Below are 57,671 nucleotides of genomic sequence, written 5' to 3' on the forward strand. Positions count from 1 at the left end.
AAGTTACCCTTCCCTTGTCTACATGAGAACACCGATGAATGCTTTGAGCAGAACACTACAATTCGCTGCCTTTTTTCTGCTTTATCTTTCCTTCGCCTTATCGCAACAGCCTGTATCCGTTTCATGGACACCTGAAACTCTCGTCAATGGATCGCCTTGCCTCTTTGCCATCAAAGCGCGTCAAGCAACTTCCATCACTGGAAACTGGCAGGGACATTCTCTAGAGTTCTTCAAAGCGAAGGATAAACCGGATACATGGTACGCCTTGGCTGGAGTTGATGTGGGAACTAAATCGGGCAATTACGATCTCACTGTTGAAATGATCCAAGGAGATTCCTCGCAGACAATACACCGAACAATTTCAGTAACGCCTGCGCCCTACAAAGAGATTCCACTGACTGTTCCAGAGAAGTACGTAAAACCGGATACAACAGCACAACAAAAGATTGCTGCAGATCAGGAGATCAAAAACAAAGCCTTTGCAGGCTCTGAAGACTATCCCGTTTGGATAGGACGATTTTCTCCTCCTCTGCATAGCGCTCCGCGCACCGATTCCTTTGGAACAAGACGCCTCTTCAACGGATCCCTTGCAAGCATTCACCGCGGATTAGACTATCGCGCGAAAACCGGAACACCTGTCATGGCAACAAATAATGGACGAGTTGTACTCGCTCGCTCACTCTACTACGAAGGAAACTGCGTCATCATCGATCACGGGCTTGGCCTGATGACGCTCTATATGCATTTATCGAAGTTCAAAGTAAAAGAAGGGCAGAGGGTAAAGCGAGGACAGATTATAGCGCTTAGCGGAGGTACCGGACGAGCCACCGGGACGCATCTGCATCTCAGTGTCCGCTGGCATGGAGAGTATCTCGATCCTGCAAGGTTGTTCGCACTTAGCCTGCCAACTCTGAAAGATACACCCTCTTCTATGCTTCACCCTTGAGTCTTACGTTCCGCTGGAATTGCATCGTCCAAATCGGGGCGAAAGATTTTCTTCAGTGGCTTCTGGATAGCCCGCAACAAGGCACGTGCGATGAAGAAAGTAATCACAAGAAGAGCAATGGCCATCGAAGCGGCAACGATCGGATGATGCGTTGCAAACCAGGTCAATCCGACCGCCAGCGCATCTTCTGTGGAGCTCAACGCAATATTCGATACGGGCTCCGGACTGGGAGTAACCGCGGTACGCAAGGCCGTCTTGGAGCCGTGAGTTGCCAAAGCTATGCCAGCTCCGATCGCGGTTGCCAACAATTGCAGCTGCGGGGAAAGCTGCGAGCTGGCATGATAAGCGATCAATCCTGCGACCGGAACACGCACAATCGTTTGCAACCCATTCCAGATCACATCGAATCCTGGAATCTTGTCTGCAAAAAATTCGATGACAAACATAAACCCGCAGACGATAAGAATCCACGTGCTCCCTACCCCTTCTAATCCTGGCGGCAATGCAACCCAATGCGTACGCGCTAAAACTCCCAGTGTCAGAACTGTTGCATATATATTTAGGCCACCCGCAAAACTGGCAGCTACGATAAGCGCCGTAATGTTTGCCGCTGAAAAGTGCATTGTGGCGAAGATTCTACTCCAACGCCTGAAAACTCAACAAGCTTTGCGCATCAGCGTCGAATCGCTCGCTTGACCTGCGCATATTGTTCCAGGATGAAGCTATCTGTCATGCCCCCGATATAATCGGCAACGACGCGAGCCACACCGTCACTCTCCAACTCGTCGATATAGCTTTGAGGCAATTCTTCTGGCTCCATAACCCAGAAGTTGAAGAGTGCCGTGACAACTTCTTCGGCCTTATCATGCTCCCGTTCCAGGTGATCGCAGGTATATAACGTATCGTAAAGGTAACGTTTCTCCTGCAGCCGCTCCGCTTCGATCGGTTGAGAAAACAGCGCCAGCCGTTTAGGATGCTTCCGAATATCTGCAAGCGAATTCGCTGCCATCGCCTCTGTATTTGTCCGCGTCGTTGCGATCAGGTCTTCTGTCAGTACATTCTGCATCAGCTGTAACGCTTCATGGAAGAGATACTTCTCTTCTACTCCCGGATGTTTCTCTTCTACACTCTGATAACATCGGCCTACAATCGCAACGTTGTCGCGGATATGACCAATCTCCAAAAGGCCCGACTCGACTCCATCGTCAAGGTCCGCTGTGAGGTATGCAATCTCGTCTGCTAGGTCAATAAGCTGTGCCTCCAGCGGTGGGCTCTGATCCAAAAAATACTCCTTCAGCTCAGGATGTTCCTCGACGGTGTAATCTCTCGAGTGCTTAATAATCCCTTCGCGAACTCCCAGAGTCAGGTTCAAACCTCGATGAGCGGCATAACGCTGTTCGAAGTGTTCTACGATGCGCAATGCATGAAGGTTATGGTCAAAACTCAAGCCGTGTTCGCGCAGGCATCGATCCAAAGCCCTCTCTCCAGCATGGCCAAATGGAGGATGACCAATATCATGCACCAGCGCGAGGGTTTCTGCCAGATCTTCGTTCAATCCCAATCGCGATGCTGCCGCACGCGCAATCTCAGCTACTTCAATCGTGTGCGTTAATCTGCTGCGAAAATGATCGGACGATCTGCTGGTAAAAACTTGCGTTTTCCCCGCCAGCCTTCGAAATGCACGCGATTGGATCACACGTTCACGGTCGCGCTGAAAGGCCGTTCGTCCAGCGCGCTCAGGTGCCGGATAGATACGGGCTGTGAGCGGGTCTGCGGCATCTCCGGCCACAGCACATCGTCTGCGATCCTTTGTCATATTCAACATGAGTGTACTGGATTGCCATAGCTATCTTAAACGCTTCGGGTATGCCGGTTCCTCTATGGCATGTCCAAACGATAGCTTACTTTGCAGCAGTGTTCAGTTTTGCCAGCTTTACCCTTGCGTTGTCCAGCCTATGCTGCACTTTGGCCACATCCTCAGGATCGGCATCGGCAGGAAGAGAACGTGCGTACTCATGGAGAGAACGCTCCCACTGCTCAACCGCTAATTTGAGCTTTCCTGTCTTCTCGTAAACCTCTCCCAGATGGTCATGGATTGTAGGATCTCCACTATTGCGTTCATTGGCCTTACGGATGTTCTCTTCGGCGAGTGCGTATTGTCCGGTCTTGAAATAGACCCATCCCAGAGAATCCAGATACGCGTAATTCTGCGGATCCAGCTCCACGGCTTTACGAATCATGGTCAAAGCCTCGTTGAGACGCACTCCACGATCCGCCAACATATAGCCTAAGTAATTCAGAATGGTTGCATTCTGAGGATCAATCGCCAGGGCTTTGCGAAACTGGGCCTCTGCCACATCATATTGCTTCTGACGATCAGCCAGGATCCCTCTCAGAAAATAGACGTAGAGCTTTTCTTCAGGTTTCGGAGAGAGATTCTCTCCTGCACTCAACTCTTTGTTGGCATCCTCCCAACGTTTCAGCCGCGTGTAGATATTGGCGAGTGCAAGGTGAACCTCTCGATCATCCTGCTGATTTCCAGTAGAAGAGAACTGTGCTTTTGCTAGGGCAATCCCCTCGTCAACCTTTCCAGTATCTGCAAGCTGACCTGCGTACATTAGTTGAACAGATTGGTCTTTCGGTAAAGCCTTGGCCGCTTCAGAAGCTGCGGTTGTAGCTTCGGCCCATCGATGAGCATCGCGATAAGCATCCACCTGCCCCTGATAGCCATTTTTTGCAAAATCGCTACCGAGCAAAACAATCTGTTTATAGGTGTCAACAGCTTCCGTCGTCTTGTTCTGCTCCCGGTAAATGATCCCCAAACGATCCAGGAAGATTGACCGGTTTCCCTTTTCCTGATCTGAGTATTGACCATCAGGATGAGCTGTTCCGTCCAATAGAGTCTTCAGCGTATGAATCGCATCATCATAGCGCCCTAAAGAGTCATAAACGAGCGCTTCATTGTAATTAAGTTCTATGGAATCCTGAGCAAGTGGTTTCGCCTTTTCCAGCGTAGCCAACGCTTGATCATAGTGTCCTTGCTGTCGTTGAATATCTGCAATCTTAATCTGAGACTGAGAATCCTGCGGTTCTGCTGCAACGATGTTATTGAAGATCTTCAACGCCTCATCGAGCTGACCGTCTCGCAGTAAGGCCGTTGCCAAGCCGCGTTGAGCATCGACATTTTCCGGATCATCGTCCAAAGCCCTGCGGTAGGAAGCAATCGCTTCTTTGCCCTTCCTTAACTGGTCGTAAGCAGCTCCCAATGCGAAGTCAATCCGTGAGCTTCGGTCCGCTTCAGGAATAGAGCTCAGAACGTCTGCTGCACGAGCATAATCTCCCTGTTCCGTGTAGAGCCGGTACATATTCAACACGACTTCTTCAGAGCCGCTATCGAGCTTCTGTGCTTTTTTAAACTGCTCTTCTGCTTTAGCGGAGTCGTGGTTCAACCCATAGAGTTGCCCGAGCAACAACTGTGTTTCAAGATCATCGGGTTTCAACTTCGCCAGCTTTTCATACTCGCCAATGGCTAGCTTGAGCATCTGCCCTGATTGCTGCCCCTGCATATCGCCAAGCGACCGTAGATAGACTTTACCCAGCAACTGGTGAGCAGCAACATCATCTGGATTCTTCTTCACCTGCTCCTGAGCCGAGGTAACTGCCTCTCGAATCCGCCCCAGCTTGAAATAAAGTTCCGATAGCCCGTCCTGCAAGGTTGTGGAATCCGGATCGGCGTCCATTGCCAGCTTGTATTCCTCAATCGCCTGAGTAGCATAATCCGGCCGCCCAGCCGTGACCGCCATCTCCTCATAAAGGTGGGCCAGTCCAGCGTGATAGTACGCCGAGCTGCGATCCACAGCCGAATGGGGCGATGTAGCAGAAACAGAAGATTGTGACCATGCAGCCGGAACACCGAAAGCCACAGCGGCAGAAAGAAACAGGAAACTGGAGGCACGCGAAAGAGGTTTTGTCATCGATAAATTCCTGTGCCGCCGAAGCCTAACAACAGATCATAACGGACTTTAGAGTCGAACAAAATCACCTCATTTAGACGGTGGCTAAGGCGGATTGGCTGCAACTGACCCGTTTGAACCGCTCCCCGATATGGCGGATTATATTGCTTTTGACCTCACCCATGCCGGAAATGGCGAACTCCCGTCAAAACCATCGCGATACCAAGCCGATTGGCTGCCGCAATCACATCTGCATCCTTCACCGACCCGCCCGGTTGAATCACCGCTGTCGCACCGGCTTCGGCGATGACCTCCAAGCCATCCGGGAATGGGAAAAACGCGTCTGAGGCTGCAACTGTGCCTTTGAGCGGCAGTGCGGCTTTCATTGCGCCGAACCTTGCCGCATCCACGCGGCTCATCTGTCCAGCCCCAATCCCTACGGTCTGGCCATATCCATTCGAATATCGCGCATACACAATGGCGTTGGACTTCACATGCTTGCAGACACGCCACGAAAACAGCAGTGCACGCATCTCTTCCGGCGTGGGCTTGCGATCTGTAACCGCCTTTAGTTCCGCCTCGGTAATCCGCAGACGGTCTGCATCCTGCACCAGCAGGCCACCGGAAACCTGTTTGACCACTCGCGTCGTATCGGCCGGGACGATTTTTACCAATCGCAGGTTCTTCTTCGCAGCGAACCGTTCCAGTGCCTCCGGGGTGAAATCAGGAGCCACAATAGCCTCAACAAACAGCTTCGCAATTTCCTCTGCGGCCGCTCCATCCACCGTACGATTGATCCCGATCACGCCGCCAAATGCCGAAACTGGATCGGCCTCCAAAGCGCGCTGATAGGCTTCCAGTACTGTCGCTCCCGTAGATGCTCCACAAGGATTGGTATGTTTGATAATTGCCACCGCCGCTTCGGACGCAATATCAAATTCACTCACCAGCTCCCAGCAAGCATCCAGGTCAACCAGGTTGTTATAGCTAAGCTCTTTACCCTGTAGCTGCTGGGCTGCCGCTACGCCCTTTCCACTCCGATCGACATATAACGCCGCTCTTTGATGTGGGTTTTCTCCATAACGCAGTGTCTGAGCGAGCGGATCGATAATCCTAAGCGTTTGAGGAAGTTCATGGGAAAACGCTGCGGGGCCCGAAGGAACTTCAATGCTCTCGAGGGTTGAAGCAATTCCCGCGTCATACGCAGCTGTGACTGCAAATGCCTGCTTCGCCAGCCTCCACCGAGTAGCCCGGCTCAAGCTCCCTTGATTTGCTGCCAGTTCCTGAACGAGCGCCTCATAGTCCGAAACCGCAGTGACAATCGCCACATCCTCAAAGTTCTTTGCTGCTGAACGAACCATCGAAGGTCCACCGATATCGATGTTCTCAATCACATCAGCAAATGCGACCCCTGCTTTTTGAGCCGTCTTCTCAAAGGCATACAGGTTGACCACAACCATATCGATCGGCTCGATACCATGTGACTGGACTGCCGCCACATGCTCCGGATTGCCTCGCATATGCAGAATTCCTCCATGCACCTTGGGGTGCAGGGTCTTCACCCTGCCGTCGAGCATCTCGGGGAATCCGGTTAAATCACTGATATCTTTCACGTTCAGACCAGCATCGCGTAGGGCCTTGGCCGTTCCGCCAGTCGATACCAAATCCACACCATGCCCAGAGAGTGCACGTGCAAAGTCGATAAGCCCTGTCTTATCAGTAACCGAGAGAAGTGCGCGACGAATAGGACGAAGATCAGCCGAGACAGTAGAGGGAGCGCTATGTGAGGTCATCACTCCCTATTTTATGCGACGATCATCTGATTTTTTGCTTCGATTCCCCGCGCCAAAGCGGGTAACCGCCAAAACTGTTTTGACTGGTTATCTCTACAGAATGACAGAACCTGTGAGAGATTTCACATGTTCGATCTGATGGACTGCACACCATCGTTTCAATCCGTTGGTGATGTTTTCCACGGCCCTGGGGTCGGCATAGCTGGCAGTTCCCACCTGGACCGCTGTAGCCCCTGCCATCATAAATTCGACGGCATCCTCTGCTCGGACGATTCCTCCCATACCGACGACGGGAATCTTCACCGCTTTAGCAGCTTCATAGACCATACGGACTGCGATTGGTTTGATCGCTGGTCCGGAGAGACCTCCGGTTACGTTTGCGATCCTTGGCTTTCTGGTTTCTATATCAACGGCCAAGGAGACAAAGGTATTCACCAGAGAAACCGCGTCGGCCCCAGCCTCTTCCGCGACCTTTGCCATCTCTCCAATGCTGGTCACATTTGGGGACAACTTCACCATCAAGGGCTTTTTAGAGATCTCTTTCGTTCGAGTGACCAACTCCTTGAGCAAATCTGGATCTGTGCCAAAGACCATTCCCCCATGGGAGGTATTGGGGCAACTAGCGTTCAGCTCATACATGACGATGCCTTCGGCGTCATTCAGGATACGAATCACCTCCAGGCAATCCTCAACGGTGTAGCCAAAAACATTTGCGATGACCACGGCGCCTTTGAGCTGGCGTAGCTTCGGAAGCTTTTCCTCTACGAAGGGGCGCACCCCCATATTCTGCAGGCCAATCGCGTTGATCATCCCGGCGGCGGTCTCAATGATTCTGGGGGTAGGGTTCCCTGGCATAGGTTCTTTGGAGAGCCCCTTTGTAACGAAGGCGCCAATACGGTCGAGCGAGACAATATCCTCGAACTCCACACCGTAGCCGAAGGTCCCACTGGCTGCGATGACCGGCGAGCGTAGCTCGACTCCAGCTACGCTCACTTTCATATCCGGGTTGTTCGAACTCACTTTTCCGTACCCTTTCGAGTGGCGACGGGGCGAGCGATATTTCCTGTACCCGTATCCGGCTTCATCACCTGCGTCAGCACCCGTCCTTCAACGCTCGAGGGTTGATTCACCCGGAGAATCGAGGCAAAGGTCGCGGCGATATCTACAGGGGCCACTCGATCATGATAAGTTCCCGGAGTAAACATTGCGCCATAAAAGTCCAAAGGCACATGCCTATCATAGGCAAAGGACGAATAATGAGTCGCACCCATCTCCGATCCGGCGAACTGAAATGCATTGAAATTCAGGAAGATCGCCCATCCCACATACGGGGAATAACTGTGAAGGATCCTCCGTCCCAGCTCGGTATCAGGAATCTCACCATTTCGCATCTTCGCAACGGGATACACACTTCCCACTCCTAATGGATCCGCCAAACGCGTTGAAGGGACTGCCGGCTTGGAACTCTTCACTGCAAATTCGGAGCCGTTTTCCTGAAGAGCCTGATTCAGAGCCTCTGCTGCGGCTGTTTCAGCTTCCAGCTCCGTTACATGGACTTTCTCAAATGCATCCTGGTTGAGCTGGATATAGGGGTACTCTCCGCCAAGGATGTACTTTTCGCCCCCTTTTTCTCCATTTTCAATCGGCCATTTTTTATCGAGAATCGCTTCCATTCTTTTCAGAAGAGCAGCACTTTTGATCGCCGCCGAGGGCATCTGGGCGTCATTTGCTGCCCTCATGGTGGGAGCTACGCCATGATCTCCCGTCAGGGCAACGACGACATTCTGAAGACCCACTTGTTTATCCAAAAAGGTAAAGAAGTCGTCTAACGATACATCGACAGCGTCGATCATCTCTCGCTGTTTCGGAGAATCCGGCCCCACCTTGTGCCCGAGGATATCCGTATTGCTGATCGAGATCGTCAGCATATCGGTGACATCATTTTTGCCAAGGTTCTCGTTCTTGACCAGTGCTTTGGCGAAGTCGATGGTGTATTGCACTGCTGCGGGTTTCTGGCCTACTTCCTCATAGAAACTGCCTGTGGGTACGCCCGCAGCATGACGAATTCTGGCACGTTCATCACTGGCATTGAATGCACTGGCCCATTCAGGCAGCTGCTGCATCCAGTAGGTCGAGGTGATGAATGCTCCGGAGTCATGGTCGGTCCAGAATGCCCCTTTGGTTGCGTGGCCGGAGGTCATAATCGCGGCACGGTCCTTGAAGGAGATGCCAAAGACCTTTGCCCGTCCCTGGGTTGCCAGGGTCAGCTCATCACCCAACGTTGAAGCCGCTTCCCGGTGGGGTGAAGCACCGGGAGAAACCTCGCCGCCTGCGGGTACACCAACCAGCTTATAGCGATCGTCGCTCACCGAACTTACGAGCCTGAGCCTTCCATCCGGCCCTTTTTCCCACCATTCATTGAGAGGGATCTTATGGCCATCCGTATAGCTTCCCGTGCCAATCGTGGTGTGGCCAGCAGCAGTCACAAGGTTGGCATAATCGTAGTAGCAATCCGTGAAATGAACGCCTTTTTTGAGAAACAGGTTGAATCCGTTGGGCGTCTTGAAGTCGTCCCGATAACGATCCAGATAGTCCCCGCGGAACTGGTCGATCACCAAAATCACAACCAGCTTCGGCTTGGCATGATATGCATCGGCATACCCACGAGTCGTTCCAGGCACAAGAAGAGCGAGAGAGAACAGGGCGGAAGCAATTTTTCGCATCCGCATCAGGAAAACATACCTCTCCGCCAGAAGCAACCAGGCCCACCTCTCCCTTTCCGAGGTAACCCGCTAAAATAGAAGCAAATGATCGATCTTGCATTCGTCCGGGCAAACTTGCCCCAGGTAGAAGAGAAGTTGCGCGCCCGCGGTATGGATCCCGTTGTCGCTCTTGGTGACTTTGCCACTATTGACCGTGAACGCCGAGATGCGATTACACAGGTCGAGACGCTCAAGGCCCGTCGCAATAAACTCACCGAAGAGATTGCCAGGCTACGCAAATCGGGTGCAGATGCGACTACTCAGACTGAAGAAACCCGCACGCTGAAATCCGAGGTGGATACCCTAGAGGCTCGCGCTGCCGCTGCTGACGAACGATTGAAATCTATTTTGCAGGCGATTCCCAATCTTCCACAGGACTCCGTTCCGGTAGGTGCGAATGAAAACTCCAATCGCGAAGAAAAGGTCTGGGGCATAAAACCCGAGTTTAGTTTCGCGGCGAAACCGCACTGGGAACTTGGCGAAGCACTGAATATCCTAGACTTTAATCGAGCGGCAAAACTCTCAGGCTCCCGTTTTGTTGTTCACTTTGGAGCGGGAGCTCGCCTGGAACGAGCACTGGCAAACTTCATGCTGGATCTGCATACCCGCGAGCATGGCTACACCGAGGTTTTGCCGCCTTACATGGTCAACTCCCGCTCGCTCTTCGGTACCGGGCAGCTTCCAAAATTTGCTGAAGACCTCTTTCATTGCGACGACAAAGGCCCCTATACCGGAGAGTTGCAGGATGGCGATCACTGGCTGATTCCCACGGCCGAGGTGCCAGTGACCAATCTCTTCCGTGACGAGACGCTGGACGAAGCACAACTTCCCATTTCCTTCTGCGCGTATACGCCCTGCTTCCGTAGCGAAGCCGGGAGCTATGGCAAAGATGTCCGCGGAATGATTCGTCAACATCAATTCCAGAAGGTCGAGTTGGTTAAATTTACACCTCCTGAGAAATCGGCGGAAGAACACGAAGCACTTACGCGTCACGCGGAAACCGTTCTCGAGAGATTGGGACTTCCCTATCGGCGTATGCTTCTTTGCACTGGAGATATGGGCTTTGCATCCTCCAAGACGTATGACCTTGAGGTTTGGCTGCCCGGACAGGAACTCTATCGCGAGATCAGTTCCTGCTCGAACTTCACGGACTTTCAGGCCCGGCGGGCGAACATTCGTTTCCGGCCTGTCGGTGGTAAAAAATCGGAGTACCTTCACACGCTCAACGGTTCAGGATTGGCCGTTGGACGAACGTACCTTGCTATTCTCGAGAACTACCAACAGGCAGACGGCTCCATTCGCATTCCTGAAGCTCTTGTTCCTTATATGAATGGAGAAACTACAATCAACCGTCAGGAGAAAGCCTGATGCTGAAAACACTTCGCTCCTACTTCTGGTGGACCTATGAACGCGGAAGTCTCCACTATGACGTTATGGTGACTCTCATCCTGCTTTTTCTGTTTCTCGGACCGCGCTTCATTGATTTCAAAGATCGTCCGGTTGAAACAGTGGCACTCCATTCTTCGGAGGTCCTGATTAAAGAAGCGGGGACGACAGACGACTCCAGCCGTTTTCTTTATCAGATTCGAGCTGATGATATCGATCGCTCTACAGATGGAGATCAAAGCGATGCTGCCATTCGTTCTGCCATTCTGCGCATCGTTGAGCCAATTGCAGGTGAGGTTACTCTGCAACGTTATGAACCCGTACGCGATGCTCAAGGTCATGTAATCGCCTATGACGCCTGGATCACACGCTGATCCGCCGAAGAGGCATCCGCTTCGCTTATGTGCATCTAACAGCCCGGAGAATAGACTCGCATGATGAAACTTCGCCACCTGGCAGCCATCTTTCTTCTTACTGCCCCATGGACTTTATGTGCGCAGACCAAACCTGGTGAGTTAGACCAGGCGATTCGGCAGCTCGATGCCGCAAGCATTCGTTTTAAATCTGCTGAAGCTGACTTCCAATGGGATTTCTACGAGCTTGTGGTCAAAGAGACCACCACACAACACGGAAGTATCTACTTCAAGAAGAACGGATCAAAGCTGGAGATGGGAGCAAAAATCCTGCCTCCCGGCGCTAGATTTTTCTCATATAAAAATGACAAATTTGCGCTTTTCGACCCTTCGACAAAAGATCTGAAGGTTTATTCTGCAGGCCAGAATAAAAATCAATTCGAGAGTTTTCTCACACTAGGCTTTGGAGGCAGCGGAAGCGATCTCGTAAAGGCCTGGACCGTCACTTATCTCGGTACAGAACAGCTTTCAGATGGCAGCACAAATGTTCCTACAGCCAAACTGAACCTGGTTTCCAAGGATCCCACCGTAAGAAACATGTTCAGTCACGTTGTGATCTGGGTCGATCTGAATCGTGACATTTCGCTCAAGCAACAGTTCTTTACCCCATCAGGCGACTACCGTACTGCAACCTATAATCACATCCGATATAACGAGCCGGTCAATACCAAGCCGTACGAATATAAAAAATAATCAAAGGCGGCAGAGATCGAACTCCTGCCGCCTTTGATTCATCCACCTATGGATACAACTTAGCCGGAACGATCTCCGGCTCCGATTCACCCGCCGCAACCAGCAGCCTCTTTAATTGCTCCCTCAATTCTTCTGCCTTGGCACGATATTCTTTGCGTCCAGCAAGATTCACTAGTTCATGTGGATCTGCACGCTGATCGTAGAACTGATATTCGTGATATGTCTTCGCCGCAGCTTCTTTTGTGTCTCCTGAGAGATCGGCTACGCAGTAGGTCCAGTCCGGAGTACGAATAGCTCGTCCGGTCATGGACTCACTGATCTGGATCAGTTGCTGATTATTCCAGTGCTGTCGTGCCTCAAAATCATTGACTAGAGGAAAGAAGCTACGTCCCTTCCAGGACGTAGGAGCCTGCACACCTGCTGCTTCGAGTAGTGTGGGAGCAACATCAATCAAGCCAACCAGCTCTGGAATCTGCTGTGTCCCTTGAAAGCCGGGCCCATCGATGATCAGCGGTACACGAATGGAGCTGTTATGCGTGCTCCGCTTGTACTCTTGATTGCGTGTCATGAAATGGCAACCATGATCGCTGATGAAGACGAAGATGGTGTTGTCGGCGAGATGCTCTTCTTCCAGTACACGCCGAAGCCTTCCCACGGAAGAATCAATCGCCTCGATGCATCCGTAATAGTCCGGCAACTGATCCTGCCATGTACCGGGCAGCGCACGAAGATCCTCCGGAACCGTAGAATTCACAAATCGCGTTGCTGCACCCTTTGGTGCAACAGGACGCTGAAGGTCGTTCTGTTGATGAGGCTCAAGCTGAGAGATAAAGAGGAAGAAAGGCTTTTCCTGTTTCTGACGGAGGAATCGTTCTGCACGGTCTGTGAGGAAGTCGACGCGATATTCATCCTTGAACGATATCGGCTGATTGTTCTGATCCCAGATCGTTCCCTCGTAGGGATGAGTCGTATGCTCAAGAGCATTCGCGCCTTCCCATAGATCTAAAAATCCTCCGCGATCTTCTGCTTTCACAGGACCAGGATCGCCGCCCAGCTTGGGATTTCCCAAAGCAAGATGCCACTTCCCAATGTAGTTCGACGTGTAACCGGCTTTGCGTAACTCACCTGCTAATGTCGGTAGGGATTTATCCAAGGCCAGTCCGTTGTGCCATACGCCTGTCTCTGTGGCATAACGGCTGGTGAAGAGAACCGAACGCGCAGGAGCGCAAACAGGCTGGTTGGTAACAGCATGCGTGAAGTTCTTTCCGCGTGCAGCAAGAGCATCGATGTTCGGGGTATGTGTTGAGCCATTCCGTCCATTCGCTCCAACAAAGTCCCAACGAAACTGATCCGCAAGATAAACAATAATATTGGGCTTTTTCGCAGGCGCTGATGACAACACCGATTTCCTTTGCGCTTCAACCGCAGGAACTGCTGTGGTCATCGCCGCTGCCATGGTTCCCTTAAAGAAGCTCCTGCGGCTTTGTACATGGTCTGACATTTTTCTAAAACTCCTACCAGTAGATTTTTGCAGCGAACTGCAGCTGTCTTGCGTTGTCTCGCGTATTTGTGATCATCGCGAAGGTTGCGGGAGAGGTAAAGTTCAAACTTCCCGGAGCAGAGAAATTCGGCGTATTCGTAATGTTGAAAGCCTCAGCACGAAGCTCCAGGTGGGTTTGGTCGACAAGGTTAATCCTGCGAAAGAGCGAAAGATCCAGCTTTCGATAGGCTGGCCCTGATACCTGGGTGGGCGACCCGCCTAGTGCAGCAAGTCCAGTCGCTGTCGATGCAGGATTGGCGAAGGCAGCTGCGTTCAGAAAATGTGCTACCCGGTTTGAATTTGTATAGGGATTCTGTCCTGGAACTTTGAGCGCGTTGCATCCCAGCCCAGCAGCCGTGGTCACGCTGCATCCGAGCGTAAATGGCTGTCCATCTTGCACGGTTGCAATCCACTGCAGTGACCACCCTCCAGCAATTGCCGATGCAGGTCCCTGGGTTAGAAAGCGCTGATTATGCCCTAGAGGAAGCTCGTAAGTGCCACTCGCATGAAAGATATTCCGAACGTCCGTATCGCAGCGGGCATAATCCAGACCAATTCCGGCCCCCGGTACGTAAGGAGCACGATAACTGCCAATCGTGTTATCGAGCTGATCGCGAGCAGTGCCAAGGCACTTCGACCAGGTGTAGTTCGCATCGATCGTCAGATCATGGCCCCAACGACGCGTTATATCGACTTGCAGTCCGTTGTAACTTGTCGAGGCTGAGGGGAGAAGGAATGCTCCCCCGCGTGCAAAGTCTGGGAAAAAGCTATTGGTCTGGGCATTCGCGGTCGCCGGGAGAATGGCGTTAAGCGTGTTCGTATTGATGGGGCTCTGAAGGTGCCGCGAAACCGAGCCAGCATAGGCGACCTTTGCGATGGTTGTGGCTGTGACCTGATACTGCACCTGGAGATTGTAGGCCTGGCTATATGCGCTCTGCCAATCATATTGGCGGCCAAGCAGGTTGATGTTTGTCAGGTTCGCATTCGCTGCGCTTAACGGAATATTCGTAAGTCCGTTGGAGAGCGTGCCAATGGAATTATCCAGCGCTAGTGGTGTTATTGAATTTGCTGCCGAATAGCTCGTCGCGATGTTGAAGGGAAAATTCGCCGGAGGACTGGCGCTGAGGCCATAGTTCTCATAGCCGCCATAAAACAGTCCGTATCCGGCGTGAATGACTGTTCGAGTATTCGCTTGATAAGCGAGACCAAACCGGGGGGCAAAGTTTGTTCTTTGCGCATGCCCTAATTTGTCGTTGCGGGTTGTTTCAAAAGCGATATTGTCTTTTGCCAGGAGCGCAATAAATGCCTGCGGCACATTCGCGGCCTGTGATTCTGGAACAATAAACCTCGCTCCTATCCTCGGATTACTTAGAGGGCCAGGGATAAAGTTGGCCTGACGTCCATCGCGCTCCGTTGGAACCCCGTAGTACTCCCAACGAAGTCCCAGGTTGAGGCTAAGCTTGGAAGTGGCACGCCAATCATCCTGCAAGTACGCTCCCACGTACCAGCGGTGAAGGTTGCTGATCGGCGGGAAGCTGGATGCACTGACGCTATTGGCTCCTCCTACGTTGTTAATTCCACCAGACACCGTAGCTGCGGTTGGATTGAGTAGAAACTGAGCACGATCCGTGGATCCGTCCGTCTGGTTGACCATGGACGTATAGATTCCGCTAAAACCAAATGAACCACGAGATGCTGAAGGGGTTGAGGTCGGATAAGAGATGTCCTGATAGAGAACGCCGGTACGAAGGACATGCCGATTGCGGGAGATCGTAACATTATCCGAAAACTGATTAATGATGCTGGCCTTATTACTGGGCAACGACCCGGATTGCCCGAGATTGGCCAGGTTTCCAAACGACAGCGTTGGTAGACCACCATTCCCTGCAAACTGCGGAATTCCCCCAATCCCATATTGCTCGGGGATCCCAAGTTGATTTGCGAAGAGCTGGCGACGAACATCAGCGACACGACTGTAGCCAAACCGAGCCTCATTCGCCAGATTTGGAGTGAAGATATGCGTTTCGCTAACAGCTACGTTTTGGGCTTGCGTTGATCCATTGCCAGGGCGGCTGGACTGCCCATCCGCAATGCCCAGAAATGGGCCTGGGTTGAGCTGATCTGTGTTGAGATAGCTGTAACGCGCAAACGCAGAATCTCGCTCGCTGAAATGTTGATCGATACGAAGATCAAAGCCGTCGCTGTTATTGGTTATGTTTGGGAAAGAGCTGTAATTGTTCGTGATCCCCGCACCTGTCGGCGAAGGATAGAGATTCAACAGTGCAATCGCCGAAGGGCTAAGCCTAGTGGCCGGCAATTGGTTCAAAAGAGATTTTTGGGAATCGCTGGTGAAGCTTCTCTGGTTGACGAGCGATCCCTGATAAAACGGATCACGCACATAACCCGTTGAGGCTGCAATCAAGTTTGTCGTCGGATCAAGCGCGCCCGCTGCGACTGCACGCGTAGTTGCAGGATCAAAGATCGTTCCCACTGGAAGAACCCTACCCAGAGCATCTGTCCGCGTTCCACTCTGAAGTGCGATCAGATCCGAGAAATTGGTGTATCCAGATGACCTTTGTGCAGCGGTTGGAACCGTGACCACCTTACTGCTGCCCTGTGCGATGCGCGTCCCCTGATAGTCAAAGAAGAAGAAGGTTTTGCCGCGGCCGCTATAAACCTTAGGGATAACAACCGGACCATTTACAGCAAAGCCAAACTGATTCTGCCGGTAAGCCGGTTTTTTAGGCACAGTCGCGAAATAGTTGCGTGCGTCCAACACTCCATTTCTAACAAATTCCCACGCGGCTCCATGGAAGTTATCTCCTCCAGATTTTGTCGATACGTTCAGAACAGCCCCTGCAGAATGACCAAACTCTGCCGAATAATTATTCGTCTGCACGGTAAATTCCTGCAGCGCATCCGGTGGAGGCATGATGACATATTGAGTCTGGTTCACGTAGTCGGCAATCGCTGCATTGTTGTCAATTCCATCCAGCAGATAATCATTCTGTCCACGGCGAGCACCATTTGCGCTGAAGGAACCACTCGCCGAAAGTCCACGAGAGTCCGCCTGCGCAAAAGTTACGCCCGGTGCAGTTTGCGCCAGAAATGTCACATTACGGCCATTCAACGGAAGATCCGTAATACTGCGCCCATTCACCAACTGCTGCAGGGATGATGTCTGTGTCTCCAGCAGGGGTGTTCCTGCAGCCACTTCAATGGTCTGACTCACGGAACCGATGCGAAGCACCGCATCCACCTGTGCCGTGGTTTGCGCATTGATAGAGATTCCTGTGCGCACATAGCGATCGAAGCCTTCGTGCTCAACGATTACAGAATAGGAACCGATTCGAACCGGAGAGAAGCTGAAATTTCCATCATGATCTGACGTAGCTGCGCGCTCCGCCCCGGTGGATTCATTCTTCAGACGAATGATTGCATCCGCAACTCGTTGTTGTTGTGAATCCGTAACGGCACCTACGATGGCTCCTGTATCGACCTGGGCAAAAGCAGAGGACACAATGCCAGCAAATGCCAGCGAGAAAAATAGGGAAAACTTTCGAAAGAACACAGTATCTCCAACGCGATGGAAACAGCAGTCCATTATGCGCAAACAGACACATAACGACACGACCGCAGGTTCAGCCAATACTTTGAAATTTAGAAGGAGAAGGGAGAGGAATCAGCGACAACACGAACAGCCAGCGCTGGGAGCGCATGACGAAGAGCAGAACGAAACTGCTTCATAGTTGTGATCGCTATGATTCATCTCGGATGTGTTGATCGTAGGGGCAAGTGAGATTGTTGTCAAATACTGAGCGGTATTTCATCCATGGGTGGCTGCCGGTATTTGGCACACAGAGTCTATTTCAAACGCACCTCTGCCTCTTTCGTTGCTTCATAAATTTGATCAAAGGATTCGACGGCATAGAGTACCGGTTGCATCGCACCTGTATCAAATTTCTGATTCATCACAGCATCAAGATCAAAGTCGCGCACCTCACATCCTCCAGCAAGCACACGCGTACATTCGCCATGTGAACTGATAAGTCCGCTGCCATACACCTTCAATTCGCTGCTCTGTCGAATTACGCCGAATTCCACCGTGAACCAGAAAACTCGCCCCATTCGTTCCAACGCAACCGGATCATTCATCAGACCTGCACAAACCTGCCCATAGTGCTGCAGAAAATCGCCAAATACGGGATGAGCGTGCATCGGCACATGGCCAAAGACATCGTGAAAGATGTCTGGCTCCGGTGTGTACTCCAACGAATCCCTTCCTCGTAACCAGGTAGTCGTTGGAAACATTCTTGCGCTCAGCATCTCAAAGAATGCATCGGGAGGCAGGAACCCGCTGACCGGCGTCGATTGCCATCCTGTTCGAGGCTGGAGCCTTGAGCTGACAGCCTTCAGATCTGGCAATCGATCTTCACGCAAGCCGATCTGTTCAAAGCCTTCCAGATACTCTTTGCAGGCATGTTGGCGTAGTTGTGGCATTCTGCGACTGACCAGTTCAGCCCATATCGAATGCTGCTCGGACGTATAAGCAGCCCAATCCTGTTCGATCAGATATGGCGTAGCTACATGCAAACGTTTCACAGAAAGATTTACATCCGGTCCTGCAATTCCCATATCAGCCTCTTGCCTACCAAATGGCAGCAAAAGCATACATCCTGCAATAGGAAAATAGCACCTTTCTATATGGCCCTATGTCCGCCCTGCTCAAGCACCGGCTCTTCCGTCGTCGACCAATCTTCTCCTTTGGCTTCCCTTCCCAACCCGGTAACGATTGCGACAGCCAAAGCTCCAATCACAACGGTCCAGGACATCACTGCATTGAGAGGCCCACCTGAAAAATGCTGAGCCAGTTTTGCCTGAAACACTCCATTTCGAGAGGAACAGAGATTTCCCAGTTGATAAGCAAATCCGGGGAAAACGGCACGCACTGGCGACGGTGCCAGCTCATTAAGATGTGCGGGAATGACTCCGAACGCGCCCTGAACAGCAAACTGCATCAGGAAGCCTCCCAATGCCAGCGCTGGCACTGTATGGGACCATGCCCATAATGGAATCATTGGAATGGCTGCAAGCGCCGCAATGATGATCATCCGCTTTCGGCCCAAACGTTCCGAAAGTGCTCCGCAAAGGATGCCTCCCAACATTGCTCCGATATTGCTGATCACAACAATCAAGCCCACCTTGCCTGGATCGAGTCCATGATCTTTCTCCAGCAGGGTGGGGTAAAGATCCTGCGTGCCATGACTGAATGAATTGAATGCCGTCATCAACAGAACGAGAAAAAGGAATGTTGGAAGATAGGCACGAAAATGCTGGAAGTTGATCTTCTGTCTTTTATGTCCTTCCAAACGCCTTCTCTCTTCGGCGGCAATCCAAATTGGGGATTCCTCCACCTTGAACTGCATATAGAACGCCAACAAGGCTGGAAGCGCACCAATCATAAACATTACACGCCATCCGGTCAGCATCCCTGTTCCATGGAGATGCGGAAAGAGAACCCCGTAAAGAGCAGCCGCGAGCAGATTCCCCACCACATAGCCTTCCTGCAAAATGCCCGAAAAAAAACCTCTCCTCCGCGCAGGCATCGACTCCAAGGCGAGGGCAGCACCTACTCCCCACTCCCCTCCCATGGCGATGCCAAACAGAGCACGGCAGATAAGAAAGCTCTTTAATGAAGGAGCAAACGCCGATGCCAATTCAAAGATCGAGAAGCAGATGATGTTAGCGATGAGAGTCGGGCGTCGCCCGTATCGCTCAGCCAGCACACCGAAGATCAGCGCTCCGACTGGTCGCATCACCAGCGTCCAGAAGATCGCCTCTGCAATCTGCGGAATCCCGACATGGAAATCTGCGGCGATCGCCCTAAGGCACACGGTCAGAAGAAAAAAATCGAACGCATCGAGCGTCCAGCCAAGAAAGCAAGCGGCAAAGGTGCTACGTTGTGCCGAAGTTAGCGCCCTGAACTCATCCCGAAAAGCCATATCGCGAGATGCTAGCATCTCGAAGCTTTTCATTGCTGTTTCATCTCAAGATTTATCAAAATCTCGTGTCCGCCAAGATTTTGGTAGCCTGCCGGTCTTCTCGCCCGTTACATTCAGTAGATCGAGGACAGCGATCAGACCGCCTGGCACCTCTCTCTGCCTGGCTTCTGGGTCCAGATACTTATCTACCGAAAGAGGACGTCTGCATGCGCAATCGTTTTGTGATGGCCCTAGCCGTTGCTATCGCGACCAGCTTCACCGGTCATGCCCAAACATCAAATTGGACCATCGATCCTATCCATTCCAGTATCAACTTTGAAGTTCGCCATATGGGCGTATCGAATGTTCATGGCTCCATCATGGGCGTCAAAGGAACGATCCTTTACGATGAGAAGGACATCACCCACTCCTCGGTACAGGCAACTGCCGATACCACCACAGTCAACACCAATGTCGAAAAGCGTGACGCGGACTTGAAGTCCCCCAACTATTTCGATGTTGCGAAGTATCCACAGATTACTTTTAAGTCCACTTCCCTTTCCAAAGTGGATGGGAAGCTGACCCTGACAGGCGAGCTGACCCTTGCGGGAACGACCAAGACGGTCACACTTGATGTGGACGGCCCTGCTCCTCCGCAGACGGGCAAAGATGGGAAGACCCGCAGCGGTTTTTCGGCGTCAGGCAGATTGAAGCGCAGCGACTTCAACTTCGCCCCTAAGACTCCTACCGTTGTCATTGGCGACGATATAAAGTTTTCAATCGATGTAGAGATCGATAAACAGTAGCTCGATCCGATTTACATCTTGGCGCGTAATGGCTGCATTGGCTCAGGCTGGTGCAGCATTACGCCCTCGAGCTCCTGGGTATATTGCTTCAATAGTTCATGATGCAGGCAGTAGAGAGCGAGTTCCAGCCGGTCTGAGACGCCTAACTTGTCATAGACCTTCCGCAGGTAATTTTTGATTACCTGCTCAGTCGTGCCGATCTGGTAAGCGATCTCTTTATTTCGCATTCCACGCGTAATGCAGCTAATGATTGCAAGCTCCTTTTTGGAAAGCTTGGGCTGCACTTTTGGATCTGTCAGCGTCTTCGCCTGGGAGCGATAAGCCTCAATCACCCAGCTGATCGAACGATTGTCGATCCAAGTTTCCCCCTCCGCGATCTTGCGCACACACTTAACAAGCAGATCCGGTGAGATGGATCGAGGCACTACGCCACGCACGCCGCGCCGATAAAGCTCTACCGTATTGGATTCGTCAGTCTCGGAGACCTGGACAATCAACTTTACATTGGGTGCGCGACGCATGATTTCAGGAATCGCATCCACTGTTCCAGCTATTAGCTGTCCTTCCAGCAGAACCACATCCGTGGGGTAGCGCTGTAACGTGGTATAGAGGTTGCTCAAGCTCTCAACTTGGGCAATGACCCGGATATCGTCTTCGAGCGCGAAGACCTTTCGGATTCCCACACGATAGATGGCCTGCGAATCCGCAAGAACAACGCGAATTCCTCCAAACGCTCCAATGTCCTCTGGAGTCTCATCGATGTCCTGAGAAGGATCAAAATGAACCACTGTCATAACTCAAGCCTTTAGAAAATATTCATCGATTACAGCTGCCGTCTTCTTCTGTCCATCCTGCATGCAATTTCGAACCACTCGGCCGACACAATGAATCGTCACATCTTTGGACGCCCCCATCACAGCCGCAGGCATCGCAATCGTAAACTCAATTCTGCTGCTAACCTCAAGCGTCTCGTCGCATACGAAAAGCAGGCCGTTGGCTGAGATATTTTCCGTAACGGCATGCAATTCCCCTTCGGATGTCTGAATTCGCAAGGGGAGTCTCATGGGAAACCGTACAGCAGCGCGAACAGCATGCTCTTCTTTCACCTTGGTCCAGGAGCCCATGAATCCTCCCTTCTTTGAAAACTGATGTAACAAATTAGATACCCGATACACAAAAGTCTACAGCACAAAGTAACCTACGCAGATTTTTTTCACGCTCATCTTCCTGCCTGATTCGTTCGGACCAAAGCCTTTGGATTGCGAAAATCCTGGAATTCCGTCATACTTAGTTGTTGGGTTCTGTTGTTCTTCCTTACAGATGGGAGGCTCCGTCCTTCTGTGCACCCAAATAAACTGATTGAGAGGCTTTTCTTGTGTTAATGATCCGTCTGGCGCGCGTAGGAGCGCGGAAGCAGCCCCAATACCGCATCGTTGTGATTGAAAAAGACCGCGCCCGGAATGGTCGCTCGCTGGAAGTGGTTGGAACTTACAATCCCCGTACCAATCCAGCCAGCGTTGCGCTCAAGCGCGATCGCATTGATTACTGGACCAGCAAGGGCGCTCAGCTTTCCGATCGCGTTCAGAAGCTTGTGTCCAATGCGCCTACCGCATCCGTCTCGGCAGCCTAGTTACCCGGCAAATCTTTCGTAACCATTCATCTGGTACCCAAAGATTTGCTGATGCCGAAGGTTCCCCGCGTCTCAACCAGCGAACTCCTAACGTAGACTTCAGATATTGGAATCGATACCCTGGGATACCCAAAATCTATTTAGGTATCCCGGGGCCTATCGTCTAATCGTGGCTACGCTCGTGAAGCACATTCCTGAGATCTCGCAATCGACGAGGCAGAACGGTAGAGCAACAGCCCGCATTGTGACCCCAGGAGGTGTGTGATGACCCAGTCCACTCAAAGGACAGGTGAAGCAAATAGCGCGAATGCGAACATCGTTGGCCTTGTTATAGAGATTGCCCGTGCCCTGGTTGATTCTCCCGAGGCTGTATCTATAGAAACCGTTGAAGAAGAGGATGCTACCGTCATCCGTTTGCGGGTCGCTCCCGGAGATATCGGGAAGATCATAGGAAAACAAGGGCGAACGGCCCGCTCTTTGCGCACCATTCTGACCGCCGCCAGTATGAAGGTGAAACATCGCTTTGCTCTCGATATCATTGAAGACAGCGCACCTCAGGTCTGATCGCCTCTTCGCGTCGCGGGTTCAGAAATTCTATGACTGACGACCTCTCCGTTTCATCCTCTCCAACCTCTTGGATCGTCTTAGCTCATCTTCTTCGTCCTCAAGGGCGTAAGGGAGAAGTACTGGCTGATCTCGAAACAGACTTTCCTGACCGCCTTGTGGGAAGGAAAGACCTCTTCCTTGCCTCTCCGGGATTCACAGGAGATCGATCGGAAGCGAAACCCGTCGAGGTGATCGCTTCGTGGCTTCCTGTCGGCAAGAACAAGGGCCGGGTCGTACTTCACTTGGCTGGGATCGACAGCATCTCTTCAGCGGAAGTTCTCTCGGGTCTTGATCTCATCGTTTCCGAAGATCAACGGACCCCGCTCGATCAGGAGTCGGTATATATCAGCGACTTGATTGGATGTGCGCTTTATGACGAGGACACCCGTATCGGGGATATTACCGATGTCCAATTTTCGACTGCAGCGGATGGAACGCTGTTGCCCGATGCCCCAGCGCTTCTCATTGTGCGATCGGCGGATGATCCAGCAGAGATCCTCATCCCCTTTGTAAAAGCCTTCGTCAAGGACTTTAATCCAGAAAGAAGACGACTGACCATGAGCCTGCCCCTAGGACTCGTGGATGTTAACCGTTAGAAGCGATAGCCAAATCCAATCGAAACGACGGGATAGACCGGGATATTGGACAGAGTATCGTTGATATTTCTGATCTCGTCCTTCAGGCTTTGCTGGGCCTCGGCGTTCTGAGCAAAGTTGAAGCAGCCATCCTGCTGGCAGGCTGTGCCGACAAGCGTTACATCGATCTTGGGTGCCCCTGTATAGGCCACTCCAAATTCAACCGGAACCGAAATATGCCGATGGTTTCCCGGAAGAATATTGCGAAAACCGACCGTCAACATGGGCGATACGTTTCGCGGGAAGATCAAGTGCGCATCGCCGTGAACCGGGTCGCTGGTGCTGTTAGTAAAACTCTCATCTCCCAGTTCAAAGTGCGCTCCCGGAGGGACGTGAGAGAGGGCGGTCATCTTGTTGTAGGAAAAAAGAATGCCGAGACTGATATAAAAGTTTCTGTGCCTCGGGAACCAATCGAGCCGCAGATTGCCGGATTGCAAGCGAATGTCCGAGTCATAGTGCAGACCGTCCACGTCAAATTCATATCCGAGTGCCAGAAAGTTTCCGCCTCCACGAAGATCGAATCTTCGACTAATAGGGGTCGAGACATCAAAACCTGCTCCCAAACTATTCGCCATAAAGTCAACGCGCCAGCTCGAAAACGGCCCTACTTCCCTTGTCGGGGCTGCTCCCTCAGTACTGGAGTTCTTTTCAAACGAAGCATCTTTTGTATCTTTATCGGTCGCAAAGCCTAAACCTACATCGACGGAATTACTTTCGACAGGTTGTTTGAGCAGCTCATTTCGAACTGGAATCTTCTGAGCAGACGCACCGATTGCAAGATACGGTAAAAATAAGAACAAAGAGATGCCGAGAAGCCTCGCCTTGAGAACAAGGCTTATTTCGCCAAGCAGTCTCCCAACAAATCTGCCCTCTATTGCATTTTGAACCGAAGCATGAATCACTTGTACAAGGTTTTCAGGTACGAACCACTTCATTTCCAATGCGTTTTGACCTCATTACAATCTTTCCGGATTTTTTTTCGAGCATCTTGCAGTACGGGATCCTGAACCGGGCCCACAGCAAGGGGCTGGTCGATATCGCTACGCATGATTTGCGATCGTTCACCCATGACCGGCATCGCACAGTCGACGACAGGCCCTTCGGGGGTGGAGAGGGTATGGTCCTCAAGCTGGAACCAATCTACGATGCGGTTTCCTCGTTGAACATCACACCAAAGCGTCAACGCGATCCCCAGAAAGAGACCGTCATTCTGCTCTCAGCACAGGGACATCCTTTTACCCAGGCCGTCGCACAGAAACTTGCTACCGTCGAACGGGTCGTACTGATCTGCGGACGATACGAGGGCGTGGATGAACGCGTTAATGCACTCCTCTGCGACCAAGAGCTCTCCATTGGAGACTACGTGCTCTCCGGAGGAGAGCTAGGGGCAGCAGTCATCATCGATGCCGTCGTCCGCCTGCTTCCTGGTGCACTTGGACATCCGGATTCTTCGCGCTTTGAGAGTTTCGGAGCACATGACTCCGATGTGCCGCTTTCGAGCGAAGGGCCTCCACGAACGACCCACGGAGCGGGAGGAATTCTGGACTATCCGCACTACACTCGCCCAGCCGAGTTTCAGGGTTTGAGTGTCCCCGAGGTTTTGCAGGGAGGAAACCATGATGCGATCCGCCTATGGCGCCGTAAAATGGCTTTACGGAAAACATTAGAAAACCGCCCTGATCTATTGGAAAAGACTAGCCTTACTGATCAAGATCTTCGTTTATTGGAAAAGCTCGAGTTTGAACGGAACTCCAATCCGGACGATCAGGAATGAATCAACTCCGGTTCCCCTGCCGGGAATGATGGTTTTGTCCCCATAATTGATTGAAATCATGTACACTAAGGACTCGAGTTCAAATCAGGAAACCCGTTATGTCAATTCATCCCGTTATGCAGAAACTGGCCGCGAAGCTTGAGCGGACTGACCTTCCCGATTTCGCTCCCGGAGACACCGTCCGCGTTCAGGTCAAGATCCGCGAGGGTGAAAAGGAGCGTCTTCAGGCCTTTGAAGGAATGGTCATTGCCTGCCGCAAGGGGCCACAGGGGACCTTCACAGTTCGCAAGATGAGCTTCGGTCAAGGCGTCGAGCGCATCTTCCCCTATAACTCCAAGGTTGTCGATAAGGTTGAAAAGGTTCGTTCGTACGAAGTTCGCCGTTCGAAGCTCTTCTATCTCCGTGGGCTTCGCGGTAAGGCCGCGCGTCTGCGCGAGGTCGAGCGCGCCGCCAGCTAAATCTCCCCCCTTCTTTTCCACAGAAACCACGGCGAAATCTGCCGTGGTTTTCCTTTGTACCTTAGGTTGTAAACTTTGCCATAAGGGCATGGCTTCTTCGACTCCTTTACGCATCAAGCGCACGGTTACAGCTGCAACAGCCAAACAACAGATGCTTCGGCAGCTTGTGTGCAGTGACGCTCCAGAACAGGCCCTTCGCTATCGCGGCTTCCACACCATTGCAGGAGTGGATGAAGTTGGCCGAGGCGCCTTGTTTGGCCCCGTCGTCGCGGCGGCAGTCATTCTTCCTGAGAAGATGCGCGGACTTGCCTCCTCCGGGCTGAAAGACTCGAAGCAACTTCTGCTTAAAGACCGCGAACGACTGGATCGCAGGATTCGCAAGGTTGCGCTCGCAGTGAGTATTGCCGAGATCGACGCCGAGACGATCGATCGTGTGAACATTTATCAGGCGACGCGTATGGCGATGCTGGCTGCGGTTCAAGGTCTCTCGATCCTTCCTGACCACCTGCTGATCGATGCGATGCGGATCGATCATCCCTGCGCTCAGACCAGGTTGATCTACGGCGATTCGTTGAGTCTTTCGATTGCGGCAGCTTCAGTAATCGCGAAGGTCTATCGCGATGCACGAATGAGAGAGCTTGACGAGGTTCATCCAGGATATGGACTCGCCTCTCATAAGGGCTATGGAACGCCTGCGCACCGAAAGGCTCTTGTGGAGCTTGGGCCATCGGCGCTGCATCGGCGAACGTTCGCTCCGGTCAAAGCGGTCGATCCGAACGCAGCAATTGAGGATCTGGTTTCAGGAGACCTGTTCGATCTCGATTTCAACGAGGAGGCGAATTGGGTCAGCGATTAATGTGTGTGGTCGCCCATCCGGATGATGAGTGCTTTGCATTTGGCGGAGCTCTGGCGTTAGCTGCAGACCGCGGCATTGAGACGTATGTGATCTGCATGACCGATGGCCAGGCAGGAACCCATCGCGGTTCTGCAGCCTCTGCAGAGGAGCTGGGCAGAACTCGTCGTGAAGAATTTGCCGCGTCGTGCAAGGTGCTCGGCGTGAGCCGGCACGAGTCCCTGGAATATCATGATGCGCAGCTGATCACAGTTCCCTTTTCTGAGGCAGCGGAGCAACTGGTACGACGGATGCGTCAGTTTCGTCCGGATGTGGTGATCACCTTTGGTGGCGATGGCGGAATGAATACGCATACTGACCATATGATGGTTTCGTTCTGGACAACGGCGGCATTCCATTGGTCAGGGCAGGCGAAGCGCTTTCCTGAGAGCGGTGCGGTCTACCAACCTGGACGACTGTTCCACGTGACCACAAATACCTTTTTGCCAGAGCGGCATCCTCCGCTGCCGATTCCCTGGACGACGGTTCTGGATATCGAATCTGTACGGGAACGAAAGAACGAAGCATTTCGTCAGCATCGCTCACAGGGGCCACTCATGGAGCAGACAAGGGAATTCTTTGCCCAGTACGGCGGACAGGAGTTCTATACGCTGGTGGCTTCTTCAGAAGCAATCCCTGCCCGGCAGACGAGCAGCTTATTCCAGGACTTACCCACCCCACCAAAAACAAGGTAAAGTATTCATAAGAAGAATCTTAAGTCTGGACCAGCAAGATCGAATTCTTTATAAAGAAGCGCGATCACAAACTCCACGGCTTTCGTGCTTTGCCTATGTCTCTATTGTAGTGAAATGGAAACCCCTAATCTGCACTTCATATATGCTTTCGTTTGTGTAATTTAGCTCAAATTGCAGCTTGACAAATCTGAAGGCGTACACTGCGGGAATGGATCCATTCATGGTGGGCGACGGAACCGATCCGATTGCCACTTTTGAACACTGGTTTTTAGAAGCCACCAAAACCGAACCAAATGACCCGAACGCAGCGGCGCTGGCGACCGCTACGACGGATGGCCTGCCAAGCGTCCGAATGGTGCTGGTAAAGAAGGTCGATGAGCGGGGCTTCTGTTTCTACACCAATGCAAACAGCCGTAAAGGACAGGAACTGGCAGCCAATCCAAGAGCTGCACTGTGCTTTCACTGGAAGAGCCTGGGAAGACAGGTCAGGGTGGAAGGGCCAGTTGTGGAGCTTCCGGCAGCAGACGCAGATGATTACTTTCATAGCCGGGCGCGGGAGAGCCAGCTCGGATCGGCCGTATCACATCAGAGCCAGCCTCTGGTAAGCCGGGAGGAGCTGGAACGATTGGTCGCGGAGTTTGCCGATCTGCATCCAGGCGAGGTTCCCCGACCAGAATGGTGGAAGGGATATGCGATTCAACCGCAGCGAATCGAGCTATGGGTGAGCGGGCCGTCTCGGTTGCACGACCGGTTTGTGTTTCTGCGGGAAGCTAATGGATGGATGAAGAGAAGGCTGTTTCCGTGATCAGAAAATTTCCAATCGAACCTTGATCGGCGGTACGCTTGCGGAATGCGTCCCCTTCGGTATTCCATCAATGTCACACTAGACGGATGCTGCGATCATCGAGCCATGATTCCGGATGAAGACCTGCATCGTCACGCGGTTGAGAACCTCAACCAAGCCGATGCTCTCCTCTTTGGCCGAGTGACTTACGAAATGATGGAGGCAGCGTGGCGGCGGCAGCCATCTCAGTCGGCAGCGAGACCTGATTGGATGGAACCCTTCGCCCGGACAATCGATGCGGCAAAGAAGTATGTTGTATCGAGCACTCTGGACCGGGTCGATTGGAACGCAGAGCTTGTTCGCGGAGATTTGGAGAAGACCGTTCAGCAACTCAAGCGGGAGTCGGGTAAGGGACTGTTCGTAGGAGGCGTAAAGCTCCCGCAGGCGTTGGCGGAGCTGGGATTGATCGACGAGTACGAGTTTGTGGTGCATCCCAGGCTAGCCGGCCACGGGCCGACATTGTTCACGGGGTTATCGAAGCATGTCGACTTGAGGCTGGTGAGCCGGCTGGAGTTCGGCTCGGGGGCGGTAGCGATGCGGTATGAGCCGAAAAGATAGCAAGCCAACAAACCAGAAAAGGCCAGAGTTGATATAGTTCGGAGTGCAGCGAAATTGTGTTTGAAGAGGAGTCCGAAAATGGGATCGGAGATGTTTGGCCGTAGAGAGTTTTTGCGAGCAGTAGGTTCGGCGGGATTGATGGCAGGAATTCCGGCAATTGCAGAGGCGAGCGCGATCGATCCGGCCCGTGTAGTGCATGAGATTGCCGAGCCAACGCAGGAAGCTGACGCCAAGCCGAAGTACTCCATTAAATTCGCAGTGTGTGGGATGAGCCATGACCACATCTATGGGATGGTGGGCGCGATCCAGCGCGGCGGCGGCCAACTGGTAGCAGCTTATGGAGCCGAGCCCGACAAACTATCGAACTTCAAGAAGAGATTCCCCGATGTGAAGATCGTCTCGTCGGAAGAGGCAATTCTGAACGATCCCTCGATCCAGCTAGTGTTGAGCTCAACGATTCCCAACGAGAGAGCGCCGCTGGGGATTCGGGTGATGAAACGCGGCAAGGATTATCTGAGCGATAAGCCAGGTGCGACGACACTCGAACAGATCGACCAGATTCGCAAAACGATTGCAGAGACGAAGAGAATTTACGGGATTCTTTACAGCGAGCGCTTCGAGGTGAAGGCGGCGGTAAAAGCGGGCGACCTGATTAAGGCAGGAGCGATCGGAAGAGTCATTCAGACGATCAACATTGCTCCTCACCAGATCGTGCAGCATGGAGCAGACCCGTATGCGGGAGGCGCAGGAGGAAGACCGGAGTGGTTCTGGGACCCAGTCCGCTATGGCGGAATTTTGACGGACATTGGATCGCATCAAGTCGACCAGTTCCTGTTCTATACCGGGTGCACACAAGCAGAGGTGGTAGCCTCGCAGGTCGCAAATGTAAACCATCCGCAAAAGCCCAAGTTCCAGGATTTTGGCGACATGATGCTGCGCGGCGACAAGGGATTTGGCTATGTGCGACTGGATTGGTTTACTCCTGACGGTCTGGGAACGTGGGGAGACGGCCGGCTATTCATCCTGGGAACGGATGGATACATCGAGGTGCGGAAGTATATCGACGTGGCACGAAGCAAACAGGGCAACAATCTCTACATCGTAGACAAAAACCAGGCGAGGTATATTGACTGCAACAATGTAACGCTTCCCTTCGGGCCGCAGTTTGTCGCTGATATCGTGAACCGAACCCATATTGCCCAGGACCAGACGCAATGCCTGCTGGCAGCAGAGTTGGTCGTCAGAGCGCAACTGAAAGCGCAACATGTAACGTTGAAGAGTTAAGCAGGCTTAGTAAAGAATCCAAATGCGCTATAGCGATGCTGCTATAGCGCATTTTGCTTTTCGCGGGAATCCGCGCGCTCAGAGGCTTCTGCACGGATCGCTTCATAGCGGCGCGCAAGAATGTCGAGCTCAGCGTCGGAAAGATGTTCGATGTCAATCATCTGGTTTTTGGCCGACCCAATCGCCTGAATCAGTTCGTTGAGCTTTAGATTGATGGCGCGAGCGTCACGGTTCTGCGTGTTTTGGATCAGGAAGACCATAAGGAAGGTAACGATGGTCGTCCCTGTGTTGATGATGAGTTGCCATGTATCGGAGAAATGGTAGATTGGACCCGTAATCGCCCATATGACGATGATGGTCAGGGCTGCCGCGAAAGCCCACCGAAAGCCCATATACACGCTACAGCTATTTGCAAATTGACCGAATTGGTCTTTATGCGAAGTAGCTGACGGACGGTTCTTCTCGATAAAGTCCTGGCTGCTCACTTTATGAGAATGAGATGCAAGGATGAGACACAGTTTTGCCTGTTCCGAAAAATTCATTTCGGCTTGAGATGGATCGAGTCAACTAACAAGAGTCTGCTGAAGCTTAATAGGAGCAATAAGGCGCCACGCGGCAAAGATACGAGCGCTGAGCTCCTCATCACTTACTTCTCCGAGCTCGACGCCAATCCAGCCACGAACGCCAACATACGGGGGCTTGAAATACTTTTTAGGAGAGCTGCGGATCAATAACTGTTGTTCTCCAGGAACGGCCGGAATCCATACAGCAATGTGGCCGTCATTATGGTGGTTATTGGCGAACATCGTAAAAACTTTTTTAGCCGCAAAGAAGGTCGGTTCGCCATGAGAGAGTTTCTCTGTAGTGGCAGGTAGAAGAGAACAGATTCTACGAACACGGCGGAGTTGTTCGCCATCATCTGCTAAGTGCTGTTGAGGCGACATAAGGCATCCTCCCTCAATATGAGTGTAGATGCTTTTATCGCTGTTGAAACTCCGGGCTTCCCATAACAAGAGCTGCAAGAAGATTCAGGGTATCTGTTGGTTGTGCCGTCGGAGTGGCGAGTTTTTCCATCTGCTGATGGATCAGGTCATTTGTCTTCGCGGACACCTCGCCCTCGACCAGAGAGGATTCCAGAATATGCAGGGCAAAGTCCTGGCCGCTAAGAGGTGACGAAGCTGACGCTTGCATGAGCGACGCCTGCGCAAGATGCGGTCTCGAAGGAGTGGATAGGACCGAGGCAGGAAGGACGGAAGGCTGGCTCATCAACCCCAGAGCCAGAACATGGGCGGAATCGAATTTCTGATTCGCAAATTTATTACTGGTGAGGGCATAAGCGAAGTTCAGACGGTCGACGAGCGCAGCAGAGTTCATCCAACGGTCAGCCGTGATGTAGTATCCAGTGGGCGGGAGGGCATAGTACGGAGGCATTCCCATCGTTCTAAGTGTTTGGACGAGAGCACCAGGATTGATCGGATCAGTAGCGGTTGTCCGAAAAGCAGAGGCGACGAACTCAAATGGAGTCTTGACCTTGTTGTGGAAGTACTTCCGGGAATTGAACTCCGGCGATTGAATGAGTGTGCGCAGAATGGCCTTGATGTCTCCGCCAGTAGAGAGCCAGGTGGCTGCCATGCGATCGACCAGCGCAGGCGGTGGATCATCCGCGACAAAACGCTGCGCGATTTTGTAACTGATGAAGTGAGCTGTTTTGGGGCTCTGTGCGAGGATCGTGAGGGCTTGAATCCCCTCGTTCATTCCTGGAGGCGTATTGGACTGAGTTGGAGCGGTAGAAGCATCGATGGTGTGTCCGAACCACTGCTTAAGACCGGGCTCGTGGCGGCGAGGCTCGTAAACAAAGGGTCCGGCCTGATGCGGTCGATCGACAGTCCAACCGGTGAGGATTGCGGAGAGTGCCGTTACGTCGGCCTGAGTATAGCCACCATTAACTCCAACGGTATGGAGTTCCATTACTTCGCGGCCATAATTTTCGTTGAGTCCGCGATTCCCTTTCTTTGCCCTGGGATTTGCGGGATTGACGCCATTCGCGATGGAGTCAGGACCGATGGACTGCCAGTTGTCGAGATAAACCATCATGGCAGGCGAGGTAGCCGTGGCAAGGAGAAGATCGCGGAACTTTCCCAGCGCGTGCTTGCGAATGACGTCGCGCTCGTAGCTGGTGGTATACCACTGGTCGGAATCTTTTCCGATGTAGACATTGAAGTGGTTAAACCAGAAGTCGGTCATGACTTCCTGAAGCTGTCGTTCGGAGAGAATGGCCCGAAGAAGCTTCGCCTGGGAAAGCTCACTGGCGATTTGACCGGACGAGCCGACGTTGGCAGCCATTGCGTTAAAGATCTCTCGCTCGCGAGGCGTGAACTGCGAGAGGAGAAGATTCCGCTGGTCTCCAGCAACATAGGTGGTAAAGGCGATACGGTCGGCCACAGGAAGCTTGATCAGAGCGCTCATGCGCTGATCGCGAGGAAGCGCAAATAGAGTACCGGCAATTCGTGCTGCTGTTGCCTGATCCTGTTTCTTCTGTTCGGCTAATTGAGCGTCGGAAGGTGGCTGGGTTGAGGAATTGGCTTCGGTCTTCTTCTCTACATTCTCGCGATAGAGCTTCTGCATCTGCACTTCGTAGACTGCAGCAAGATAGGGGTCTGTCGGAGGGCGGAGTTTTTCGTCGGCAATGGCTCGGATGGTGCCACGATCTGGAAAAGCCGTGAGTGCCTGCTCAGGAGTCATCGTCAGCGTGGGATAGTCGACAAGCCGTTTGGCGAGGGCAGAGTCGTCAATGCTGTCGGGATTGAGCTGTTGCTCCAACCAGGTGTCTGCTCCCATGGCAAGCACTCGGTCGACATCACCAGGACGAGGGCCAAAGGTAAACCGGCTTAGAAGCTGTACAACACGCTCCCTCTGGTTAAGAGGGGCCAAGGGCGGCTCTTTCGCGGTACGCTTCGTTGTTCTCGCTGATGCAGCGGCGGCAGAATGGGCGGGTTTCCTGGGCGTCTGGTTCTGCCCATAGAGAGGAACAAAAGCCAGAGCAAGTACTGCAACGGCAACGCGCATATTTACTCCCCCGGAGATTAGACAGAGGTTTGAAGAAAGAAGTTGTGGCAACAGAATCTCGGCAACTCACTTTAAGGCATTGCATTCCGGAGGAAAAGGCTGAAGGATAACGAGATGGTGATCGTTCTCCACCTGGTGCTTGTGGCTGTATGCTTCGTTCTGCTGCTGGCCTTTGCCGTGATCGGGATTCGAGCCTTGTGGCGCTGGGTCAGCGGTAAGAGAACGGGTTCATAAATCTCATCCACAACCAAACGGTCTAATGCCTTGCTGGATAGACAGTAACGTGTGCCTCTGATCTCCGGATAGCGCTATAAATCAGGCGCGCAAAGAACAAGACAATTAGAATCGCGGTCACCTTCCAAGGCGTGCGAACTCCTGTTTTGACCAGCCACCAGAAATGGATGACCGCTGCCACCGCAGCAACATAGACGAAGCAATGCAGGCGCTGCCAGTTTTTCCCTCCCATTGCACGCAACATGAACGAGGGTGAGGTTACAGCCAAAGCAAGCAGGATGACCCATGCCAGGAAACCAACCTGAATAAAACGGCGTTTCAGGACGTCGTCCCAGATTGTGGGCCAGATCTGCTTCCACTCCTCGAAGATTGCACCAGGGTGCCCCGCGCGAGTGGCTACCAGAACTGAAGGCAGATCGTATCCGGAGAAAAGAAAGATATAGGTGGCCAAGTGCAATGAAGCGTAAAAGAAGGCATAGAGGCCAATGAGCCGCCGGAAACGAACCAGCCATGCAATCTGCGGGGAGAGGCGGCGGATTGGCGTAATCGCAAGCGAAATGAGGAGCATCCACAAAGCCCAGTTCCCCGTAAAGTGGGTGATCCAGGCGACAGGATCAGGATCGAGCGCTAGCGCTCCGCTCTGGTAGAGGCGCAGGAGATAAAAGAACGGCGCAAGGCAGAGCAGGTGGACGATTGCCTTGAGGAGCATCATGAAACGCTTGGTCATGAAAATGATATGAGTCATTTATACGCTGTACCGCAACAGATTCCGCTGAAAGGCGGGTTCATCCGTTGTGCTACGGAATGGCGGGCTCAAGACGAACATTAGTAATACTTCTTGAGATCCATTCCGCTATAAAGACTGGCGACCTCATCGTAGCCATTGAACATCTGCGTGGGAATCGTGCGGGGAAACGTAGAGCTATCGATGCGTCGCTCGTGGGCCTGGCTCCAGCGAGGATGATCAACATGCGGATTGACGTTGGAGTAAAAGCCATACTCGCGCGAATTGATCTCGTTCCAGGTTGTTCGGGGCTGTTTGTCAGTGAAGTTAATACGGACGATTGATTTCGCGTTTTTGAAACCGTACTTCCAGGGCATGACGACGCGAATCGGCGCTCCGTTCTGGTTGGGGAGGACCTGGCCGTAACAACCAAAGGTGAGAAGCGCGAGAGGGTGCATAGCTTCATCTAGTCGCAGCCCTTCGGTATAGGGCCAGTCATAGCCTCCGGGAAGGTCGGGCATCTGTTTGCGATCGACGAGGGTGAAAAACTGAACATATTTCGCACTAGGAAGGGGCTCGCAGAGATTTATAAGCTCCGATAGCGAGTAACCATCCCAGGGGATCACCATGGACCAGGCTTCGACGCATCGATGTCGATATATTCGTGATTCGATTGAGCGGTACTTCAGAAGCGTGTCGATATCCAAAGTCTGTGGCTTTTTGACCATTCCTGTTACATGAATGGTCCAGGGCCTCGTCCTGAGAGTGTGAGCGTTTTTGGCCGGATCATCCTTCTCGGTGCCGAACTCGTAAAAATTGTTGTAATGGGTTGCTTTAGCAAACGGAGTCTGATTCTCAGAGGTGGTGTATTTGCTCGGAGCCGCTGGCAGAGCCTGCGCGTGGACAGTAGTTTCAGGCTCCAGAAATCCAGGGATTCGGCTGGCAAAGAACGCTCCAACTCCGGTGGTTACCACTCCAGTAAGAATCCGACGGCGATTCTGCTGAAAGCGCTCAAACGCACTTTGCGGAGTTATCTCGGAAGAACGGAGATCGGAACCAATCACTTTCGAACCACGAATCAGCATGGCAGCGCCAAAATTCCCTTCGTCTAGTTGGATCAAGAATGACTGCTAAAGGTAACAGTTGTGCACAAATTTCTCCAGAAATCGCGTCTGGAGTTGCCTTCCTCGAACAGAAGAGAGCAAACTGTCTGGCATGATTACTGCTGCTCGTGAAAAAGACCTGATGAGTGCAGCTGACCTGCTGCTCGATGCTCGACGAACCTGCCACCCAATCGTAGACCTTCCAATTGAGCTACGCCCGAAAACACTAGAAGAGGCTTATTTTGTGCAAGATAGGATGTCCTGGGCATATGAGGAGAACGGTGGATGGAAGGTGGGCGCTCCAACTGCCGACGCTACGCCTTCTTTTGCTCCGATGCCGGCGGCCTGGATTACATGCAGCGGATGCGATCTGAGGGGAGTGACCCATCGCTACCGCGGAATCGAAGCAGAGATCGCATTCAAGATGGGGACCGATCTACCACCACGCGATACACCTTATACCCGTGAAGAGGTGATTGCTGCGATTGCCAGTATGCATCCTGCGATTGAAATTCTTGAAACGGCACTACTGGATCCTGCGCAGGCAACGAAACTTACCGCAACCGCCGATATGGCCGTGCATGGTGGATTCGTCTATGGCGAGGCGGTCCCGAACTGGCATAATATCGACTTTTCTACCGAGTCTGTATCGGTCTCAATCGATGGAGCCGTGCGAGTGGAGCGTAGGGGATCCAATACTGCTGGCGACCTGATGCGACTACTCCCATGGCTGGCGAATGAAGGAGCGAGCCGCACCGAAGGACTGAAAAAAGGCGACTGGATTACTACTGGAAGCTGGACTGGAAATACTCCAGCCAATGCCGGTTCGGTTGTGGAAGCGCGATTTGCATCCTGCAAGCCAGTAATCTTCCGTTTTGCTTGATGCAAACCTACAGGTTTCGACATAACAAACACTGCATAACGGGCTTCCCTGAAGAACACACCGTATCTATGGTGTGCCTCTTCAGGGGGCCCAAAATGTTGTGCAATTTTGGCATCCTTCAGAGTATCGTGGGGAATCTGATGGAATAGGTACAAGTTACCTAGAAACGACTGCGCTTAGCAGAACTTGTCTGTGAGGTTGATGGAATGGCACGTCCTTACTGGTCTGGGCAGATCCAGATATCGCTGGTGTCCTTTGGCGTAAAGCTGTTTGTGGCTACAGAATCCAAGAGCGAGATTCGTTTTCACCAGATCAACCGAAAGACGGGAGAACGCGTGCGGCACCAGAAGGTTGCTGCGAGCTCGATCGAGGACAATCCAGGCGAAGCCGCAGAGGCAATCGACAAGGGCGACATTGTAAAAGGCTACGAATATCGCAAGGGCGAATACGTCATGATCGAGCCCAAGGAGTTGGAAGAGCTCCGTATTCCCTCTAAACATGCAATTGAGGTATCCCAGTTTATTGATCTGAATGAATTGACTCCGGAGTATATGGAAAAGCCGTATTTCATTGTTCCGGAAGATGACGTTCAGACAGAGGCCTATACCGTGGTGCGCGCTGCACTCAAGAAGAGCAAGAAGGCCGCATTAGGAAAGATCGCCTTTGGGGGACGAGAACATGTCTTTGCGATTACGGCGAGTGAGGACGACAAGCTGGGCGGCATGATGGGATACACCATGCGGTATCAGGACGAACTTCGAGATCCCGCAGAGTACTTCAAGGACATCAAAAAAGTTGCTGTCAATCAAGACTCTCTTGAACTGGCTTTGGAACTGATCAAGCGAAAAGCTACAAAGTTCGAACCCAATAAATTCAAAGACCAATATGAGGCAGCCGTCCGAGAACTTGTCGAGGCAAAGATTCAGAATCTGCCGATACCGAAGGAAGAAGAAGCTGCTCCGCGACGCGGACAGGTGATTAACCTGATGGATGCTCTACGCAAGAGCGTTGGCGGGAAAGAGGTGGAAGCAACTTCTTCTACCAAGAAGAAACCGTCTTCCTCCGTTCGATCTGCTGCATCCAAAGAAAAGGAAGGCATTTCGCTGGTAAAGCCGGGGAAATCTTCAGGTAAGCGGAAGTCGGCGTAACAGGCTTCGTCAAAAATCGTGACCGCAGATGCTGACGTGCAGGAGCAATGATGGCGGGTTCGAGAAAGACAGCCTTAAAAAAGGCGACCAAGTCTGCAGCGAAGAAGAAATTATATATCCAACAGAACGATGCGGCAGATGCTGTGGATGAGCAGCTTGCACGCTATCGTTCCATGCGCGACTTCAATATCACCTCGGAACCCAGTGGCAAGGATAGCGATAGTACCTCTGTCGAAGGACTTCCCTTCTGCATACAAAAGCATGCTGCCTCGCATCTGCATTACGACTTTCGGCTGGGGTGGAATGGTGTTTTGAAAAGCTGGGCCATCGCCAAAGGACCTAGCTATTTCACCGGAGACAAACGGCTGGCCGTACAGGTGGAAGATCATCCTCTGGAATACGGAGGGTTCGAAGGAATCATCCCGAAGGGTCAGTATGGCGGCGGAACAGTAATGTTGTGGGACCAGGGAACATGGGACCCACAGCCTGGATATACCGATGTCAACGCAGGATTGAGAGATGGAAGTCTGAAGTTTATTTTGCATGGGGCAAAGCTTCAGGGGAAATGGGCTTTGATCCGCATGGGAGGTAAATGGGCAAAAGAGAAAAAGCCCAACTGGCTGCTGATCAAAGAACATGATGAATTCGAGAGAAAACAGGATGAAACACCGATTACAGAATCAGAACCAGACAGCGTTGTGACCGGACGCTCCATTGAAGAGATTGCCAACAGTGGAGATCATGTCTGGAACTCAAAGGATACTCGCTCGGGAGAAAAGGCGTGGTTTCGCAAGGAACCAACAAAAGGCGCTACGAAACGCATACCGTCGAGCTTTCAACAACGGCTTAAGGAAATTCCGAAAGAAAAGCAGCCTGAGTTTCTGCCGCCTCAACTAGCGTCCATGAAAGAGGTGCCACCGTCAGGAGTTGGCTGGCTGCACGAGTTGAAGTTGGACGGATACAGGATTCAAGCGCGCAAGGATGGCGATCGCGTACAGATGTTGACTCGAAAGGGGCTGGACTGGACACATCGAATGCAGACGACGGCAAATGAAATCGCAAAGCTTGCGGTCGATCAAGCAACTTTAGATGGAGAGCTTGTCGTTCTCAAGCCAAATGGAACGACGAGCTTTGCTGATCTGCAAATTTCACTGCAAGAGGGAGCTCAACATACAGTTACTTACTTTGCATTTGATCTATTGCACTTGGAGGGTAAAAACACACGCGATCTCCCCCTCAAAGAACGCAAGGCTTTGTTAAGTGACCTTCTGGTTGACATCAATCAGGACCTGCTGCGGCTCAGCGAGCACATCGAAACCGAGGATGCCAGAGCACTGTTACACAAGGCGTGCGAATTACAAGCTGAGGGGCTCCTTTCAAAGAACGCGAACGGACGATATATTTCTGGTCGCAGCAGTGACTGGATCAAAACAAAGTGTCTGCACGAACAAGAGTTTGTGATTGGAGGTTACACTCTTCCCTCAAATGATATTCGCGGCGTAGGTGCGCTGCTATTGGGTTACTACGATCGGGGGAAGTTGATTTACGCAGGACGCGCTGGAACTGGATTCAACCATAAGACCCACAAGCTGGTACGCGATTGTCTGGAAGAATTAGCGCAAGAAAAGAGCCCTTTCGCTAGCCTGCCAGGAGATGCACGAAAGGACGCACTTTGGGTAAGACCAGAGATGGTAGCTCAAGTGCGGTTCGCGACATGGACAGCAGACAATCTGATTCGGCAAGCAGCCTTTCTTGGATTACGAGAAGACAAACCCGCTAAAGAAGTTGTACGCGAAGAGCCTGATACATCCATCGGCCCCAAGCGGGCAAGAGGGCGGCACCTGCATTCTCCGCAAGGAGAAGTTGAGGTACCAAGCAGAAAGACAACTGAGAAAAAAGATGTTGAGGGTAACGAACATGCATCGATACGTTTGACTCACCCGGAAAAAATATTGGATGAAGCATCGGGCATGACAAAACAGATACTTGCAGATTATTACTGGGCGATTGCGGAATGGATGCTTCCTCAGATTGAGGGTCGTCCTGTGAGCCTGGTGAGGTGTCCTGAAGGCTCAGGAAAGCCTTGTTTCTTTCAGAAACATGTGAACTCCATGCTTCCGAAGGGGATCGGCAGCGTCGATATTGCAGATAAGAAGGGAAAGGTAGAACCCTATATCACCCTAAATACCGTCGAGGCTCTAGCCGGACTGGCTCAATTGGGGGTCCTTGAGGTGCATCCATGGGGATCGCGCAATGAAGATCTGGAACATCCAGACCGATTGATCTTCGATCTCGATCCCGATGAGGAACTGGATTGGTCGGAGATTGTTGATGCCGCATTTGAACTTCGAAGAGGATTAAAGAAGCTCAAGATCGAAAGCTTTGTAAAGACCACTGGAGGCAAAGGACTACATATCATTGCGCCGATCAAAGCAGAGCATACATGGCCAGAAGTCAAGGAGTTCGCGCGTAAATTTGCACTCGTCATGGAGAAAAATGCGCCACAACGATATCTGACGAAGATGACCAAGGCAGCGCGGCGAGGGAAAATCTATCTGGATTATCTGAGAAATGAGCGTGGTGCTACTTCAGTTGCGGCTTATTCGCCTCGCGCGCGAATTGGCGCTCCTGTTTCAATGCCCCTACTCTGGACTGAGTTACAGAAGTCGACAGAAAGGCCCGTCTTTCGCGTTGCCGAATTAGCAGAATGGAAGTCCCGATTGAAGCAAGATCCCTGGAAGGATCTTTCGAAAATCAAACAGCAATTACAGTTGGGTCTCGTCGATTAACCAGCCAAGTTTGGATTCGATTTACTGAGCTTCATCACAAGACATTTCGCAGCTCCACCAGCCTTCAAAAATTCACTCAAATCCAATGAAACGACTTTGAATCCTACAGCGTTAAGTCGTTCCGACAATTCCCTGCTGACGTTGTTAATCAAGACAGTACGATCGATATTGATTGCATTGCAGGCAAACCGGGTTGCATCTGCTTCGGAGACGATGATCCGCTTGTGTGAAGGATAAAAATTTTCAATTTGGGCGATAGAAACCGCATCAAAAGCAACCGGATAATACATGACGTAGCCATTGCTCAGAGGTGCAAAGCAAGTATCCAGGTGGTAGAAGCGTGGATCTACAAGATGTAATGATACCGTTTCGACATTCCATGCGCGTTCAAGGTAGCGATGGCTCTCCTTCGCAGTTCTCATTCCATAGCCCGCCCACAAACGCGAACCAGCTGCTGAAAAAAGAGCGTCTCCCTCGCCTTCAAATGGCGTTTCTCGCGGGACTTCGATTACCGCGTATCCGAAAAGCTGAAACCATTGCTTGAAGTACGGCTCTTCGGCTTGACGTTCTGGATGAAAAAAATGACTAAGTACAACGATCCCATCGCGTTCCAAACCAGCATTTGCAGTGAAGACCATGTCGGGTGAACCTGGCTGAGGATCAATCAACTGGATCTCTGCTATCTCCTCAAGTGCGTTATAAAGACGCTGCCACTGGGCTAATGCGCGTTGTCGCGATGTCGCATGAAGATTGTCGGTCATCCATGGGTTGATGACATAGGTGACATCGTAAAGACGCGGGGAACACATCAAGTAGGCAGATTTTGGTGAGACCACCAGTGGAATGGGTTGCGAGAGTTCGATCGTTTGTGTGCTCATGAGGACTTCTCTATCACGAGCATGGACTGCACCTAAGTCATAGTCAACACGAATGATTATGCAGGCGAAGATGAATAATCATTCGCTCAAATTCTGCTAGAGATTGCCACGAAGCGCTTGCTCTCGCTCGATTGCTTCAAAGAGTGCTTTGAAATTTCCTTTTCCAAAACTGCGAGAACCTTTGCGCTGGATGATCTCATAAAAGAGCGTCGGGCGATCTTCTACTGGACGCGTAAAGATCTGCAGCATGTATCCTTCATCGTCGCGGTCTACAAGAATTCCTAAATGCTCAAGCTCTTCGATCGGCTCATCAATATGGCCTACACGGCTTTGAAGCTCTGTGTAGTAAGTATGAGGAACAGTTAGGAACTCAACTCCCTGCCGCTGCAACTTTGAAACCGCCGCCAGGATATCGGAGGTGGCAAGCGCGATATGTTGGACCCCGGGCCCTTTGTAGAACTCCAGATATTCTTCAATCTGAGATTTGCGTCTTCCTTCGGCAGGCTCGTTGATCGGAAATTTAACATAGCCATTGCCATTCGCCATTACCTTCGACATCAAGGCCGAGTATTCGGTAGAGATGTCTTTATCATCGAAGTGCTGATAGAGAGAGAAACCCATCACCTTCGCGTAAAAGTCCACCCATTCATTCATGGCGTGCCAACCTACGTTTCCTACCATGTGATCGATATGAAGCAATCCAACGGGGCGTGCAATTGCATCACGCTCTACCGCACGAAAACCAGGAAGGAATGGGCCGTTGTAATGGGTTCGATCAACGAAGGTATGAATGGTATCGCCATAGGTTGCGATCGATGAAACCACAGCGCGCCCATAATCATCTTTTAGTTCAGCAGGTTCATGAATATTTCGTGCTCCTCGACTTGTGGTTTCATGCCACGCCTGGCGAGCATCATCTACCCAGAGAGCAATGACGCGAACCCCATCTCCATGCCGATTAACGTGCTCGGCAATGGCAGAATCAGGTTGCAATGACGTTGTAAAAACAAAGCGAACTTTTCCCTGCTGTAACACATAGGACGCTCGATCGCGCTGTCCTGTCTCCGGCCCTGCATAGGCAACAAGCGTCATTCCAAAGGCTGCACGGTAGTAATACGCAGACTGCCGTGCATTCCCCACATAAAATTCGACATAATCCGTTCCCTTGAGGGGGAGAAAATCCGTAGCTTTGGCAGGAGCGGCTTGGGTTAGTGTGGCCATTGCGATACCTCCATCGCTTCCAATTCGCATCGATGAGGATATTCCATCGAACCAATATTGGCTAGTCGACAGAATGCGGAGAGATGATCTTTCCGCAACACTCTCCCAAGCCGATACGAGGGTACCCCAAACGCGCGCAGGAACCGCGCAGAATCACTTCGTCATTATCTTGAAGGAACACTCGCGTCTCTCCTGTCGGCAGGAGCAAGGGGTTCCTTCCGTTTTTGGTCAGTTCAAGCAAGCATCCTGCCGCAGAGAGGTCACGACCAGAGATTGTGCCAGTAGCGATAACATCGCCCACCTGGAGATTGCAACCATTACTGGTGTGATGAGCAATCATCTGAGCGACTGTCCAATAGAGACCCTGCGAGTTCGACTGGCCGATTCGAAATGGTGCAATTCTTTGTTCACGCATAGCAGGAGTCAGCAAATATGCTTCCAAGGTAATGTCGAACGCTCCGCTTTTCTGATCTTCGGAGGAAGTGAGATACGGCAATGGCTGGGGATCAGCGCTTTGGCGTAAAGACGCCGGAGAACGAAATGGTACAAGAGCTGCAATAGGAGTGATCCACGGAGAGATCGTTGTCGCAAAATTCTTCCCTAAAAATGGACCAAGTGGCTGATACTCCCACGCTTGAATGTCTCGAGCAGACCAATCGTTCAGCAGAGAGAGGCCAAAGATATATTGCTGCGCCCGATCGATCAGAATTGGAGAACCAAGGAGATTCGATTGTCCCACATAAAAAGCCAATTCCAGCTCAAAGTCCAGGGCATTTGTCGGCAAGAATGCGGGTGGTTCGCCAACGGTACCGGGCCGCAACTGCCCTCTGGGGCGAGCGACTGAAGTGTTGCTTGTGATGATCGAGGAGGCCCTTCCGTGGTAAGCGATCGGGACGTACTTATAGTTTGGAAGAAGTGGTTGATCAGGGCGAAAGAGTTCCCCTACACGATATGCATGATGAATCGATGCATAAAAGTCAGTATAGTTTGGGATGTTAACCGGGTTTAGTAAAACAGCTTCGCTTATGGGATAAAGAGCGGTTTCCACCACTTTCTGAACTTTGGAAGGAGCGTCTTGTCGAAGCAGATTCGTCAGCGTATCCCGAAGAAACATCCAGGAAGTTGTCCCCAAACTCATCAAGGGATTAAGGACAGGCTGACAACAGGGTTCAATAAGTGCTTTTGGAAACAGACCGAATTGAGCGCATTGATAAAGATCGACAAGGGATGAACCAATCGCTACGCAGAGGTGCTGCCCCTCTGTCACCTTGAACGCCCCATATGGAAGATGCGTAAGTGGGAAGTCAGCATCAGGATCATTGGCTGACGCGATCCAACTTTCTGATACCCAAGAGCTTTGCTTGGCCATGGAGCATGATAGCTCTTAAAGAATTGAACCCGCCGTAAAGGCGGGCTCAAAGGTTACTTGTTTGGCTACTACTGATTGATCGTCACCTGCTGTTGCTCCAGCGCCGTTTCATCGTCGTCACAACCATCCTGACGAGACTTCGGGCGAGAACTGAAGCGAACCAGGATGCTCTTTACAACGACATAAAGAACAGGAATGAAGAACAGATTCAGGAAGGTGGAGAGCACCATGCCACCAACAATGGCAGTACCAACCGAGTGACGTCCGAGAGCACCAGCACCCGTGGCAAAATACAACGGTAATACACCCAAGATAAAGGCAATGGATGTCATCAAAATCGGGCGCAGACGAAGTTCGGCAGCAACGATCGCCGCTTCAAGGACCGATTTGCCATGTTCGATCTGCTGCTCAGCAAATTCCACGATAAGAATCGAGTTTTTCGCTGAGAGTCCAATCAGCATGACTAAGCCGATCTGTACATAGACATCATTGACCAGTCCTCTGGCACTAACCAACCCTAGAGCACCGAGAACAGCCATTGGAACGGCCAGCAGAATAATAAACGGGAGGACCCAGCTCTCATACTGGGCTGCAAGTGTCAGGTAGACCACTAACAGACCGAGCCCAAAGATGATTGCAGCCTTACCGCTGGATTCAATTTCTTCAAGCGCAAGACCAGTCCATGAGAACATCATGCCCTGCATCTTGTTCTTTTCGAAGAGCTCCTGCATCTTCTGAAGGCCTTGCCCTGAACTCAACCCTGGAGCCGCTCCACCGTCGATTTCTGCAGAACGGAAGATGTTGTAGTGATAGATAACCTGCGGTCCAGACGTCTCTTTAATCGAGACCAGATTATCAAGCGGGATCATTTGTCCACTGTTGGAACGTACGTAGAACTGTCGCAGGTCCTTGGAATTACGTCGGAATTCTTGATCCGCCTGTACATAGACACGATAGGAACGATTATTGAAATCAAAATCATTGACGTAACTGGAACCCATGTAAGTGCCTAGGGCGGAGGTTACCTGTTCCAGTGGCACACCAATCGACTTTGCTTTCTCGCGATCGATGGTTACAAAGAGCTGCGGATCATTGGCGGTGTACGGAGTATATAAGCCAACAAGTCCCGACTTTGGATCACGGCTTTGACCGACCATCGTATGGGCTACCCGATCGATGTCTTCAAATGTGTTGCGCCCCTGGTCCTGCAACATGAACTGGAATCCACCGACCGAACCGATACCTTGAATGGCAGGCGGTTCGAAGGCAGCGACAATACCACCAGGAATTTGCATCAACTTTGGAGCCAGTTCGGCCACGATGTCGTGGGCTGAATGCCCTGGACCCTTCTTACCCCGCTCTTCGATGGGCTTGAGAGGAGCAAAAATCACGCCTGAATTTGGAGAGCTTCCACCAGCGAGCGAAAATCCCATAACGGAGAACGTTCCAAAAACATCATCGTTCTTCCGGATAACATCTGCTGCACGATCTGCCAATTCGGTCGTATAAGCTAGCGAAGCTCCGGGAGGGGCCTGCACCAAGTTAATGAAGTAATTCTGGTCTTCTGTAGGGACAAAAGCCGTCGGCACGTGGTTATACATATAGACCGTGCCTGCAAGACCCGCCGCAAAAAGCAGGAGCATCACGGTTTTCATCCTGACCACGTGAGTCACGAGATAGGCATATCCAGAGATAACCTTTTGGAGCCCCTTTTCAAACAGGCCGAGGAGGCCACCGTGAGCCCGCTCGGGCCTGAGCAGAATCGCAGCCAATGCGGGAGACAACGTAAGAGCATTGAAGGCTGAAATCGCAATCGAGAATGCGATCGTTAGTGAGAATTGTTTGTAGAGGATGCCCGTTGTCCCCGGGAAGAAGCTGACCGGAATGAATACTGAGATGAGCACTAGTGAAGTTGCGATAACTGCACTGGTGACCTCGGCCATCGCATCAGAGGTAGCTCGATGGCTGTCGCAATGCTGCTCATGAATATGACGCTGTACGTTTTCGATGACGACGATAGCGTCGTCAACGACCAGTCCTGTCGCAAGAACAATACCGAAGAGCGTCAGTGAATTGATGGAGAAGTCAAAGATCTTAATGAAGGCAAAAGTTCCGACCAGCGAAACGGGTATCGTCGCCGCAGGAATGATCGTAGCTCGCCAATCCTGAAGAAAGAAATAGATGACCAGGATAACGATGACGATCGCTTCAATAAGAGTATGGACGACGTCTGTGACGTTGTCGCCGATCACAGTCGTCGTATCAAAAGCAACAATATACTCCAAGCCTGGAGGAAAAGACTTGGAGAGCTCTTTTAGAACTGCTTTGCACTCTTTGTCGACTTCAAGCGCATTTGCGTTTGAAAGCTGCTGTACACCAATTCCGACGGCATCACCGCCAGAAAACTTCAGGCTGGTGTCATAACTCTCTGCTCCAACCTCGGCACGACCAACATCTTTGAGGAGAACGAGCCCGCCATTGGTCGGAGAGTTTTTGAGAATGATGTTTTCAAACTGCTGCGGGTCCGAGAGGCGTCCGACGACTCGAACGGCCATCTGATATTCTTGCGCGTTATCAGCAGGAGGACGTCCAAGTTGACCCGCAGCTACTTCAACGTTCTGCTCTGAAAGAGCATTCGTCACATCCAGCGCCGTAAGGCCACGGGCTGCTAGTTTAGCCGGGTCTAGCCAAATGCGCATTGCATATTTGCGCTCACCGAAGATGAGAACGTCGCCCACGCCTGGCACGCGCTTTAGTGCATCTTTGACGTATACATCCAGATAGTTCGAAATAAATTCTTGCGAGTATTTGCCATCACGAGAAAACACGCCCGCGGCAAAGACGAAGTTGCTGTTCGCCTTGGTGATGGTAATACCTGTTGCATTTACAGTTGCAGGAAGGCGTCCCTGTGCTGAGGCGACACGATTCTGCACGTCAACTGCAGCAATGGAAAGATCGTACCCAGTACGGAAGGTAATCGTAATTTGCGAAGTACCGTCGTTTGAGCTCGTAGAGCTCATGTACCGCATCCCCTCAACACCATTGATGGAGGTCTCGAGCGGAATTGTGACAGCAGACTCTACAATCTGCGAGTTGGCACCAATATAGTTGCTGGTCACCACAACCTGAGGCGGCGCTAGCTGGGGATAGAGAGAGATGGGGAGCGATGGAATAACAACTGCGCCTGCAAGAACAATAAGCAATGCGCAGACTGTCGCGAAGATCGGACGGCGAATAAAGAAATCGACAAACAAGGTGTACCTCTTACCGACGCGGCTGGCGCCAGGGGTGATACGAACGTACTCCGCAGCCTACAAATAGCACGCGAAGAGAAAACTGCACCGGTCCCTCTTCTTAGCCCATGGGCTGAACAGGAACACCCTCCTGGAGGAATTGCAGTCCTGAAACGATCACTTTATCCCCTGCCTGGAGACCCTCCAGAACAGGATAGGTATTCCCAATGGGCTCACCCAGCGTTACAGGAATCTGATGGGCTGAGTACCCTCCATCTTTCGGTGCAGCAACAAAGACGAAGGTCTGTCCACCAATGCGGGTGACAGCAAGTACCGGAATCACCGGAGCAGGCTTAGAATTCCAGGTAACCCTAGCCTTGACCAACTGTTGGGTACGAAGCCCTTTAGTCCCGCGCGGAATTGGCGCCTTCGCCAGAATACTCTGGAGACCATTATCTACCTGCGGGGAAAGGAAGTTAATCGATGTTTTTACCAGGCTCGTACCATCCGCATCGATAATATTGACGGGTAACCCTGTGCGAATCTGGGCAGCTCGTTCTGTGGGGATATAGATGTACGCCTCGAGATCGATATTTTCGTCAACAGTTGTCAGCAAGGTCGTGGGAGAAACGTAATCTCCCACATGAACAGGAATGTCTCCCACTACACCAGAAAACGGAGCTCGGATCTGGTAATACGCGAGCTGTTGCTGCTGGGTCGATGTCAACGCGGAGTTGGCTTCATAATCGGCTTTTGAATTTTCATATGCCTGGGTCGCTTGATCGAAAGCATCCCGAGAGACTACTCCTGCTTCGTAGAGCTTCCTCTGACGCTCCAGCTGAATTTTGTTGTAATCGTACAGCGCTTTTTTCTGCGCCTGAGTTCCCTGTTGCGATTGCACGGTCGCCGCCTGCTTCAGGGGATCGATCTGCATCAGAAGCTGGCCAGCCTTGACGACATCTCCCGACTTGACCAGAATGCGGGTAAGATTGCCATCCACCTGTGGCTGCATCGTAGCGGAACGGCGCCCCTTAATTGTCGAAACGTACGTGTCCGACGCGGGAACGGGGGAAAGATCCACGGCAGCCACTTTTACGGGCATCGCCTGAGCAGGAGCCGCCGCAACTTTTTCCTGATGGTTGCAACCAATAAGGGAAAAGGAAAAGGCCGCGCAGAGCAAAGACCAGCGGATAACCTTGAAATTGGAAGATCGAGTCTCGGACAAAACGTTTCTCCTCACAAATCACACAACACTACATGACAATTCTGCCGGTCTGCAAAAGATTGGACGGCTAGAAACAGCTCAGGATGTTCAAAATTCTTCTGATGCACAAACCTTTGAGTTCTATTTTGATGCTTCTCTCAATCGAAAGATGCGGAAAGAAATCCTCCTAAAACATCTTCATGCACTACTCTTCTGTGTTTGATCCCTGGGAAAAAGAAAAAGGGTTGAAATTTTCATGCCAATCAAAAACATCAACTCCTTCTGCTTTTTTGAGAAAGTGAATCACTCCATAGGTTAAGGGGGTAGCAAGAACTTCATAGCCAACCTTAAGAAAATAGCTCGTCGCTATCATATTCCCTATCACCGAGATAGGAACAATCCCTCCAAAAGTCATAAAAACGACAAGCGTCGTGTCGACAGCTTGCCCGATGATGGTCGAACCGATGGTTCGGGTCCATAACATTCGTCCCTGGGTTAAGAGTTTCAAACGTGCCATAGTGTACGAATTGGCAAACTCTCCTGCCCAGAATGCAGCTAGGCTGGCAGCAAGAATCCTCGGAATAAAACCAAAGACTGTTTCAAATGCCTGCTGATTTTGCCAACCAGGAGCAGGAGGAAGCATAATCGTAAGTTTTCCCACGGTATAGAGCAGTACGGTTCCCCAAAACCCTAACCAGATCGCTCGCCGGGAGGCTGCAAATCCATAGACCTCCGTGAAGACGTCACCGAAAATATAGGTAATCGGAAAGAGAAGAACTGCCCCGCTCACGGCAAATGGACCGATCTGGCAAACCTTTTGGGCCACCAGGTTCGAAACCAATAGAATGACTACAAAAGCGGTTGTAAGCGCATCAAGGTATTTATAGCGAGCCATATCGGAGGGCGGCACCTGGTCCTTGGAGTTGCAAACGCCAAAGTGCAGATCAGGCGGATGCCATAATCGTATCCCAATGTTATTCTTAACTCACGGCTTGAGCCGCCTTTGAGTGCGTCCCCGTCGTCTAGCCCGGCCCAGGACACCGCCCTTTCACGGCGATAACACGGGTTCGAATCCCGTCGGGGACGCCAAATAGAATCAGAGATATATAAACAAAACTAAATCTAAAACAAGGGCACTAAGCGAACAGTAGCGTTCACTGCATCATTGCAACAACAACTACTAACTGACAGAAAAAGGCCCCCCGAAACAGCACCGCCGTGTCGATTGGGTTGGAGATTGGAACCGGGGATTCAGGCCGCACGCCGCCCTCGCGCCGCAACGTGCAGGGCAACGGGCCATGACAAGCCGATTTCTTGCTAAGGGGAGGAGAGTCATCAAGTTACCCCTTCAGCAACCGCTGGTTCCTACCAGAGTAACCCGATTTTCAGCATTTTGCCCCTTAGCCGCCCGCTTTCAACACGTTCCCGCCGCAGTAACTTGCAGCAACCTCGCAGCAACCCGCGCGGGGTGACGTGTCGTCCTACAAGCCGCTGCCATAGGCAGCGCGCTTTTCTGATCGCACCGCCACAGCTCCCCGATGGAAGGCCACAGACGCAAGCAAGGCCGCCCCCGTAGGAACGGCCTGCGGCTCCTGCTCGTTGCCTCTACACGTTGGCCGCTTCGCGCGAGACCTCAGTCCAGCTCTCAGGAAGCCTACGCTCCGGGTGTTTGGGATCGACGAAGAGCACGTACAGCTCCCGGAGTCGCCCCTCGAACTGCGACAACTGGACGTTGATGGAACAGCCGTCCTCCGTCTGTATCCACAGCTCCCCAACTGACTCCCGCTGCGACTTCGCTTTAGGGTTCTCCGGTTCGGGTGCTTGCAGGACGAAGCTGACGCCTTCCTCGCCCGGCTCTTCGGCGATGACCTGGGTTCGGCTGATGTCCGCCTCTCGCCATTCATCGTTAGCCCTCAAGATGTCGCTTATCCAACCCCTCTCGCGTTCTGTCAGTGCTCTCGGCTCCATTGCTCCATCGCTCATTTCTGTAGGGCTTGGCCCATGACGTTCGAGACGACCACTCCATTTGCAGTGAACGCACCGGTGAACCGGATGAACGTCCCGGCCACTTGCACAACGCCTTGGAACGCAGACCCACCCAGCTTTTGGATCGCGCCAGAGGCTATAGCGGTTGCGATGGCGTTCTTGATCGCTCCTTGTTCTGCCAGCACTTGAGAGTGTCCCACAGCTATTCGCATTCCGTGGGCCAGCCTGAAGATGATTCCGCTGCGAGCTGCCGCAGTTCCAGCAGCGATCTCGCCTCCTGCTATTGCAGCGCCGACTCCGCCGTATGCGATTGTCGCTCCGATAGTGGCATACGTTACCGCCTTGTCCGCAGCGCCCAGCATTTGATAGCCCTGCGCGTTATTGCCCCAGTTGTAGGCGAGACCGGGATTGTCCGGGACCGGCGCTCCATTTAGCGAAGCAACTCCTGCATCCCCACCGCCAGCGTAAGGCGTATACCCCACGTTGATTCCGCCAGCACCATTGCCGGTGATAGAACCCACATCCACCGTGCCAGCGATATAGGTCTTGGTCTGCCCATCACCGATTTTCACGTTGTCGCAGTTTCCCGACGAAACCGAGACGTTCTCCGTCGTTTCGCTCGTTCGCGTTTGCACCACGCAATCGTGCCCATCAGGATCGGTGTTCGTCAGCGGATTGTTATGCACATAGCTGTAAAGATTGAGGCTCTGAGGGTTCTCGAAATCCGCACTCGGAACAGGGAAAGGATCGCTGCCGTCCCCCGTGAAATCCGGGGACATGAACCTTCCCATCGTACTTCCAAAGTACCTAGCGCCGAAGTTATCTAGACCTGATTCGGAGTCACGTTCTTTGCCAGTAAAGTGGATCGGATCTTTGCCGATGGCATTCAATGCATCCCCAAACGGAAGACTCGTATAGTTCTTCGGGTCAGCGTAGGAGCCACTGGCAAAATCACCTGCGCCACGGCTCTCGAAACGTTTGGTGCCTAACCAGTCTTTGCCTGCCCAATAAAACGTCGAGTCCTGAAATGGACCGAGGAATTCACCATCCGTATAGACCCGGTAATCTGCCTTATAAGGTTGGTTTTTAGGAGAAGCGTTCATGAGCGGTTGCCCGTCGAGAGTATATCGCCTCATTTGAACTCCAGTTGGGCCGCTTTCATAGATTAGCCTTCCTTCGGGATCATAGAGGTACTTGGTTGCGCCTCCAGTTCCAGAAGAGCTTATTCTCCCCTCGGCATCATAAGTGTATGGAGTCCCCAAATTGTCGAGGATGACGTTTCCGGCAGCATCGTAAACAATCCCCGTCGAACCATCGATTCGGTTATTGTTATCAACATTGAAGGTAACCTGAGGAGCTGATCCGGAGCCCGATGCGCTCTGAGAAATACGATTTCCAAATGCATCGTATGTCCAAGAAAGTGTCAGCTTTGCCTGGCTATTGGTAGCTGTTGTCAGCCGGTTCAGGTGATCATACTGATAAGTCCAGTTTCCGTTCGCGCTGTCAGAAGAATCAAGGACATTGCCATTCGCCTGATCCGTGCGAATCACGTAGTAGAGCTTCTTCCAAGCTAAGGGAACATTGTCTGGATAGAGAGCACCACCTCTCGAGCGCAACCCTAGGTCGCGATCTTTCAAAGCAGATAAACATGGAAGAGACTTCAAGAAAAAATGGGAATAGGTTGTAACTACTCGTCTAGATTGATCCATCGGCGATTGTCAATACCGCACATGATGCCATGGCAATGATTGGGAATGCACCTTTAGTTCTATTCTCCATTCCAAAATGCGAGTTTCGTTTGAGACCTAGCACCAATAAATCAATTTTTCTCTCATCAATATGCTTCAAAATTCTATCCTGTGCCTCTCCAACCTCCACGAATGATCGCGGATCACAGAATTCCTTTGCATGAAGCGGTACAGTCGCATCCAATGCACTGTAGAAGCGTTGCTGGATCTCATGAAGTCGATCCGGATGATCGATCTGGTCCGAGCGAACGACATGAAGAACATCGATCTCGATACCGTATGCCTCCGCAAAAGCGACAGCAAATGGTGCAGCATGGACACTTTCAGGGTAACCATCAGTGGCATAGAGTATCCGCCGAAAAGATAGCTGCTTGCTCAGAACCGCACTAACATGAGGTCCGACAGTCAAAGCAGGGCCATTGAAACGGCGAAGTATGCTTTCTGCCACAGATCCCAGAAGCAGTCGGTCAACTGCGTTACGTCCGTGAGTTCCTAGCACCACTAGAGCGGGTGATCGCTCATAGGCAAGCGCAGGAACAACTTCGTGAGGATCCCCTTCAAGGAGGATGGCCTCCGATTTCCCTTCTCCGCTGGGTAAAACTAACGCCGTATTTTTTAATAGATTCTCGAGGTCTGTACGTTGTTTACTTCGGTGTTTGCCGGTCTCGACCTCCACTTCCAAAGCAGCCTGGGACAAACTAAAGCAGTGAGTAACGATAAGATTGAGATGAAAATATACAGCCAAATTAGATGCATAGATGGCTGCTCCCTTTGATGCGGGTGAAAAATCAGTAGCAAATATGACCGATTCGATCAAGATGCCAAAACTCTTTCCGATAATTGACATCGCATCCCTCCTCGGGAAACCGCTAACAAAAGTACATACTTTATTTACGGAACTCTTTGGCATTCCCAACTCTCTTTGGTTTCGGCATTGAAATCCGCGAAAGTGAGCGCAATAGATTAAGCAATTCTGTTAGGGGGCCTCCATTTACTGGACCACCCAGTAAAACAATGCTCAGTTCCCGGGAGATCGGGCCGTTTTCCAAAGCAATCACTTTGACTGCTCCAGCTCTTAAAGATTTTTCAAGCGCCATTCTGGGAGCAAATCCGATGCCCAATCCAGCCTCAACTGAAGAAATGATCGCTTCGGTTGAATTCAAATCGATGGTTGTATGAAGCTGCTGACGCAATACCCCATTTCGTTCGAGATATTCTTCTACAAATCGTCGCATTCCCGATCCAGCCTCTCGCAACAAGATCGGTTCCTGAATAATCTCAGCGGCACGCAAAATCGATTTTTTGGCCCATCGATGGTTCAGCGGTAGAATGAGGCATAACTCATCCTCAAAAAATCGCTCGATTTTTAGATCAGGCCGGTGTGCGGGAGCCTCTATGAGACCAACCGAAACTTCATGGTTAATGAGTGCATTGAGGACGTCACTGCTGCTACCAGTTGACACATGAATCCTCAGTTTTGGCCACTCTCCAAGCATTTTGGGGAGGATCTTAGGCAATAAATAATTTCCGATTGTATGAGAAGCGCCAATATTCAGTTCGGATCCTTCTTTAATTCCAAAAGGCGCAAGAGCGGCAACAGCTTCATTAGTTAATATCTCGATTTGTCGAACATAATGTAAAAGTGTTGCCCCGGCTGGAGTAAGTTTGGCGTTACGCCCGATACGATCAAAGAGTGCAATCCCTAGCCCTTCCTCCAAGGTCCGCACTTGTGACGTAATGGCTGGCTGAGTTAGGTGAAGTTCCTCGGCAGCCTTACTGAAATTGAGTGAGTCGGCTACAACCCGGAACACATGTAATTTGAAATTTTCAATCAAGGCTGCACCCCCATTTGGAATCTCAATTCCGAAGTTGCAAAACCATATTGAGAACGGGCATTCGCGTTACCAATTGCTGCTTGAGTTTGCTGCAATTGGGCCTGACTCAATTCAACTATTGAGCTTAACCCGAGTTGATAGCGGGTTTGAGCAAGATCGAGTGCAAGATTCGCCTGCTTCAATAGTTCCGCTGCAACGGTAACACGCTGCAATGCAGTATTCGCATTAAGCCACGCCACCTTAACATCGCGGACAACTTGATCACGAAGCCGGCGAACTTTTTCAGAAGCAGCCTTCGACTGCAGCGCAGCCTCTTCCGCCTGTGCGTGATAACGAAATCCATTAAATATTGGAACGTTAACATTCGCTCCGATCGCACCATACCAGTTAGTAGTGAAATACTGACTGGACCCGAGTGGGGTTGCCCCAATGACTCCGAGCGCAGTGATCGTCGGCAATAACTGGTCGCGTTGGGCACGACTAAACTTTTGTGCCGCCTGCTCATCAAAACGCAGCGATTGCAAATCAGGCCTATTATCTAGGGCCGTTACGACAAGAGATTCAGGCTCAGAGGATAGAGCCGGCAAACTTCCACTATCGTCCTCAACCAACTGGAAATCTGTTTGCGTATCATAACCAAGCACCTCATTCAGTGCGGCCTTTGAAGCATCGAGATTATTTTGAGCATCAATCTGTAGCAATTTCGCCTGGGATAAATTTACCTGCACGAAACTTAGATCCAGATCAGACTTGAGCTTGGCGACGGTAAGCGCGCTAACCTGATCCACGAGCGACTGTCGCGCTGCGACGGTCTGCTGAGCGACGCTCAATGTTGCCTGCGCTTCAATCGTATGGAAAAATACCTGATCTGTCGCAAGGATAATATCCTCTCTACTCGCTTCAACATCCGCTAAGCGCGCCTTCTCTTGCAATCGCGCCGAAGCTACAAGATTTTGGGCGTGTCCGAAATCGGTGATGAGTTGGCTCAACTGAATTCCCATGCCCGCATGCTCTAATAAACGTGATGCGGCCAAAGAACCTGTCGAAATTCGACTTGCCTCATTCGCACTGACTGCGGTTAATTCTCCATTGAGATTGAGTAATTCATCGGCGCGCCGCTCACGGACCACCTGGTGTTGTACCTTTGCTAAAAGCTGGCTGATCTGAATTCGAGGATTGTTTGCCAAGGCAATTTGTTCAGCTTGTTGGCGGGTGAGCAAATTCGGCCCAGCAGCTAGTTGACCAGCGGGCGGGCTTGGAACCACCGCAAGGTTTTTCGGCGAAGGAGCATTCGGTAATTGCTGAGGCAACGGTGCCTGCGCTGCGCAGATCCCTGCACTACAGATTCCAAATGAAAGCATTAACAAAATGCCTCTTAATACCCACATACTAGGCTTCCTCCACCGTAACGCCGTCTTTTTTATGATGAATCAATAAATATGCTGCCGGGACGAGAAAAATCGTGACGGCAACAGAAACGGTGAGGCCTCCTAGGATCGCGCGTGCTAGCGGAGCATATTGCTCGCTACCAGGTTCGAGGGCAAGAGCCATCGGAATCAATCCAAGAATGGTTGCCAGACTTGTCATTAAGATAGGCCGCAACCGAACCTTACATGCCTCGATAAGTGCCTGCTTGAGCTCCATACCTTGCCTGTGTAAGGTGCCCACAAATTCTACGATTAGGATACTGTTCGAAACTGCGATGCCGGTCATCATTACTCCACCCATCAACGACATCACATTAAGTGTTGTTCTCGTTACCAGTAAGAACACCAAAACACCTGAGATCCCAGGAGGAACAGCAAGCAAAATAACAAGAGGGTCAGAAAACGAAGCAAATTGCGCCATAAGAATCAGGTAAACCAGAACCACTGCTAAAACTAATCCGATTGCAAAACTCGAAAAGGACGCCTGCATGTCACGTACAGCACCGAGAACATTTATGGTTACCCCCTCAGGGCGCGCGACAGCAGAAAGGACATTGTTTACTTCGCTGTTAGCCACGCTCAGGTCTTCCTTCTTCGGCATCACATAAATGTCAAAAACACGTCGAAGTTGATAGTGATCAACTTCAGTCGGCGTATTGATCTGTTTGATATCTGCTACAGAGTCCAATGGTGTAGTTCTGGAAGCGCTGCTGGAACGCAATGGAATTTGCATGAAATCCGTCAGCGTCTTGATTTGTGTTTCGGGATACTGAACCGTAAGCATATAGCTATTCCCTGTTACGGGGTCGACCCAAAAACTCGGCGCGATCATACCGTCCGAGGTAAGTGCAGTGATAACGTTGTCAACAACGTCTTTGGGAGAAACACCGACTAAGGCAGCATGTTCTCGGTTGATATTAAGTTCTAGACCGGGATAATCAAGATCCTGTGGGACCAGTACATCGCTGACGGAATTGAGCCCCCGTAGTCTTTTCGCGATAATCTGGGCCAATTGATACGATTCCTTTAGGTCGTTTCCCCCAATCTGAATATCAATCGGAGCAGGTTTCCCTTGATTAACAACTGAATCGACCAAGCCGCCAGCTTGAAAGTAAGTGGCCACATCTGGAAAGTCTTCTGCTAGCTTCTGACGCACCTTCTCCATGTACACATAGCTACCAATTTTATGGTCTTCTTTCAGGCTGACCTGAATGAAAGCAGTGTGCATCCCGGAATTCGACGTGTATATAGCGGAGAGATCCGGGGTAATACCAATATTCGAAACGATGATATTTAGATCAGAAGGGATCACTACGCTTCGTATATCTTGCTCCATCTTAGCGATATACTCGTTAGTTAATTCAATCCGAGTCCCTGCTGGAACCTTCACATTGATGACAAACTGGCCGGGATCAGTTCGAGGAAAGAATGCCTTCCCCATGAATGGATAAATCATAAAGCTGAGCAGAACCATCAGAGTAAAACTGCCCACAACTAATGCCGGACGTTCTAGACACCGAGACGTCGTAGCTTCATACCAAGATTGAAGTTTGTGAAACCCTCTATTGAACCGATCTACAACTGACTGAAACACTCCCTGTTTTTTGGAGAATTCGCCTGTAAGCTCTGAATTTTGACTGCCCAGCTGCCCTGCTCCATGTTCATGGCCCGACTCCAAACGAATGAACCGAGCGCAGAATAACGGAACCACTGTCATCGCAACGACATAAGACGCAAACAATGCAATGACCACTGCTAAAGCTAAAGCAGTAAAAAGATACTTGCTGACTCCATAGAGCATCACGACAGGAAAAAACACAATACAAGTGCTTACAGTACCGGCCAGAACAGCGAGCTGAACTTCTTTTCCGCCTCGTTCCGCGGCAACGACTGAATCTTCCCCCATTTCCATATGTCGGAAAATATTTTCTAGCACTACAACGGAATTATCGATCAAACGGGAGAGAGCTAGCGCTAACCCGCCCAGCACCATAGTATTGATCGAACTCCCTCCCAGGTTCAGCACGAGAAACGTTGCGAGACAGGAGATCGGAATGGATAGAAGAACTGCGACGGTCGCTCGTAAATTTCCAAGAAACAGGAGAATCATCAAAGCCGTCAATACAAGTCCGATCGTGCCTTCGTTGATGACATTCTTCACCGCAATTTTTACGAATACAGACTGATCGAAAACAACATTGGTCTTAAGAACTTTGGGAATGTCTAGCAAATTTGCGACAGCTCGCTTAACACCGTTAACGATAGTGATGGTGTTGGATTTTCCTCCTTGCTTTAGCACGGGAATATATACGGATCGTTGCCCATCAACACGCACGATGTTCGTTTGTAGTTGTCCAGAGTCTTTAGCCTCACCGATGTCAGCAACCATCACGGAGGAGTTTCCTACCGTCTTCAAGGGAAGATCATTGATTTCGTCGACAACAGGAACCTGACTATTTGCGTAAATGTTGTAATCTTTGGGGCCGATACGAACATCACCCGCCGGTAAGATCAGATTCGATTCATTGAGGGAATGCACCACATCCATGACGCTCATTTGATGAGCTTCGAGCTTGACCGGGTCAACATACACCATAATTTGCCGGTAGCGTCCGCCATAGGGTTGCGGTACGGATGCTCCAGGTACATTTGCCACCTGATTACGAACACTGAACTGAGCGAGATCTTTTAGCTGAGTTTCATTGAGCCCCTGGCCCTTGAGGGTGATTAGACATACCGGAAGGTTGGACGCATCGAATTTGAGGACGACAGGAGGCAGGGTGCCAGGAGGCAACCTGCGAAGATTTGCCATGGCTAAGTTAGAGATATTACTTACTGCAGCATTGGCGTCCGTTCCCGATTGGAAGTAAATCTTGATGAGGCTGACCCCTGGTAAGGATCGGGACTCGATATGGTCGATGCCACTACCAAGGGTAAAAAATCGCTCATAACTATTGGTAATATTGGACTCAATCTGTTGCGGTGGCATGCCGGCATAGAACGTTGCTACAACTACTACAGGGATATTCACTTCAGGAAACAGATCTACCGGCATGCCAACGACCGTGGTTATCCCAACTACGATAATGATGAGACACATCATCAACACAAAAAATGGATATTTGATAGCGAACGAGGACATTAGTTTATTCGCCTTTCAGTTCGAACCAGAAT

At 51.4% G+C, this 57,671-nt stretch carries 49 protein-coding genes and 1 tRNA gene (1 of these 50 only partly in view); 20 read left to right on the top strand and 30 right to left on the bottom strand.

Features of this window, described 5'->3' with window-relative positions:
* A protein-coding gene (gene otsB, locus H7846_RS11315; protein WP_186692193.1) for a trehalose-phosphatase crosses the window boundary here: on the top strand, nt 1–2 show a 2-nt sliver of it. 787 nt of this gene lie to the left of the window's left edge; a 2-nt sliver of its 789-nt coding sequence is all that appears in the window; its start codon lies off the left edge, out of view; only part of the stop codon is in view: it crosses the left edge, with 2 bases visible at nt 1–2.
* A gap of 32 nt (nt 3–34) precedes the next feature.
* Entirely contained in the window at nt 35–946 is a 912-nt protein-coding gene (locus H7846_RS11320; RefSeq protein WP_186692195.1) for a M23 family metallopeptidase, read from the top strand.
* Here the strand turns inward: H7846_RS11320 and H7846_RS11325 are convergent.
* The 6 genes from H7846_RS11325 to H7846_RS11350 form a co-directional block, all read right to left on the bottom strand.
* Nucleotides 937–1,569, bottom strand: coding sequence for a DUF4126 domain-containing protein (locus H7846_RS11325; RefSeq protein WP_186692197.1), 633 nt, complete (start codon nt 1,567–1,569; stop codon nt 937–939). The genes H7846_RS11320 and H7846_RS11325 overlap by 10 nt on opposite strands.
* A 50-nt stretch (nt 1,570–1,619) precedes the next feature.
* Complete coding sequence (dgt, locus tag H7846_RS11330; RefSeq protein WP_255460577.1) at nt 1,620–2,771, bottom strand: dGTP triphosphohydrolase; 1,152 nt, start codon at nt 2,769–2,771, stop codon at nt 1,620–1,622.
* A gap of 76 nt (nt 2,772–2,847) precedes the next feature.
* Nucleotides 2,848–4,920: a tetratricopeptide repeat protein gene (locus H7846_RS11335; protein ID WP_186692199.1), complete on the bottom strand. Its 2,073-nt coding sequence runs from the start codon at nt 4,918–4,920 to the stop codon at nt 2,848–2,850.
* 155 nt (nt 4,921–5,075) lie between these two features.
* Nucleotides 5,076–6,692, bottom strand: coding sequence for a bifunctional phosphoribosylaminoimidazolecarboxamide formyltransferase/IMP cyclohydrolase (purH, locus tag H7846_RS11340; RefSeq protein WP_186692200.1), 1,617 nt, complete (start codon nt 6,690–6,692; stop codon nt 5,076–5,078).
* A 93-nt stretch (nt 6,693–6,785) separates the two neighbouring features.
* The gene (locus H7846_RS11345; RefSeq protein ID WP_186696335.1) at nt 6,786–7,691 is read right to left on the bottom strand and encodes a dihydroorotate dehydrogenase; all 906 of its coding nucleotides are present in this window, start codon (nt 7,689–7,691) and stop codon (nt 6,786–6,788) included.
* Between the two features lie 17 nt (nt 7,692–7,708).
* On the bottom strand, nt 7,709–9,421 hold the full coding sequence (locus tag H7846_RS11350; RefSeq protein ID WP_186692202.1) for an alkaline phosphatase family protein: 1,713 nt from the start codon (nt 9,419–9,421) through the stop codon (nt 7,709–7,711).
* A gap of 78 nt (nt 9,422–9,499) precedes the next feature.
* Here H7846_RS11350 and serS point away from each other — a divergent pair, with 78 nt between their 5' ends.
* Genes serS through H7846_RS11365 form a run of 3 tightly spaced genes read left to right on the top strand, consistent with a single transcriptional unit; the run spans nt 9,500 to nt 11,946 of the window.
* Complete coding sequence (serS, locus tag H7846_RS11355; RefSeq protein WP_186692203.1) at nt 9,500–10,822, top strand: serine--tRNA ligase; 1,323 nt, start codon at nt 9,500–9,502, stop codon at nt 10,820–10,822.
* The gene (locus tag H7846_RS11360) at nt 10,822–11,214 is read left to right on the top strand and encodes a hypothetical protein (protein ID WP_186692204.1); all 393 of its coding nucleotides are present in this window, start codon (nt 10,822–10,824) and stop codon (nt 11,212–11,214) included. Before serS ends, H7846_RS11360 begins: the two co-directional genes overlap by 1 nt.
* A gap of 60 nt (nt 11,215–11,274) precedes the next feature.
* The gene (locus H7846_RS11365) at nt 11,275–11,946 is read left to right on the top strand and encodes a LolA family protein (protein WP_186692205.1); all 672 of its coding nucleotides are present in this window, start codon (nt 11,275–11,277) and stop codon (nt 11,944–11,946) included.
* Nucleotides 11,947–11,992: 46 nt separating this feature from the next.
* On the opposite strand, the gene H7846_RS11370 is transcribed toward H7846_RS11365, so the two are convergent.
* From H7846_RS11370 to H7846_RS11385, 4 genes are all read right to left on the bottom strand, one after another.
* A complete protein-coding gene (locus H7846_RS11370; protein WP_186692206.1) occupies nt 11,993–13,447 on the bottom strand; it encodes a sulfatase-like hydrolase/transferase in 1,455 nt (484 codons plus the stop codon).
* 13 nt (nt 13,448–13,460) lie between these two features.
* Complete coding sequence (locus H7846_RS11375) at nt 13,461–17,057, bottom strand: carboxypeptidase-like regulatory domain-containing protein (protein WP_255460578.1); 3,597 nt, start codon at nt 17,055–17,057, stop codon at nt 13,461–13,463.
* Nucleotides 17,058–17,350: 293 nt separating this feature from the next.
* A complete protein-coding gene (locus tag H7846_RS11380; RefSeq protein WP_186692208.1) occupies nt 17,351–18,121 on the bottom strand; it encodes a phenylalanine 4-monooxygenase in 771 nt (256 codons plus the stop codon).
* 65 nt (nt 18,122–18,186) lie between these two features.
* Nucleotides 18,187–19,506 (bottom strand): MFS transporter, encoded by a 1,320-nt coding sequence (locus tag H7846_RS11385; RefSeq protein WP_255460579.1) that lies wholly within the window; start codon nt 19,504–19,506, stop codon nt 18,187–18,189.
* A 188-nt stretch (nt 19,507–19,694) separates the two neighbouring features.
* Between H7846_RS11385 and H7846_RS11390 the strand changes: the two genes are divergently transcribed.
* Complete coding sequence (locus tag H7846_RS11390; protein WP_186692210.1) at nt 19,695–20,273, top strand: YceI family protein; 579 nt, start codon at nt 19,695–19,697, stop codon at nt 20,271–20,273.
* Between the two features lie 11 nt (nt 20,274–20,284).
* On the opposite strand, the gene H7846_RS11395 is transcribed toward H7846_RS11390, so the two are convergent.
* Together H7846_RS11395 and H7846_RS11400 are read right to left on the bottom strand one after the other, a co-directional pair.
* The gene (locus H7846_RS11395) at nt 20,285–21,067 is read right to left on the bottom strand and encodes a response regulator transcription factor (RefSeq protein WP_186692212.1); all 783 of its coding nucleotides are present in this window, start codon (nt 21,065–21,067) and stop codon (nt 20,285–20,287) included.
* 3 nt (nt 21,068–21,070) lie between these two features.
* The gene (locus H7846_RS11400) at nt 21,071–21,397 is read right to left on the bottom strand and encodes a PilZ domain-containing protein (protein WP_186692214.1); all 327 of its coding nucleotides are present in this window, start codon (nt 21,395–21,397) and stop codon (nt 21,071–21,073) included.
* Nucleotides 21,398–21,654: 257 nt separating this feature from the next.
* Between H7846_RS11400 and rpsP the strand changes: the two genes are divergently transcribed.
* The 3 genes from rpsP (at nt 21,655) to rimM (ending at nt 23,105) form a co-directional block, all read left to right on the top strand.
* Nucleotides 21,655–21,903, top strand: coding sequence for a 30S ribosomal protein S16 (gene rpsP / locus H7846_RS11405; RefSeq protein WP_186692216.1), 249 nt, complete (start codon nt 21,655–21,657; stop codon nt 21,901–21,903).
* A gap of 264 nt (nt 21,904–22,167) precedes the next feature.
* On the top strand, nt 22,168–22,467 hold the full coding sequence (locus H7846_RS11410; RefSeq protein WP_186692218.1) for a KH domain-containing protein: 300 nt from the start codon (nt 22,168–22,170) through the stop codon (nt 22,465–22,467).
* Between the two features lie 32 nt (nt 22,468–22,499).
* Nucleotides 22,500–23,105, top strand: a complete 606-nt coding sequence (rimM, locus tag H7846_RS11415; protein ID WP_186692220.1) for a ribosome maturation factor RimM — start codon at nt 22,500–22,502, stop codon at nt 23,103–23,105.
* On the opposite strand, the gene H7846_RS11420 is transcribed toward rimM, so the two are convergent.
* Nucleotides 23,102–23,719, bottom strand: coding sequence for a hypothetical protein (locus H7846_RS11420; RefSeq protein WP_186692222.1), 618 nt, complete (start codon nt 23,717–23,719; stop codon nt 23,102–23,104). The genes rimM and H7846_RS11420 overlap by 4 nt on opposite strands.
* Nucleotides 23,720–24,084: 365 nt before the next feature.
* Here H7846_RS11420 and trmD point away from each other — a divergent pair, with 365 nt between their 5' ends.
* The 7 genes from trmD to H7846_RS11455 all read left to right on the top strand — a co-directional run bounded on the left by trmD (nt 24,085) and on the right by H7846_RS11455 (nt 29,649).
* Nucleotides 24,085–24,918 carry a tRNA (guanosine(37)-N1)-methyltransferase TrmD gene (gene trmD / locus H7846_RS11425; RefSeq protein ID WP_186692224.1) on the top strand — a complete coding sequence of 278 codons (834 nt, stop codon included), beginning with the start codon at nt 24,085–24,087 and terminating at the stop codon, nt 24,916–24,918.
* Nucleotides 24,919–25,016: 98 nt separating this feature from the next.
* Entirely contained in the window at nt 25,017–25,376 is a 360-nt protein-coding gene (rplS, locus tag H7846_RS11430; RefSeq protein WP_304487878.1) for a 50S ribosomal protein L19, read from the top strand.
* 88 nt (nt 25,377–25,464) lie between these two features.
* Nucleotides 25,465–26,232, top strand: coding sequence for a ribonuclease HII (locus H7846_RS11435; protein ID WP_186692226.1), 768 nt, complete (start codon nt 25,465–25,467; stop codon nt 26,230–26,232).
* Nucleotides 26,217–26,963: a PIG-L deacetylase family protein gene (locus tag H7846_RS11440; protein ID WP_255460580.1), complete on the top strand. Its 747-nt coding sequence runs from the start codon at nt 26,217–26,219 to the stop codon at nt 26,961–26,963. The genes H7846_RS11435 and H7846_RS11440 overlap by 16 nt, the downstream gene beginning before the upstream one ends.
* Before the next feature lie 208 nt (nt 26,964–27,171).
* A complete protein-coding gene (gene pdxH / locus H7846_RS11445) occupies nt 27,172–27,768 on the top strand; it encodes a pyridoxamine 5'-phosphate oxidase (RefSeq protein ID WP_222597494.1) in 597 nt (198 codons plus the stop codon).
* A gap of 45 nt (nt 27,769–27,813) precedes the next feature.
* Nucleotides 27,814–28,365 (top strand): dihydrofolate reductase family protein, encoded by a 552-nt coding sequence (locus H7846_RS11450; RefSeq protein ID WP_186692228.1) that lies wholly within the window; start codon nt 27,814–27,816, stop codon nt 28,363–28,365.
* Between the two features lie 78 nt (nt 28,366–28,443).
* Nucleotides 28,444–29,649 carry a Gfo/Idh/MocA family protein gene (locus H7846_RS11455; RefSeq protein ID WP_186692229.1) on the top strand — a complete coding sequence of 402 codons (1,206 nt, stop codon included), beginning with the start codon at nt 28,444–28,446 and terminating at the stop codon, nt 29,647–29,649.
* A 41-nt stretch (nt 29,650–29,690) separates the two neighbouring features.
* On the opposite strand, the gene H7846_RS11460 is transcribed toward H7846_RS11455, so the two are convergent.
* From H7846_RS11460 to msrP, 5 genes are all read right to left on the bottom strand, one after another.
* A complete protein-coding gene (locus H7846_RS11460; RefSeq protein ID WP_255460991.1) occupies nt 29,691–30,134 on the bottom strand; it encodes a low affinity iron permease family protein in 444 nt (147 codons plus the stop codon).
* Between the two features lie 78 nt (nt 30,135–30,212).
* Entirely contained in the window at nt 30,213–30,593 is a 381-nt protein-coding gene (locus H7846_RS11465; protein WP_186692231.1) for an MmcQ/YjbR family DNA-binding protein, read from the bottom strand.
* A 34-nt stretch (nt 30,594–30,627) separates the two neighbouring features.
* Nucleotides 30,628–32,715, bottom strand: coding sequence for a DUF1800 domain-containing protein (locus tag H7846_RS11470; RefSeq protein WP_186692232.1), 2,088 nt, complete (start codon nt 32,713–32,715; stop codon nt 30,628–30,630).
* A gap of 256 nt (nt 32,716–32,971) precedes the next feature.
* Entirely contained in the window at nt 32,972–33,694 is a 723-nt protein-coding gene (locus tag H7846_RS11475; RefSeq protein WP_255460581.1) for a protein-methionine-sulfoxide reductase heme-binding subunit MsrQ, read from the bottom strand.
* An 80-nt stretch (nt 33,695–33,774) separates the two neighbouring features.
* Complete coding sequence (gene msrP / locus H7846_RS11480; protein WP_370561241.1) at nt 33,775–34,794, bottom strand: protein-methionine-sulfoxide reductase catalytic subunit MsrP; 1,020 nt, start codon at nt 34,792–34,794, stop codon at nt 33,775–33,777.
* 94 nt (nt 34,795–34,888) lie between these two features.
* On the opposite strand from msrP, the gene H7846_RS11485 reads away from it, so the two are divergent.
* From H7846_RS11485 to ligD, 3 genes are all read left to right on the top strand, one after another.
* Nucleotides 34,889–35,659: a 2-keto-4-pentenoate hydratase gene (locus tag H7846_RS11485; RefSeq protein ID WP_186692233.1), complete on the top strand. Its 771-nt coding sequence runs from the start codon at nt 34,889–34,891 to the stop codon at nt 35,657–35,659.
* Nucleotides 35,660–35,865: 206 nt separating this feature from the next.
* Entirely contained in the window at nt 35,866–36,807 is a 942-nt protein-coding gene (ku, locus tag H7846_RS11490) for a non-homologous end joining protein Ku (RefSeq protein WP_186692234.1), read from the top strand.
* 50 nt (nt 36,808–36,857) lie between these two features.
* Nucleotides 36,858–39,596 carry a DNA ligase D gene (gene ligD, locus H7846_RS11495; protein ID WP_186696342.1) on the top strand — a complete coding sequence of 913 codons (2,739 nt, stop codon included), beginning with the start codon at nt 36,858–36,860 and terminating at the stop codon, nt 39,594–39,596.
* On the opposite strand, the gene H7846_RS11500 is transcribed toward ligD, so the two are convergent.
* The 6 genes from H7846_RS11500 to H7846_RS11525 form a co-directional block, all read right to left on the bottom strand.
* Nucleotides 39,593–40,474 carry a dimethylarginine dimethylaminohydrolase family protein gene (locus H7846_RS11500; RefSeq protein WP_186692235.1) on the bottom strand — a complete coding sequence of 294 codons (882 nt, stop codon included), beginning with the start codon at nt 40,472–40,474 and terminating at the stop codon, nt 39,593–39,595. The two genes, ligD and H7846_RS11500, sit on opposite strands and share 4 nt — an antisense overlap.
* Before the next feature lie 96 nt (nt 40,475–40,570).
* Nucleotides 40,571–41,695 (bottom strand): 4-hydroxyphenylpyruvate dioxygenase, encoded by a 1,125-nt coding sequence (hppD, locus tag H7846_RS11505; protein WP_186692237.1) that lies wholly within the window; start codon nt 41,693–41,695, stop codon nt 40,571–40,573.
* A gap of 61 nt (nt 41,696–41,756) precedes the next feature.
* A complete protein-coding gene (fahA, locus tag H7846_RS11510) occupies nt 41,757–43,064 on the bottom strand; it encodes a fumarylacetoacetase (RefSeq protein ID WP_186692239.1) in 1,308 nt (435 codons plus the stop codon).
* Between the two features lie 68 nt (nt 43,065–43,132).
* Nucleotides 43,133–46,318, bottom strand: coding sequence for an efflux RND transporter permease subunit (locus H7846_RS11515; RefSeq protein WP_186692241.1), 3,186 nt, complete (start codon nt 46,316–46,318; stop codon nt 43,133–43,135).
* Between the two features lie 100 nt (nt 46,319–46,418).
* Nucleotides 46,419–47,522, bottom strand: coding sequence for an efflux RND transporter periplasmic adaptor subunit (locus H7846_RS11520; RefSeq protein WP_255460583.1), 1,104 nt, complete (start codon nt 47,520–47,522; stop codon nt 46,419–46,421).
* 184 nt (nt 47,523–47,706) lie between these two features.
* Nucleotides 47,707–48,396, bottom strand: coding sequence for a queuosine precursor transporter (locus tag H7846_RS11525; RefSeq protein WP_186692243.1), 690 nt, complete (start codon nt 48,394–48,396; stop codon nt 47,707–47,709).
* Nucleotides 48,397–48,512: 116 nt separating this feature from the next.
* Between H7846_RS11525 and H7846_RS11530 the strand changes: the two genes are divergently transcribed.
* Nucleotides 48,513–48,590 (top strand) — tRNA-Glu (locus H7846_RS11530).
* A 516-nt stretch (nt 48,591–49,106) separates the two neighbouring features.
* Here H7846_RS11530 and H7846_RS11535 read toward each other — a convergent pair.
* From H7846_RS11535 to H7846_RS11560, 6 genes are all read right to left on the bottom strand, one after another.
* On the bottom strand, nt 49,107–49,418 hold the full coding sequence (locus H7846_RS11535) for a hypothetical protein (RefSeq protein ID WP_186692245.1): 312 nt from the start codon (nt 49,416–49,418) through the stop codon (nt 49,107–49,109).
* A gap of 62 nt (nt 49,419–49,480) precedes the next feature.
* A complete protein-coding gene (locus H7846_RS11540; RefSeq protein WP_186692247.1) occupies nt 49,481–51,037 on the bottom strand; it encodes an RHS repeat-associated core domain-containing protein in 1,557 nt (518 codons plus the stop codon).
* Between the two features lie 145 nt (nt 51,038–51,182).
* Nucleotides 51,183–52,082 (bottom strand): universal stress protein, encoded by a 900-nt coding sequence (locus tag H7846_RS11545; protein ID WP_186692249.1) that lies wholly within the window; start codon nt 52,080–52,082, stop codon nt 51,183–51,185.
* Nucleotides 52,083–52,122: 40 nt separating this feature from the next.
* Nucleotides 52,123–53,070, bottom strand: a complete 948-nt coding sequence (locus H7846_RS11550; RefSeq protein ID WP_186692251.1) for a LysR family transcriptional regulator — start codon at nt 53,068–53,070, stop codon at nt 52,123–52,125.
* Nucleotides 53,067–54,458, bottom strand: coding sequence for a TolC family protein (locus H7846_RS11555; RefSeq protein ID WP_186692253.1), 1,392 nt, complete (start codon nt 54,456–54,458; stop codon nt 53,067–53,069). Before H7846_RS11555 ends, H7846_RS11550 begins: the two co-directional genes overlap by 4 nt.
* A gap of 1 nt (nt 54,459) precedes the next feature.
* Nucleotides 54,460–57,639 carry an efflux RND transporter permease subunit gene (locus tag H7846_RS11560; protein ID WP_186692255.1) on the bottom strand — a complete coding sequence of 1,060 codons (3,180 nt, stop codon included), beginning with the start codon at nt 57,637–57,639 and terminating at the stop codon, nt 54,460–54,462.
* Between the last annotated feature and the right edge of the window lie 32 nt (nt 57,640–57,671).

Origin of the sequence: Edaphobacter sp. 4G125 (assembly GCF_014274685.1) — a bacterium.
Taxonomy (GTDB): domain Bacteria; phylum Acidobacteriota; class Terriglobia; order Terriglobales; family Acidobacteriaceae; genus Edaphobacter.

Coding starts and splice junctions, on each gene's coding strand:
- ligD (WP_186696342.1), top strand. CDS start 36,858: ATGGCGGGTTCGAGAAAGACAGCCTTAAAAAAGGCGACCAAGTCTGCA.
- H7846_RS11380 (WP_186692208.1), bottom strand. CDS start 18,121: ATGGGAATTGCAGGACCGGATGTAAATCTTTCTGTGAAACGTTTGCAT.
- dgt (WP_255460577.1), bottom strand. CDS start 2,771: ATGTTGAATATGACAAAGGATCGCAGACGATGTGCTGTGGCCGGAGAT.
- hppD (WP_186692237.1), bottom strand. CDS start 41,695: ATGGCCACACTAACCCAAGCCGCTCCTGCCAAAGCTACGGATTTTCTC.
- H7846_RS11465 (WP_186692231.1), bottom strand. CDS start 30,593: ATGTCGCCTCAACAGCACTTAGCAGATGATGGCGAACAACTCCGCCGT.
- H7846_RS11500 (WP_186692235.1), bottom strand. CDS start 40,474: ATGAGCACACAAACGATCGAACTCTCGCAACCCATTCCACTGGTGGTC.
- rplS (WP_304487878.1), top strand. CDS start 25,017: ATGTCAATTCATCCCGTTATGCAGAAACTGGCCGCGAAGCTTGAGCGG.
- H7846_RS11410 (WP_186692218.1), top strand. CDS start 22,168: ATGACCCAGTCCACTCAAAGGACAGGTGAAGCAAATAGCGCGAATGCG.
- H7846_RS11545 (WP_186692249.1), bottom strand. CDS start 52,082: ATGTCAATTATCGGAAAGAGTTTTGGCATCTTGATCGAATCGGTCATA.
- H7846_RS11525 (WP_186692243.1), bottom strand. CDS start 48,396: ATGGCTCGCTATAAATACCTTGATGCGCTTACAACCGCTTTTGTAGTC.
- fahA (WP_186692239.1), bottom strand. CDS start 43,064: ATGGCCAAGCAAAGCTCTTGGGTATCAGAAAGTTGGATCGCGTCAGCC.
- H7846_RS11450 (WP_186692228.1), top strand. CDS start 27,814: ATGCGTCCCCTTCGGTATTCCATCAATGTCACACTAGACGGATGCTGC.
- H7846_RS11475 (WP_255460581.1), bottom strand. CDS start 33,694: ATGACTCATATCATTTTCATGACCAAGCGTTTCATGATGCTCCTCAAG.
- H7846_RS11435 (WP_186692226.1), top strand. CDS start 25,465: ATGGCTTCTTCGACTCCTTTACGCATCAAGCGCACGGTTACAGCTGCA.
- H7846_RS11370 (WP_186692206.1), bottom strand. CDS start 13,447: ATGTCAGACCATGTACAAAGCCGCAGGAGCTTCTTTAAGGGAACCATG.
- H7846_RS11390 (WP_186692210.1), top strand. CDS start 19,695: ATGCGCAATCGTTTTGTGATGGCCCTAGCCGTTGCTATCGCGACCAGC.
- rimM (WP_186692220.1), top strand. CDS start 22,500: ATGACTGACGACCTCTCCGTTTCATCCTCTCCAACCTCTTGGATCGTC.
- ku (WP_186692234.1), top strand. CDS start 35,866: ATGGCACGTCCTTACTGGTCTGGGCAGATCCAGATATCGCTGGTGTCC.
- H7846_RS11365 (WP_186692205.1), top strand. CDS start 11,275: ATGATGAAACTTCGCCACCTGGCAGCCATCTTTCTTCTTACTGCCCCA.
- purH (WP_186692200.1), bottom strand. CDS start 6,692: ATGACCTCACATAGCGCTCCCTCTACTGTCTCGGCTGATCTTCGTCCT.
- H7846_RS11320 (WP_186692195.1), top strand. CDS start 35: ATGAATGCTTTGAGCAGAACACTACAATTCGCTGCCTTTTTTCTGCTT.
- H7846_RS11345 (WP_186696335.1), bottom strand. CDS start 7,691: ATGAAAGTGAGCGTAGCTGGAGTCGAGCTACGCTCGCCGGTCATCGCA.
- H7846_RS11485 (WP_186692233.1), top strand. CDS start 34,889: ATGATTACTGCTGCTCGTGAAAAAGACCTGATGAGTGCAGCTGACCTG.
- trmD (WP_186692224.1), top strand. CDS start 24,085: ATGCGTTTTGACCTCATTACAATCTTTCCGGATTTTTTTTCGAGCATC.
- H7846_RS11335 (WP_186692199.1), bottom strand. CDS start 4,920: ATGACAAAACCTCTTTCGCGTGCCTCCAGTTTCCTGTTTCTTTCTGCC.
- H7846_RS11560 (WP_186692255.1), bottom strand. CDS start 57,639: ATGTCCTCGTTCGCTATCAAATATCCATTTTTTGTGTTGATGATGTGT.
- H7846_RS11455 (WP_186692229.1), top strand. CDS start 28,444: ATGGGATCGGAGATGTTTGGCCGTAGAGAGTTTTTGCGAGCAGTAGGT.
- H7846_RS11470 (WP_186692232.1), bottom strand. CDS start 32,715: ATGCGCGTTGCCGTTGCAGTACTTGCTCTGGCTTTTGTTCCTCTCTAT.
- H7846_RS11555 (WP_186692253.1), bottom strand. CDS start 54,458: ATGTGGGTATTAAGAGGCATTTTGTTAATGCTTTCATTTGGAATCTGT.
- H7846_RS11395 (WP_186692212.1), bottom strand. CDS start 21,067: ATGACAGTGGTTCATTTTGATCCTTCTCAGGACATCGATGAGACTCCA.
- H7846_RS11385 (WP_255460579.1), bottom strand. CDS start 19,506: ATGCTAGCATCTCGCGATATGGCTTTTCGGGATGAGTTCAGGGCGCTA.
- pdxH (WP_222597494.1), top strand. CDS start 27,172: ATGGATCCATTCATGGTGGGCGACGGAACCGATCCGATTGCCACTTTT.
- H7846_RS11350 (WP_186692202.1), bottom strand. CDS start 9,421: ATGCGGATGCGAAAAATTGCTTCCGCCCTGTTCTCTCTCGCTCTTCTT.
- H7846_RS11325 (WP_186692197.1), bottom strand. CDS start 1,569: ATGCACTTTTCAGCGGCAAACATTACGGCGCTTATCGTAGCTGCCAGT.
- serS (WP_186692203.1), top strand. CDS start 9,500: ATGATCGATCTTGCATTCGTCCGGGCAAACTTGCCCCAGGTAGAAGAG.
- H7846_RS11360 (WP_186692204.1), top strand. CDS start 10,822: ATGCTGAAAACACTTCGCTCCTACTTCTGGTGGACCTATGAACGCGGA.
- H7846_RS11400 (WP_186692214.1), bottom strand. CDS start 21,397: ATGGGCTCCTGGACCAAGGTGAAAGAAGAGCATGCTGTTCGCGCTGCT.
- rpsP (WP_186692216.1), top strand. CDS start 21,655: ATGATCCGTCTGGCGCGCGTAGGAGCGCGGAAGCAGCCCCAATACCGC.
- H7846_RS11420 (WP_186692222.1), bottom strand. CDS start 23,719: ATGGCGAATAGTTTGGGAGCAGGTTTTGATGTCTCGACCCCTATTAGT.